Genomic DNA, 52,921 nt, shown 5'->3' on the forward strand with positions numbered 1-52,921 from the left:
TGCCATCCAGCAGTTCGATCAGCTCCTGTAGCTTGCCCATGGTGATGCGCACATCGGCACCGTCGGGAAGAACACCATCGGCCACCACGTTGTAGTGGTCACGGCACTGGTTGCGCAGTTCCTGCAGACGCTTTTTGGTGATGGTCTTCTTCTGTTCTGCCGTTGCCATGGCGATTGCGGGGACTGGAACTCATCCCTAGCAGACCAGCGTGCTGTTTCTGGTGTCACCCGGGGAGGACCTGGCGAAAGCCATGGGCCTCGACCACATTGAGCGGGGTCATGAACAACCCACTCAGTTCGGCTGGCCGGAGCATGTCCCGCGGACTTCCATCTCCAACAATCGTTCCTTGCCTCAGGAACAGCACCCGTTGCATCTCCGGCACGATCGTGTCCACCCGGTGGGTGACTTGCACCACGGTGGTTCCCGCCTGGATCAAGCCCCGGAGGATGGTCAGCAATTGATGGCAGGCCCGTAGATCGAGGGCGCGGCTCGGTTCATCCAGCACCAGCACCTCGGGCTGGTGGACCAAGGCGCGGGCGATCAGAAGGCGGCGCCGCTGGCCGTCCGACAGTGCTCCGTACGAGCGCTCACGGATGCCGTGGAGGTGCAGTTGATGGAGCAGATCCCGCGCCTGCTCCCATTGCTCCTGGCTGGGGTGCTGATCAAGGCCCAGCCGGGTGGCACCAAAGAAACTGCTGACCACCACTTCTTCAACAGCTGTGCGGGGATGAAGGCGTTGTTCCAGTTCGCTGGACACCACTCCCAGACGGGAACGCAACGCCCAGAGGTTCACCGTTTCGCTGCCGAACAGCCGTAGATGGGCGTCGGGCCGTACGACGGGATACAGGCTGCGGTCGATCAGTTTCACCAGGCTGCTTTTGCCCGCTCCATTGGGGCCCAACACCGTTGTTGATTGCCGCAGCGTCAGTTGCAGGTTGAGGTTGTGCAGCACCGGGCGATCGCCCAGCCATGCCTCCACATTGCGGAGATCGAGCCAGGTTTCAGTGGTCATGGGCCTCCTTCAGCAGCCGTTCAATCACGATCGACAGGCCTGGCGCGACGGGCCGGAGCTCTTGCTGCCGCTCACTCCAGATCGATTCACGCAACAGATCGCTCAGGGACACCAGCTTCATCTCCTGGCCCTCCTTCAACTGCAGCTGGTTCAACGGCACGCCCAGGGGGCCGCGGAACAGATGGGCCACCCGGTTGCCGCTGTCGTCGCTGAACCAAGGCTCGAGAGGTTCGGTGGGTGACCAATCGATCTCCTCCTGCAGTTCACGGTGCACGGCTTCGCTGGCGGTTTCACCCGGCTCGAGATGCCCGCCAAACAGCCCCCAATGGCCCGGATAAATGATTGAGTCGATGTCGTCTCGCAGCTGGAGTAGCCATCGGCCCTCCCGCTGGAGCATGGCCAGGGCGACGGCAGGCTTCATGGGGCCTCCTGCCTGAGGCGTGACCACTGGGCCAGCCCTCCCCCACGGCCGCGCGCCATCAGTGTTCCCTGCTGCTCGTTGAGTTCAATCAGGGCGAAGAAGGGCAGACGTTGGGGGATCGGTGCCGGCATCTCTCGCCGGTGCAGGACCTGTCCCCAGCAGGACAGCTCCAATGAGGCGAAGCTGAAGATCAGCAGCGGTCTGGAGCCCTTCAGCTGGGCATGGCCGCTGAACCGCAACTGGAAACCTCCCAGGGAGACCTGGTTGACGATGCTCAGGCCCTGTTCATTGCGGTTCAGGATCAGGCTGGCCTGCAACCAGCGGAGCAGTGTTCCCGTGCCAGGAGCCGGGGCATCCCCATTTCGACTCCAGGTTTGTTGCAACATCCAGCAGCCCGGTAGCTGCTCGATCAGGATGCCGGTGCCCCCACGGCGCGCCTGGCGCTCCCGTGAGAGAAGGTCTGCAGCAGACAGACCGGGCACAGCTGAGATCATGGGGTTCTGCAACCTCCCCATCTTTTAGGAGTCGGCCCATGGAGCGCGACAAGCGCCGGACACCTCCCCTAACGGACCTGCTGTTGCAGGGACTGCGCATCGGTGCCAGCACCATTGCACTTGTTGAATTGCTGCGCAGCGACTGGATCGGAGGCGGGCTCGCCAGCCTGGCCTGGCTGCTGTTCGTTCAGGTGGAGCGGCGGCGGGCGCCGCTCAAACCCCCGTCCTGAGAATTGAATCGATGCAGTTCGGGTGTTGACGGATGTAGGCGTTGAACTCCATGGCTAGAAGCCTTGCTTCAAAAGCATCGGTGGCGTAGAAGCACGACTCCAGCTTTTCTCCGTTGGATGTTTTGTGCCGGACTGTGTAGGCGGCCCGTCCCTTAGCAATGCTGGCCATGGACTGATGAAGCAGTGGGTTCAAGCTGGCACTCCTGCCGGCTCGAATTCCATAACCATTCATTCATGTTTGCGTTTCAACGCTTCGTGAAGCTGTGTGAAGCGTCCGACCGTTCGCCTTGCCCTCTGCCCTGATGGTTCTGCCCATGGCCTCTTGCTCCCTGGTGTTCAAACTCGCTTTGGCGTCAGTGCTGTCCCTGAGTGTCTTGCCGGCCCGGGCCGACTGGCGTCCAGTGCAGGAGCCGGAGGCTTGGCAGTCACGTCGGGGCAACCTGTTGCCCGGGGACGGCTGGATTTTCATGGAGGCTCTGGAGACCCCTGCGCTCAAAGCAGCGGAATACATCCGGGCTCCCCAAGTGGTGAACGGCTCTGTTGAAGTGGAGGCTGGTTTGTTGATCCAGCGCGCAGGTAAGGAACGTTGGACTTACCGCGTTCTGCCGATGCGTGCCAACTGTGCCAGCGGTCAGCTGGAGCAACGCCAGGCCGATGGAGCATGGACCGTCTACCCCGGTCGCGATGGAACCGTGGTTAAGGTCCGCTGGATCTGCGCATTGCGATGAGTCGGCCTGCTTTTCGTTACGAAGAACCCGAACGCTTCGGGGAGTCGCTGACCACTGCACGTCCCTGGAACCGTTCCGCGCTGAGCGATGTGGAGCGTCTCAACGGCCGAGTGGCCATGCTTGGCTTCACTGCCGCCGTGGTGCTTGAACGCCTGACCGGATTGGGAATCGCAGCTCAGCTCCGTGCGGCGTTGCGCTGGTACCTCCAATTGGGTTGATTGATGGCAGTTGTTCCTGTTCTTGAGGACTCCCAACGGTTCAAGTTGGACACCTCGGATGATGCCATCTTCTACAGCGAGCCTCGCTTCGTTCACCATCTGGACGCAGGTTTTCGGTCTCGACTGACGACCCTTTACAGGGACCGGATACCCCCTTGTGCCCAGGTTCTGGATCTGATGAGCAGTTGGGTCAGCCACCTGCCGGAGGACGTGAGTTACGACAAGGTCATTGGCCATGGTCTCAACGACGAGGAGCTGCGTTCCAATCCGCGCCTTGATCAGCACTGGGTCCAGAACCTCAACAGGGATCAAACCCTCCCCGTTGAGGACGGTTCGATCGATGCCACCCTCATCGTTGCCGGGTGGCAGTACCTGCAGCAGCCAGAGCCGATCGCCGCTGAACTGTTGAGAATCACGCGGCCTCGGGGGCAGGTGATCGTCGCTTTTTCCAATCGGATGTTCTTCACCAAGGCCCCGCAGGTCTGGACCGATGGTGACGACGGCGATCACCTCCGCTACATCGCAGAGGTGTTAGTGGCGCAGGGTTGGCCCAACCCGGAGATCATCGCCGAAGACACCCGCGCCGAAGGCGTGATGGGTTTGTTCGGAGGCAAAGGAGATCCATTTTTTGCTGTGGTGGCTCAGAAACCTCTGCACTGATGCCCACCTCCTGTATCGGGTGACGGGATGCCGCTCTGGGTCTGAACGTCACGCAGCAGGGTGTTGGCCGCATGTTCCCCGCCATGTGCGTTGATCAGGTGATCAGCACCACGTCACTTGCCCGGCCCATCCCGCCTGTCCCAACCTGTCGTCATTCTCGGCGGTTTTTTGATCACCGAGGAGGCGTATCGGCCCCTCGCCGATTGGATTGACCAGGCCACAGGTGCTCCTGTACGCATCGTGCCCTCGTCCAAATTGGATTGGCTGGCCACGAGCTGGGCCTTTGGCTGGTGCCGTTTGCTGGACCGTGTCGATGCCTGTGTGCGCGAACTGCAGCAGCTGTCGCCAACTGGTCGCGTCACCTTGATTGGCCATAGTTCCGGTGGCGTGATGTTGAGGCCTTACCTGGTCGACCAGACCTTTCTGAACCGGCGTTTCAACGGTGCGACCCGGTGCAATCGGCTGATCACCCTGGGCAGTCCCCATCAAGCGGTGCGGGCTACACCGCTAAGGGCTCGCGTGGATCGCGAGTTTCCGGGGTGTCCTGAAGCCGACCGGGTGGACTACGTCGCGGTTGCTGGTCGGCTCGATCCTCTTGGAGTCAATGCATCCGACTTTTCGAAGCGCAGCGCTGCCCGCAGTTATCGCCAGATCATGGGCGACCCGGATCTGGAGGGGGATGGCCTGGTGCCGATGCCATCAGCCTTGCTGCGGGATGCTCGTTGGATCGAGCTTTCCGATACGGCCCACGGAGGCTTGTTCGGCCAAAGCTGGTACGGCTCCACCGATCGAATTGAGTTTTGGTGGTCGCAGTTGGGTGACTGAACCAGGCGATCGGGCATTGTGGCTTGCTTCGGCGATCAGACTGTGCAGCATTCGAAAGGTTTTGGGGGGCAGGCCAGCACGTCCAAGAGGAAGCCAAGCAAGAAGCGCAAGCCAGGGACCTCGAACCATCGACGTGAGCAATGTCCCCTGGGCCGCGATCCGGGTCTTGAAGCGATTCAGGCCAGGCAGTGCCTTGGATTGCCTTTGACCGGGCGTTTGAGCGTTTCCCAGGTGAAGCGGGCGCACAAACGGCTTGCCGTTCAACATCACCCGGACAAGGGGGGAGATCCCGCACTGATGACTCGGTTCAATACGGCACGCGATGTGTTGCTTCAGCCCGAGATGGACCTGATTGCTGCGTGATGGCCGTCAAGCCGCTCAGCTGCTACGGCTACGGCCGAGAACCAACCAGGAGATCAGCACGAGACCACTCAGGCTGACAACGGTGTAAATCCAATCAGCGTATGGCGTCCAAAACAGTCCCACAACAGGGGCTGTCATCGGTCCCAGACCAGCAGGAGGACCACGAACAACGCACCGAACACCAGGAATGGCGTCAGCAGTGTCAGCAGGGACTGTGTTTCGATCGTTCAAGCCGCAGCATGCGGATCATCCGGCTGTCTGTTTTGATCTGTCAAATCTCTTTTATCCACTGACATTCAGGCAATAGACCAACTCCTGTCATTTTCAGCCGGGATCGAGACATGGGATGAACAACCGTCAGCGACAACTTCTTTTTGTTTTTCTGGCCTCGATGGGGTTGGGTTTGCTGGCCGGTCTGGCCTACACCTTCACCTCACAAATGATTCGACCGGCCAAGATTGATCTGGATCCTGCGCTTCCGGATCAGAACAGGCGGCCTGAGCCCATGGGGCCTCCACCTCCTGAACAGACCCCAGGCCCTGCGGAGGCCGACTGTGCCGTTCCTCCCGGAGGAGGTCCGCCTGTCACGCAGGATTTCCAGCCCTGTTGATGGCGACTTTTGATTGAGACGAGAGCTTTTGCGCCACAATCTTAAGGAGATATAAAAAAGCCCTCTTTCGATGTTCAAGATTGTTTCAATTGTCTGGTCTGATACCGAAGTGAAGAGCAACTTCCGGTGAAGGTTTAGAGCCTTTTCACAACGTTCATGAACAGCGACCAGCGTCTCAGCTATCTGCACTTGATGAACAAGGCCGCTGAATCTGAAGACCGACAGAGTTACTTTTACTACCTGAAGCTTGCTGAGGAAACACTGCAACGCCAGGATCCCGAAGTGCTCTGGAAGCCAGTGGGCTGATTCAACGAATCACGTTGGCCTTGAAAAAACCCATTCCAAGGCCAAATGATGATTTTTTATCGCGATGAAGCGTGACCGCGATATCGAAATCGAGCAGATCCGATTGTTCGATGTCTTCACGCTTCAGGTTGTGGACGTTGTCGGCCTCGAAGCGATCAATGATGACATCGCGATTGGTCTGCAGGTACGCCACGATCTGTTGCAGCACGTGGTCGCGCCAGGCCTCACTGGCTTCGTTGCCGACGGGCTCGGTCATGGCGGCTGGGAGTTCTGCCTACAGATTGAACCCGAACCTGCCGTTGACGTGAAGGCCGTGGGGGTGGGAATAGACCGGTGGGCCTACCCAAGGTGATGGTGCGACAACCGGGGCATGGCTTCGGTATCTGTTTTCGATGACTCTCCGGTTCCCCATGCCATGGGGGTAGGCGTAGACCCGTGGACCGATCCAGGGTGATGGTGCGAGCACCACCCTTCTGGGAACCGGCGTATACACCGATTCATAGCGTCGGTAACTGTTTTCAATGGCTCTCCTGTAGCCCTGTCTGTATCCCTTGTCATAGGCCTTCTTCTTCTTGCGGGAATGGTGATGCTGGTGGTGATCGTCATGGGCCTGACTTTCGGGAGCCAGGCCGATTCCGGCCACAGCGACAAACAGTGCAGCAGTGCCGAGACGTTGAGCGAGGGACATGGATGATCAATGGACTGGGATCAACGTATTCCGGTTGGACCGGTGAACCATGTCTGCTTCCCGTTCAAATATGACCGGATGCTGCCTGGCACCCGTCTGCCTTATTTCGTTTCTGTGTTTTGTTCGAGCACAAAGCGAAGCGCCCACAGGCCGGCATAGGAGCCAGTGAGAACGAGGAGGATCAGAATCAACACGACACATTCCCATCCAGGCCAATCGTTCTAACCGACGTTTGGCTTCAGCTGGGCCATCAGATGGTCCAGTAGCCGTACCAGTCAGGGTGTTCTGGAGCCTCGTCATGTTGGGCGTCGGCAATCAGTTTCAGATGCCATTGGCCATTGCCATGAATCGGCAGCAGATCATCCAGCGCACGGTCCATCTCGACCCTGTGAAGATCATCCTTATGCACCTGTTCCTGTCCCTGAAGCCAACGCTGGCGTGCACGGGCTTTGGCCGATGCTGACGAACGGGCCACGATCACTCCGAACGCGTGCTGTTCCGCCATCGTTGTCGGGTCATAGGCCCCAAGGTTGACAAACCAGAGACGTGGCCCATCAGCAGCATTGGCTGGTTGCTCCGGTTGTTCAACAACCTCAATGCGGTACCCATCGCTGCGGTCGATGCAGCGGTAGCTGTCGATATGCAGGCCACGGCGAAGGCCGATCCATTCCTGGCGCAGTGCCGGCAGTGTGGCCTCGATGCTCTCTCCCACAACCCAACGCACATCGTGTTGCTCGACATGGCAGCCCGAGCAACGCCCCCCCAGCACCACCAGGAACAGCTTTAGGGCGCTGCTCATCGCTGTGCCGTTGACGTGTTGTCGGCATGGGCGACGACGGCGCGGCAGTGAGCGATGAACTCTTCGACATTCATGGATCCCTTGGATTCCATGGTCTGGAGACTCAGGATCTCAACGTTGGCGATGCCGTCGTTGTCGACGTGGCAGACCGTCGGATCTCGGCAGTCATCCAGATGTCGACCGTTCAAGGGCAGCCCGTCATACGGATCGGTTCCGTCACACCGGTGGAAAGCCCCGTGGATGGCCTCCATCGCCTCTTTGACTTGAAAGGTGGCTCCTCGCTTCTTGGCCCGCTTGGTGATCGTCACTGCTGAACGGTTCAGCAGTCGCTTGTACGTGTCAACATCCATCTCCAGCCAGCTGGGTGGCGCGACAGTCATCGCAGTGCTTCCCATGCAACCCTCCGCTGCTTCATCTGCTCAGACGTTGTTCAGCCAGGCCACAAACAACCGCCGGATCTCCGCTTCGTTGGTGACGCGCTCGCTCAGAGAGGCCGTCACGGCACCAGGGTGCTCTCGCTGAACGATCTGCTCCGCTTCATAGGCATCTGCCGCTTCAACGGGCCTGAACCCAGCACCAACGCCTTCTGGTGTGCAATAAAAGACGGGATAACGGCTCATCAGTTGGTTGCAATGTCCAACCGATAGCAACGGTTGTGCGTTCGAGGGAAGGATGCATGGCCACGGCCTGAGCCAGGTCGTGGCCGATGTTCACGGGTGATCTCAGCGCGTCAGCAGCCAAACGGCCAAACCGCCACAAGCAAAGCCTTTGATGAACTGCAACCAGGTGAGGCCGTAGGTGTCCAGCGAGAGTGTTCTCATCATCCAATTCAGAACTTCTTTGTGTTTCCGAATCAGGGGTGAGCTGTTGGCCGTGTTGAGTTGTGGAACTTGCTTGAGTCTGATCTCTGCGAGCTTGGCCACCTTCGTTCATGTTCGCGACTGAGATTTTACGGGGTCTGAGTGCTTGAGATCACACTTGCTTTCAACCTCGAGATCATCTGTTTGGCGATTGGATCGCGCTACCAGATCAACACTCTTTTCAGATGGCTTCGTTTCTCAGGCGTTGAACCGCTCTAGAACGAACTCAATGCTCACCCTGTTGAGATTGTGGATTGATGCACATCGTCTTTCTTTCGGCAGAACGATTCGGGTCACCACGTAGGCGCAAGGCAACAGCCGGAGCTCGGTCCATGACCGCCAGTCCCAGCAAAGTACTAACGCGGGCAAGACCAGCTTCTGACAGTCATTCCTGGTGATTGATCTCAGGAGTGAGTTCTGGTCTGGTTGTTATGGCTCATCCATGGAGCCTTCTGCTGTGCTGTCGGCCTTGAGCATGCTCCTCTGGCAGAGGCGAGACCCGGACACTAGGTCTGTGATTCAAATCACATTCAACCAAGATCTGTCTCACACTTCGCACACGGCAATCGGGCAATCATTTGTTTGTTCGTTCCCACCCAAACAATGTCTTACCTGTTTGAGTCCTTGCACAAAGGGCTTCTTGGAGGAATAACCGCTACAGCATTAGTTCATGGCGTAGCGATTGCCCACCCTTATCCAGGACCGCACCCGCATCTCCAGCAAACAAAGTCAGCTGCTTTCCTGCGCGACTGTGGCTTTCAGACACCAGCCTCCGTTCAGTCGGTGAGCAGGGAATGTCCCAATATTGAACAAGGTTTATTGGGAACTGGTTCTTCGGTGCACATACTCAATACTGTTCAACGTCATCTGTCTGGGCAGAGAGGGATTTGGTACGAGGTACGCATCGTCCAAAACCGGGCACGAGGTGGGGCCTCAGTCAATGCACACAGCGGCATGATTGGTTGGCTTCGGGCTAATAAATTCTGAGGGCAGATCAAATCGAGCCGGATTGGGGTCATGATCCGTTGTCATATCATCCACACACCCGCCAGGTTCCATCACCTCGTGTGTGTGTGATCAGGGAGGGCAGCTTCACGTCCCTATGCACTGAAGACCACGACGTGTCGGACGAACAGAGACCAAACAGACAGCGGATGCTCCGAAGGGTCAGCTCCTGACGAGGTTTCTGAGGATCAGGTCGAGTTGACCCCGTCATCGTTCAAGCCTATCGACATCACTGATGCTGCTCTCTGCTGTTGCTTCCGATGTGTTCACCTCCTGTGACGACGGCGATACCTGTCGAACGACAAGGGGAGAATCGTTGCGGCTGGCCTGGATCATGACACCAGTTTCAGGTGGCAAAGCGCCAAACAAGTTCCTGCTGCAGCGGGCAGGGATCATCTGAACCGGATGTGGCCCATAGCCATTACGAGATAATCCTGGAGTACGACTAGCAATTGCCTCGGACAAGATGATCCGTACCACACTTACCGCAGCCGCTATTGCCATCAGTGGCCTGTCTGCAGTCAGCGCCAAACCTGCAGAGATCTCCCCCACAAACCTCATTAATGGTGAAACACCACCAGGGAAAGTCGCTGGACTTGTCAATATTACGAAGCTAATTGACGTCGTCAGGCCAGATGGACTGCAATTGCTTGTTGGCAGAGGTACAAGGCTTCCTGGAACCAGAGTTGCTATTCACATCCATGAATTTGGGGGGTTTACCTGCATTATCTCGGGCGAGATAACAGACTTTGTTGAGGGGAAAGAAGATGTTAAGTATGGTCCGGGTGAGTGTTATTACATGCCACCAAATACTCCGATGTCTGCCGCAAATCTTGGAGACGAGCCAGTCGTACTCATTGATTCCTTTGTGGTGACACCTGGTCAGCCCGTCATTACAAAGATTGAATCTGGCTTGAACTAGAAACACTCATCAATTTCACCACTTCACTGGAAACAATATCCAGTGAAGCAGGTCAGTAGGGGCTTTCCGTCATCAAGCACATGACAGCCCCCAGGCGCTTCCTTCGGGTGGTTGCAGTAGGGCTGGCTCCCGAAAGCTGAAAGCACTCCTGGCCGTTTTTCCTAACGCATGGCTGCACACACATGCACTGCCCTGCGAAAGCATTGCGTCACTGCGAACCATTGATACTGACATCTTCAAGCGCCTGCTGCGTTGGGTCGTGCATGAATTTTGAGAAGCAGCGCTAACTGAATTTCTCCTTGACAGGCTTTATTTTTTAGCGATGGCATTATGTATGCATCTCATAGAGTTCATTGTTGAGTTGCTTAACGCTCACAGTTGTCGCCGCTATTGCATGGATAAATGGCGTATCCCTTCCCAACCAGTTCGGGTGTAGCACTGTTATTAATCATCCACTTGTCCAGCCTTAGCACGTATTTATCGCCACTCTCAAGGAAGAGTCCAGCGAAATATATTTCAATAAAGGGCGGCCAGCCACCTGTGCCGCCTGGTTCGTTATCGGCATAGCACTTCCACCCGTTTGTTACTCCGTAAGAATCCATGCTGGGTGATGTGAAGTTGGTATTTGGCATCGAAGAGTCTGCCTCACATACCCAGGGGAAGAGGGCAAACGTGAAGGCGTGTTTGACACCATCAACATTTTTGTAAGGGTTTTTTCCGTTGTTGATTGAGCGAATACTGTTGCAAACATCAGGATTCCAGGGGCGAGCCATGCTGGCTCCTGCTCCGCAAATTTTCCCGGTTTCAATGTCATCTCCAACGTTGTACCATCCAGCCCAATACTTCATACGGCCGAATGTTGTTCCTGAGTTTGGATGGGTGAAGGTGCAGTGATTTCTGCCGTGGGGGCCTTTTCCGCAACCTGGTTGTGACGGACTTCCATCAAATCGCTCGATGTATTTGATGTCACCTAAGCAGTCAGGTTGAATTCCGGCTCCATCGCAGTTGTGAAACACCCAATAATCAGTCCGACTACCCGCAGGAAAGCTTGCCCATGTTCTTGCACCCATCTGCCATTGAGCACCTGCAATGATGTCTTCGTAGGGTCCACCACCACATGGGTTGGGTGTGTTGTGGTCGAGATTGAATTGAAAGGGACGATAGGTGAATGGGCTACAGCTGATGTCTTTTTTGCCTTCTCCACCTCCACCGCAATAGTTGGTTAATTTCGTCACAGGACCGCTGGGGTAGGGAACCTTGGCCCAACAGAAACCTTGTCCGAGTCCACTCGTCAATATGGGCTTAGATGCTTGAAAATTTAATCGTTCTGTTGCTGCAGGTTGCTGTTGAGACGCTGTTGTTGAGAAGGGAGCGACAGGCGTTAATCCAGCAATCAGGAGAGTCAGTAACATGTTTTGGTTCACTGATATTTAGTAGGCTAGTAACGACCGAGCATTTCGGTCTCGACGAGGTCACAATTCGATATAGGGATAAATCTCAACTCTCCCCTGGTTTATGTTTGACCATTCACGCAATGACACGGGTCACTCAGTTGTGTTTGGATCAGACTATTTTAATGGGGTTGTGAATGAACGAGTTTCACCAGCAACCAAAATGGTAGATGAACCGTTCATGAGGAACGTGGGCGGCTCCGTTGAAATCTCATGCTGCTGAAGTGTGGAATACTTCCTCCAGGCACAACCGAAGAGGGATGTGATGGCATACATGAGACTGCATATTCGTGTCTACAATCTCAACAAACTCTGAGACGTCCCTGCACAGTTCAGTGAAGTCAATCGCTGTCCACTAGTTCGAGGTCATTGATCAGGTCGCTCAGGTGTTCCAGGCATGGGTAGGTGTTGATCTTCTCAGGGGTGAACAGAGCATCGAGTTGCTGATGCACATCCCATAGAGCCTCTATCTGTCGGCGGTGGTCATTGGTTGTGAATGCTGTGTTGATCGACAGGCACGTAATGCAGCCTGTCGATGAAGCATTTCGAGGTGCCCAAAATGTGGGCAAAAATCCTGAATGCCCAACAAAAAGAAAAAATACACTTCAACGATCCCACCTTGCTGATACGTCTAACAATTGGAGCAGCTCAAAATATTCACAACTTAGAGAGGTTTAGCAAGGCAGAAATATGAGTCAAACCTCGTCTGGTACAGGATTAACAACTGGGTCAAGAGTAAATGCACGTTTTTCGTCAAAACGAACACTTCGAGTCAACTTTGATGGTTGCCCTGTTATGTCTAGGAGTGTGGGTCGATCATCAGCATATGAATGCCAGGGAATCGTCAGCTCAGGGCCGAATGATCCATCTTCAGGGCTTGGTTGGCCCACGTCAGCTTGACTCAAGTCGATTGGATTGGTTCGAGGTCCTGTGTAGATGCCGCTTTCACCATCTGGATCGGTTGGGCAGACTCTCTCTTGGCAGGACTCGCTAGAAGAATCATTAGTTTGATTTTCCTGTGGATCTAGATGCTCTGAAGTCCCAGTTGATTGTCGATCCTCAATGTATTCTTCCGTCAATTCCATCATCACTCCAAAAGTTCCACAAGCTGCCCGCAACAGCGGGGGAGTGAATGGCCAAAGAGTGCACGATGTCATCATGCCTTGAATAACATCAACTCCATCAGATGGTGTGAAGCCATCGTCTGATCCGGTTGGGCTTGTGTTGTGTTGATCGGCAATTGAACCTCCAATTTTTCTTCAAAGATCTGATTCGGAAGATCCTTGATTATTGTCGATTCCTGTCACTAAATCAATCCCGGAAAGACTCACGCCGGAAAAATCAGATACCCCTTTTGTTCCCGAGTCTTGGATTTGACCAGAAGGCGATCTATTCAGGACATCAAAGAAATCTTGTTAACTTTCTTCGAATGAATCGCTGGGATCAGCGGGTCCATCCGAGGTCGCGCCGGAGAATCCTGCTATATTTTGCTTGGCATGCGTATGGAGATCAGCAGAAAAATTGCCAACCTTATTGAGAAACTTAGACATTCCTTCAAGATCACGATATTGATCAAAGCTAGCTTCAATCAGATTGTTCATAGAAGCATTATTTTTAGGGTCATATAAGGTGCCAAACGGATTATCTAGAGTAGAGGTTGCGACAGCAGAGGATGAACTCCAACTACAATTTGACTGGAATCCATAGACAAACTGAAGTGTTGAGACATTTCCAATGTCTATTTATGAATGCTCCCCTTCAAGAAAAGAACGATGGTCGATAGCTTCTGTATCAAGCATGATTCAATCTCCGAATTGAATGGTATTTCGAGGGGTATTTCCCTCCGATGCTTACACCATCTCTGATTTCTACCTTGAATTTGTTGACCTGCCTCATGCAGGTCTGTGACGTTGGTCACTGCGGCGTCACGGCTCCTATTCGGAAGCAGTGTTCCTTCACGTCAAAGCAGGCATGACTTTGGTCGTCACTGACACGGATGGCGCTTGGCGTATGGCTGATGTGATCTGGGTCGATGACGGTGCCAGGAACCCCAAAATCCCAACGTTGTTCCAGGTGGCTGATGTCGATAGCGGCGTCATCAACTGGGTCAACGCTGACCTCGTGACCCATATCTGTCCGAGGGTCTGATTTAAACGCTATCCTCGTATCAAATGACGTGCCCAGGGCCTGAAAACGTCGTTAGCGTAATGGTTATGAAACTTCCTAATCCTGTCTACGTAGGCGGCGGCATCATCGTCGCGGTCATGTTCCTGGCTGTTTTCGTTGGCGGTGCCAACGCTGGTGACTGCCCTCGCAGCCAGTCAGCTGAAGCACCAGCTGCAAAGGGCAATTACTGAGGCTGAACGCCTTTGTTGGCTGGGCGGACTCCATCAGATCGATGCCAGCTGACAACAAACGACTGCGCTGAATCAGCCGACCTGCAGCCTCTTCAATTGATTAGAGGCTCACCCCCAGTTGCCAGGCCAAGAGCCTGTCTTGCTCTGCTTCGGAGAGGAAGGGATCCAGGCAGTGCAGCAGATGTTCAGTAACCGCTGGTTCTCCAAGATCTTGAATGCCCCCCAGCCGCCAACGCTTGAAGGTGTCAGGTTCATTGGCCTGTAGCGCTGTAACCAATTCCCCCATCAGGAACAGGGCAGTCGGGTGTCGGTGGTCATGGCTCATGCGTGACTGAAATGAGTGTTCCCCTGTGGGAGAGGTAAATCAGACTTCGAGGCTGTTATTCAGAAAAGCAACAAGAGGCAGATGGCAAGACCGCCCCCTAGCGATAGAAGCATTGAAGGCACCACTCCACAAGCCCGGAGTTGAAAGGTAATTGCAGGTTCGTTCGAACGGCCTACCTAACGCTTGCCGAGAGAGATACGACATGCCTCAATTCAATTCACCAGAGCCAAGTTTCGCGAACGAACTACTTCAGGATCACGGGGACGGCCGTAGGGGCAAATAAGATATCTTCAGCATCGGTTATATGTGGCCTAACATAGCCAAGATCTGCATCATAATTAACAGAACTTCCGATGAAAGGACTCGTGTCTCCGGAAGATTCGTGAGTGCCATAAAGAGATTTTTTGAGCTTATCAACGAGTTCAGGATCTAAATTTAAAGCATAGCTCCGACTTACAGTCATCTTAACCAACTCCTGCTCTTTGCTAGAAAGATGATCGTAAAGCTCTTCATTTCCATCGTAGGGAATATATACAGTTTTCCAGTCCCACGTGTCGCTACCAGTCAATATTTTCAATGACATATGGCTTCGCTGCCTATCCTCGAAGTCGTAATTATAGTAGTCATCAAGCTCTACTTTTGCCCATATAGTAATCTTTTCCGAGGGGTATCTGACAAGCCTTGTCGCCTTAGCAGAGAATCTTCCTCCATTTGACCATGAGACACAAGGTCCGCCTTCCTTTCTGTTTACAACTAAATACGTGGATGTAAAGCTCTTGCCTTCATGAGTGTGATCTGCTTCAAAATAAATACTATTACCAACACGATCTACTTCGCGAATTTCACTTGTCTTCCAGTTTTTATGCTCTCTTCGCAGTGGAGATAAGTAATAGCTTTGAAGGTCGCCAAGTGACACATAATCTTTTTCGCAGATCGTCTCATACCTATCTTTAGAATAAGGGTCAAATTTCAAATAAACTTCTAAAATTTTCTTTGGCGACGGAGAGCATCCGGCAAGCAATGCAGTAATAGATCCAGCAAGTAGGATGATCTTGCTGATGTTGCTTTTGAAATCATTGTTGACTTTCATTTGCTTGACTCCTTTATTGCAAATCCCATGAGTACAAGTTGTGCACTAAAGCCATTATTCAGTGTTGTATAGATCTGATGAATTGCACTTTTCTCATTCGCCATACTTGAGAGACCATTGAAAATCATAATTCCGCCAACAACCCAGCCAATTGCATGAATAGGTGGACTTGGCGAAGGACTTTGAGCCGGAGGCTTAGCCCGAGGCGGGTAAGAAGGTGGGGCATGAATAGAAGACATGGTGCTGCTAGATTGAAGAATTTTCTGTGTTGGCTTGAAAGCCAGAAGCTCTATGGATTGATTTAAAGAAAATCGTGTCGGGAGATGGATAGCGACACAAAGCGCCCCCTGCTTTCCCCTTGCGGGTCTTGTATAGCTTTCAGCTCAAATGCATCAGGCTTCCCGACAAGATATTGGTCAGCAGTACTGAAGTTTGCCGTTGATGGTTCCGCAGATGCGTGGCTTCCTGTTTGTCACTGGAGTGGGCATCGGGGTAGCCAGCGAAAAGTTTTTGTTAGCGGGTACTTTGCAGGTCAGGCCTTCGCAAACAAACCCTGCACCATCCAACGACACCGCCCCGTCTTTCAGTCGAGATTCCATTCGCGTTTTTGCACTGCGACCACGCCTAGTTTCAGCTTGCTCCATCATTTCTTCGATTTGCTCCATCGGAACCCCCTTATTGAGTAAGTCTTGAATAACCTCTTCAGGTGTTGGTGTGAGCTGCTGCGCTGCAACGGGCAGGGTTGCTGCTGCAACTACGAGTGCAGCTAGCGGGATGGTATTGATCGTGTTCATAGCTGGTTGGTTGTAGAAGAAGAATGTTTTGTCGGGAGCTGGATAGCGACACACACGTCCCCTGCTTTTCCCTTGAGGGTCTTGCATAGCTTTCAGCCCAAGGGCATCAGGCTTCCTGACGGGATGATTGGCAGGATTTTCAATCAACTCTTCTTGTCATTACGTACTGGAAAGATGTATCCCCTTTCTGCGACATAAGAGCTGTTTCTACTCGCCAGCCGTCTCTTGCAAAATAATTCAAGACCTGATCGATAGATGCTTCTTGATTGGCAGGACCAGGACTTTTTCCGCTCACAATATCAGTATTTTCAACACCATCAACAATTACTTTGAAGACTCCATGACTAATCCATCCGCCTATCGTTTGCTGAATGGTTACAACCTTGTGCTGCCATCGAGCTTTTTGCTTAGCCCTCTGTTCAAAGATTGGAGGAGAGCTTGAGTTTGGTGATGAATTATTTGCAACTGCAGGGGGATAGCTTTCGTGCTCCCAACCCTTCCTGTGTTCAGTCATTGATCTGAGGTGAAGTGCAAGGCTCTCGCCCCTTCAACACACAATCAACGATTCGACGAAAAACTTCCTCCCCTATTTGGGGGGAATTCAGTGAGGACTTGATGAATACGCTCCCCTAGGTGAGGGAGTCAGACCTCAACCGCTGCACCCCAGGCAGGAGTCTGCAACCGTTTCCAGCCTTGGCTTTGGAGTGATTGCCACAGCTGGTCGGCAGCGCGTCCTTGCGCAGGTAACGGCGTTCTTTGAGCAGTGGCGGGTCATCGGGCATGCTCCGGCCCCGATCAACGAAGACCTTGGGATCCTGGATCCATGCCTTCTCGTCCCGATGAAACCGCCAGATCCAGAATTCGTCGCGGTCGATCAGCCAGCAGGAGCTGGATGCGTTGCCAGTCCACCTGCGCTCGATGTTGATCGATGAACTCCAGCGTCTGACGCGGGTTGAGCAGCTGCCCGATGAAACCCTTCACCGCCTGTTTTGAAGCTCGACATCTCATCTGAACTCCAGGCCTACCGGAAGGAACGAGCCCGGTTGAGGCAGGGCCAACGCAGCTCCCGGATCGTGGGCAGCACGGAGCCTGAACGCATTTGTTGGTTGGTCGGACTCCATCAGATCGTTGCCAGCCGACAACAAACGACTGCGCTTAATCACCCGACCTGCAGCCTCTTCATTTGACTAGAGGCTCACCCCCAGGAGCCAGGCCAGGAGCCTGTCTTGTTCTGCTTCGTAGAGGAAGGGAGCCAGTCAGTCCAGGAGAAGTTCAGTTACCGCTTGTTCTCCAAGGTCTTGGACACCCCCAAGCAGCCAACGCTAGAAGGTGTCAGGGTCATTGGCTCGTAGTGCTGTAACCAATTCCCCCATCAGGAACAGGGCAATGCGGGTATCGGTGGTCATGGCTCATGCGTGACTGCCATGAGTGTTCCCCGCTCTTCTGAAACAAAAAGAAGCCCCCGCAAAGGCAGGGGCTCCAAAAACATTTGTCAGAGCGTGAGCCTCAATCAGGCACTCATCATTTCGAACAAGTCCTTGTGGCATGCACAGACCTCCTCATCGGTGAAAGCGGGCTGCATATCGAATTCCACTCCGAACATCGCGCGCCAGGGGGCGAAATGCTTGAACAGAACCATGCTGCTTTCTGCTTTGCAGATCACTACGCCACTGCCAGTTTGAGGGCAGTGAGTGCGGCTGATCAATTCGAAGCCGTCAATGTGATCGCCTTCGGCTCCGCTAGCCATGTACTCAATCAACTTGGCGTAAGCAGCCTTTTGCCCTTCGATCTCGGGGAATTGCCAAGTGACGTTGTAAAGCTGCATCTGTTCTGAAAAGTTAAGCCTCCTTCTAGCACTAGAACCGTGGATTTCGTGCAGCGCAGGCGACATCAGCCTGCTCCTCAATCGCCTTAGCCACTGCATCACGGATGAACTGGCTTTGATCGTCCAAGCCCCGCAGGTAGGTGTCAACGGACTGAGGGAAGCGAACACATATCGGCTTTTCTGTCACTGGTTCGTCATGTTGCTGCTTGTACTGGGTGTCTTCTCTTGGAGTCATTTGCCTTGCTCGTACAGCTTTGCCGCCGTATCAGGAGTGGTGGATTGAGGCAGCTCCCAACCCACGGGTTTGACGCCTTCCAGGGTGGAGATTCGCTCGTCCCACAGACCCATCATTTGGTATTCACTCTTAAGGATGTAGTTGAGCGGTTTGCCATCAAGGGTGTAACTGGACGACTGCTCTTCTTGCTTCTTGGCTCCCATACCAACTGCTGCGCCGAAGCCAGTCCAGATCGCCACGGTGGCATAACCATTTTCGGTCATAGCCCTGGCCACACCAGGGACAAGGCCGATGGAGATAAACATGGCGAAAGCACCGCGTGCAAAGCGATCACGCATAAGTTGATCGGGGTTCTTAGTAACAGAAGCCTTTACGCTCAAAACCTTAATGGCTCGTTTGCTGGTGGATGCTTCCATCCACTCAACAAAGTCCTTGCTCTGCTGATCTGTGAGGTCGACCCATTCACGCCCACCTTGCTCTGGTGACGTGTAGATGGCGTAGCGCTTGTGAATGTTTGACTCCCAGCTGCGTGCGGCATCGCGGGTGGTGAACGAAGTGGTCTGGATGATGCTGGCCCTGCCGACGTCGTAATGAGCGGAGATCTGTTTTAGCCGTGTCTGAGGATGCTTGCTGATGTCGATTTTGAAGGCACCGCTGTAGTGATCAAGGACGAGATATAGATCGCATTTATCCATCAACCTTTCTCCATGAACTTGGTTGCAGCGCCCAAGTAGGCTCGGTGGATTAGTTCCCAATCGATGGCATTTTCGACAGCATTGCTATCGCCATTGAGTGCATCGCGGATCTCAGCGAGATAAGGGAAATTTTGACCATTTGGTCCTCATTCCACCAAGTGGTCACCAGTTCAGTGATGGCCATGCCAAACAGTTCGGCGACGTTGCTTAGCTGATCAGAGGTGCGGTTCAAAGCATTGAGACCTTCGTCGTTAAGGCCAAGCAGGACTGCCAGAGCGGTCAGGCGAAGGCCCCAAGCTTCTTTGTCATCAAAACCGCCTTTGACTTGGAGGGTCATGAGCACATCAGCTGCGGCGTACCTGGATTCTCCGGTGAATTGCATGGTGGCCTCGTCTCCGATGTCCACAGCACATCCACGTATACATGGACTTGTCGAGCAATTAGTCCAGGTATACGCGGTTAAGTCCGAAGATCGCCAACCGGCGCTGCAGATCCTATGGATCGCTCTGATGGATGCGATTAGCAACACCTTTGGCCTGCCGGCAGAGGCTCCTGAAGGTCTGCTGGAGATCGCCAATCAGGTTTGGGTCTAACCCCTGGTTTACATACGCCAGCACGCTTTGCAGGTCTCCAAAGAACATTCTTTCGGCGTCCTCAAACGTCTCAAACGGATAAGCCCTGCGGATCTATTGCTTGTACCAGGGAACGCGGTTTGCCACTTTGATTCCGCCCATGCTATTGGGGCGCCGCCCACGGGCTTCTGGTCGATATAAAGAGCCTTGGCTTCTGCCAGCGCCTGTTCAGCGGTCATGGCATCCGTGGTGGTGCACCACATTCACTGATGGCTTTGCACCATTGCTGCAGCCAACCCCATTGTTCAGCCTCAGACAGGTGGCTCAGACGTCTTAATAGTTCAAGGGTCGGAGTCATGCTTCGTCCTCGGTAGTAGCCGAGCACTGATGATGCTGGTTGAACGTCTTGTTAACCCACGTAGTCGATTGAACGTATTGCCATGGATCTAAACGATTACAGATCTCCCGATCATGCGTTGGCGTATCTCGCCAAAGCTGACAGAATCCTGCACCGAAGGGAGGGCGAGGTAGTGTTGTTGTCCTTTATCCCTCCGTCTTCGAAGCGCATCCTTGATCTCGGTACCGGCGACGGTCGTCTCATAGCAATGTTATTACTTCATTGCAAGGACGCACATTTCGTCGGCATCGATAATTCCACCCCCATGATCGATGCGGCTAATCAACGTTTTGTGAATGAGTCGCGCGTTAAAATTATTTCTCATGACTTTGCACAGACACTTCCCGACTTAGGCACTTTTGATGCCATTGTTTCTAGCTTTGCGATTCACCACTGCACGAATAGTCGCAAGCGATCTCTCTATGCCGAGGTCCTTGATCGCCTGAGCCCCCAGGGCGTCTTCTGCAACCTTGACCACGTCGCGTCACCCACAATGTCGCTCCATAAGAGATTTCTGGATGCCATGGCGATAAATCCAGAGGATGAGGATAAAGGCAATATCCTCCTGGATGTCGAAACTCAACTTAATTGGCTCCGTGAAATTGGTTTTCGCGACGTTGATAGCTACTGGAAATGGCTGGAGCTTTGCCTCTTTGGAGGGTTCGTCAGCCAGCATGTCTCAGATAAGTAATGCGGAGCTGTGATGCTAATTCTTCTTTAATTAGCATTCTATGTGAGAAGAGCTTCAAGACTGCTGCCGAAATCTCTCAGGTAGTTCCATGTCAACGCTCTGAAAGTTGGTGGCTGTCATGGGGTAACGGGTTGGTCACCGGGAGGATCCGGTTTGTCCGCTACCGCTCTTGTCGGAGTGCCTGTTCCTTCATCCGCTGAACCCGTTCGAGAACTGACTCGTTGCTGAGTCGAGAATTTAGCCGCTCCACCAACAGTGGAAAGGCCAGCGGGCTGGGCCGCGGGATTTCAACGTGCAGCCATTCCTGGCTTGAGGCGCGTTGCAAGGCCGCCTCCAGGCGCGCGATCTCCAGCTGGTCGTCGAGCACCTCCTGCTGCGCCTGCAGCAGCAAGCGGTTATTCGGCTCATGGCGGCTGAACACATCAAAGAGCAGCGATGCACTGATCTGAAGCTGACCGGCGCTTTTGCTGGATCCAGGGAATCCCCGGTTCATCAGGCCAGCGATCTGGGCGATGGCGCGGAAGCGTCGCCGTTGCAGCTCGGACAGATTCAGTGCGTTTTTCAGATCCCGCTCCAGCTTTTGGCGATCGAGCAGCAGATCGATATGGTCCTCCAGTAGCTCCGCCATGGGGTAGCTCTTCGGTGCCAACAGCTCAAAGCCGTAGTCGTTCACCGACACCGTGATCGTGCCCCGCTCTAGACGGGTGAGCCGCGACGCCCAGAGGAAGCCGATGCCTTCATGCACGAACCGCCCTTCGAAGGGGTAGGCAAAGAGGTGTGTGCCTTCCCGGGTGCGACAGGTCTCAATCAACAGCTGCCCAACCGTCGGTAACACCGAGATGTCCTGTTGTCGATCAAACAGGGGCTTCAGAGCCTGCAGTTCAGCGTTGTCGAGATCACCCCGGCTGGCACGGTCCACCTCGAGACGCAGGTGATGGGTCAGCAGATCGGAGAGGGCCATCTGTCCCCCAGCCCAGGCAGGCACCGTGCGCGTTTTCTTGGTGCTGACCTTCACGTAGGCGGTCATGTCGCGCAGCCGCAGGAATTCCAGCTGACGGCCCGAGAAGAAGAACACATCCTTCGGCTTGAGCTGGCTGATGAAGGTCTCCTCCACATGGCCGAGAACGGCACCACGCACAAAACGCACGGTGATCGCCGGTGCAGCCGTGATCGTTCCGACGTTGAGACGGTGCAGCCGGGCGATGGCCTTGTCGCGAACCCGGTAGCACTGGCTTGCCTGCTCCCACTCGAGCTTGCGGTAGCGGGGATAGGCCCCGAGGCACTCCCCGCCCTGCTCCAGAAACAGCATGCACCAGTCCCAGTCGTCTTGGCTCAGATCGGCGTAGGCCGCACAGCTCCGAACGGCCTGCACGGTCTTGTCGGGATTGAAGCCAGGGCCACAGGCCAACCCCGTGAGGTGCTGCAGCAGCACATCCAGAGGAGCCTTCGGCGGCTTGCGTTGTTCCACCAGACCCTCCCCCAGCCCCCGACGCACAGCACTGAGCTCAAGCAGTTCGAGCGCATTGGTTGGCATGAACAGCACCTGGGATGTTCCACCGGGCAAATGCGCTGATCGCCCCGCCCGTTGCAGCAGGCGCGCCAGATTTTTAGGGCTGCCGATCTGCACCACCTGTTCCACTGGTTGGAAGTCCACCCCGAGGTCCAGGGAGCTGGTGCAGACCACCCAACGAATGCCGCCAGCTTTCACGGAGGCTTCGATCGCTTCCCGCTCGCTGCGATCAATGGCGCTGTGGTGCAGGGCCAATCCCTCCTCCATTTCCGGGCAGGCGAAGCGCAGACACTGGTGCCAACGCTCCGACTGATTGCGGGTATTGGTGAACAACAAGGTACTGATCCCAGGATTCAGGCGGGCCACCAGCTCCTCGTACATCCGCAACCCGAGGTGTCCGGCCCAGGGGAAGCCATCGATCGTCTCTGGAAGGATGCTCTGAATCTCCGTGCTGCGTGCAGGGGCGCCCCCGATCAGCTGCGGTTCGCCTGACGTCCCTAGAGCATGGCGCGCTGCCTGCTCGATGTTGCCGATGGTCGCACTGATGGCCCAGGTCTGGAGCCCGGGGAGCAGCTGCCGCAACCAGCTCAGGCACAGCTCCGTCTGGCTGCCCCGTTTGCTGCCCATCAACTCGTGCCATTCATCGAGGATCACCGTCTGCAGCTGGCCAAACAACGCTTCAGCCTTGGTGTTGCTGAGTAGCAGAGCGAGGGACTCCGGGGTTGTCACCAGAATCTGTGGCGGTGCCTTGAGCTGTTTGGTGCGTTCGCTGCTGCTGCTGTCGCCATTGCGGATGCCCACCCGAATCGGCCAACCCATCGCCTCGATCGGTTCGCGGATCGCCAGCGACAAGTCGCGGCTGAGGGCCCGCAAGGGTGTGATGTAGAGCAAACGTATTCCCTTCAGCGGGTGCTCCTCCGCCAACATCCGCGCGATCGGTCCCATCACGGCGGCGAAGGTTTTGCCAGACCCTGTGGGCACTTGGATCAACCCATTTCGCCCCGTCAGATAAGCGCTCCAGGTCTCTTCCTGAAACGGCAGCGGAGTCCAGTTTCTCTGCGCGAACCAGGCATGAATCGGGTTCAAGCGAGGGTCGCTGGTTGCTGGTTTGGCCTTGGCCTTCGTTTTTGAAGCTGCCATCAGCGGTTCTCGATCAATGCCATCGCTGTCTGGAGTGAATCCGCTTCGTCGGCAGGTTTGTCGCGACGCCAGCGCAGAATCCTTGGGAAACGCACGGCGATGCCGGATTTGTGGCGTTTTGAGGGGTGGATGCCCTCAAATCCGATTTCAAACACCAGCTCGGATTTCAGGGATCGTGCCGGCCCGAAGCGCTGCAGGGTGTTGCGGCGGATCCAGCGGTCGAGCTCAAGGATTTCGGCATCGTTGAGGCCGGAATAAGCCTTGGCGAAGGTCACCAACTGCGGCCTTTCAGTGTTGGTCCAGAGGCCGAAGGTGTAATCGGTGAACAGGTTGGCGCGACGTCCACTGCCGGCTTGGGCATAGAGGAGCACCGCATCGAGGGTCATCGGCTCCAGCTTGTGTTTCCACCAGTTGCCGCGTTTGCGGCCGCTCAAATAAGGCGATTCCGCCCGTTTGAGCATCAGGCCCTCAGCATTGTGCTGACGGGCCTGGTTGCGTTGCGCCTCAAGGTCCTCCCAGGAGTCGATCGACCAGGACGGGCTCTGCTGCAGGCGCCATGCCTCGGGATGCTTGATGTTGTCGAGCAGCTCAGCCAGCTGCTGCTGGCGCTGCCTTAATCCCTGCTGGCGGATGTCGACGCCCTGATGTTCCAGCAGGTCGTAGGCGATGAACCGCATCGGGCAGTCCCGTTTCAACGTTGTTCCAACGGTTTTGCGCCCCAGCCGTCGTTGCAGCTGGTCAAAGCCAAGCGGTGTTGCTGCGTCCTGTCGCCAGCAGATCAGCTCGCCGTCGAGAACGCTGCCGGATGGCAAGGCCTTGGCCACCTCCACAAGCTCAGGAAAGCTCTCGTTCACCAGCTCCTCTCCACGGCTCCAGAGGTAGACCCCGGAACCGCGATGAATCAGTTGCCCGCGGATCCCATCCCATTTCCACTCCAGTTGCCAATCGTTCGCCGATGTCTCCTGCAACCGTTCCGGCTCCAGGGGACTAGCGAGATAAAAGGGGTAAGGCGTGCCCCTGGAACGATGCTCATCCGCGGTTGCGCTGGCGGTGAGTTGAGCGAAGCGCTCAGCAGACGGCTCAAACCCGCCCATCAGCCGTTGCACCACCAGGCTTTCTTCCAGTCCAAACGCTTCGGCAATGGCGCGGCTGATCAGGCCCGTCGACACACCCACACGGAATCCCCCCGTGAGCAACTTGTTGACGATCAAGTGCTGGTCGAGCGGGGTTCGGTGCCAGAGCCAGATCACGGCATTGGCCTGGTCGTCGTCGCTTCGGGTGCTGATGGCAGGGAGCAGCGTGTCCATCCACCAGCTCAGGGGCATGTCTCCCTCACCGCTGGGCAGACCGGGATCGCTTGCTGCAACCCGCTCCTGCACGGCGGGCCAGAGCAGGCTGATGGTTTCGGCTGAGTCGCCCACCTGGCCGTAGCAGTCGTCGATCAGCCAATCCGGCAGACCACCCCGGTCCCGCAGGATGTCGCGGAGTCGGCGACCGGTGATCAGGCGGCGGCGGCGTTTGCCCAACAGCAGCGTCAACGCCCAGGCGGCTTGCTCTTGATCGACCTCCTGAAAGTGATCCACCAGCGCCTGCACCTTGGCTTTGGTGCCCGTGATCTGATCCAGATGATTGAACAGGTCCTGAAAGGCCCGCATGCGCGCTTGAACGGGATGGAACAAATGCCCCGCCATCCTGACAAGACATTTTGTGAGCAGTGCTGGAAATCCGGTGGAAACCTGTGTTGATCTGAGCGACAGCTTCCTGAATCAGCCGGATGGCACTCCTCTGGGACAACCTGGCGCAACAACTTGACACTGTCCGCGCCACTGAGTCAGTAACTGCCGTGGTGACTCCTGTGGCTGTTCCGGAAACAGCTGAGGATCCTTCCGACCGTCAACGTCGACTGCAGAAGGCACTTGAAGCCATCAAAGACAGTGGCAACGCCATGATGATCGAGTCGCTCAATGCTGCGATCGAAGGCCGCCAGGCGAATTTGAACCTTCCTGAACTTCCCGACGGCATCGCCAAGTTCTAGTCCGATTCGCCTTCAAACAGGGTCTCCAGCGGTTCCGCATCCACACCCTCCACGTCACGCAGGTAACGGGCTAGAACGTCGCTCTGGCCATGGGTGACGTACACCTTGCGGGCGCCGCTGTCCCGCACGGTCTGGATCAGTCCAGGCCAGTCGGCATGGTCACTGAGCACGAAGCCCCGCTCGTAGCCCCGCCGTCTCCGGGCGCCGCGAACGGCCATCCAGCCTGAGGCAAAGGCAGTTTGGGGCGCCTTGAAGCGACGCATCCAGCTGGAGCGATGGGCCGAGGGTGGCGCCAGGATCAATCGCCCATGGAGCGGATCCTTGCGCGGCAGTTCACTGACGGGCCGGCTGGGGGTCATGGGAATCCCCGCATCGCGGTAGTGACGCGTCACGGTCTCCACAGCGCCGTGCAGCAGCACCTCCTCCTCGACGCCAATGGCCTTCAGCTCAGCCAGCAAGCGTTGGGCTTTGCCGAAGGCGTAGCAGAACAGCAGTGACGGCCTGCTGCGATCACCGCTCCACCAGGCATGAATGTCCTGGGCCACCTGAGCACCGCTCATCCATCGATAGATCGGCATCCCGAAGGTGGCTTCGGTGATCAACACGTCGCAGCGCACCGGTTCAAAGGGTTCACAGCTGGGGTCGTCATCCCGTTTGTAATCACCGCTCACCACCCACACCTCACCCTCCGACTCCAGGCGGACCTGCGCCGAACCCAGCACGTGTCCTGCACTGTGAAACGACACCTTGCACTGCCCCAGCCAGTGCTCCTCGCCATAGGCCACGGGGTGCAGCGTGATGTCTTGGCCGAGTCTTTGGCGCAGAACCCCTTCACTGGAAGCCACAGCCCAGTACTCCCCGCATCCGGGGCGGGCGTGGTCGGCATGGGCATGGGTGATCAAGGCCCGTGGCACCGGGCGCCACGGGTCAACCCAAGCCTTCGCCGCTCGGCAATACAACCCTTCCGGCGTGCGTTCGATCAAGCCCCGCTGCTGATCGCTGCGGCCAGTCTGAAAGCCCCGTAGCTTGAGTGCGTTTGTTCAGGCCTTAATGAAGCTGCTCGCCGCCGCTCTGTTTGTTTCAGCCCTGGCTGTGCCCGGTTCCGCTCTGGCTCAGAAAAAGATTCCCAAGGCTCAAGGTCACAACCAATGCCCCCTGGGATACGTCAACACCCTGGGCACCACCTGTGTGTCGCCGATCTATTACGAGATGATGCCCACCAACGGTGAGGCCTGCCCCTCTGGCTGGATGAACGTTGGCGCTGGCTATTGCCGCAAGAAGTAATCACTTCTGTTGACGAGGCTTCAGGCCACTCCAGCGTTCGAGGGTGTTGATCGATTGAACACCCTCCAGACGCGTTGCTCCTGGGCGTATCCACGTGGGAATGGATTCAATCTTGGCATCCCTGCATTGCTCAACCTGTTCGGGGAATGCATCGGGAAGACCACACTCCACATAATTCAGTTGGCGTCCGGCCTGTTTGCCGAAGAGCTTCATCTGCTGCTTGCAGGCTGGGCACCAATGGGCACCAAAAAATTTAGCGCCAACCTTGTCGAGCTGGTCTGCCAATTTGATTGTTTGTTCCGTCGATTCCGTGGCGGGTTCAGCAATCGGTTGATTCCAGGGCTGTGCATCTGCTCTGAGGCACGACAAGCCCGTGAGCGCTGCCATCAAAACCAGGCCCCTCATGGCGTTTGGTTGGTTCAGATCTTTCATGCCCCACGCTGTCTTGGTGATCGAAAATCTATTCGAACCAGCATGTTGTCCTGGAGGCCGTTGCTGACTTAACGGCTCATTTCCAGCATGCGCTGCATGGGCTTCATGGCTTTTACACGCATCGATTCATCCATTTCGATCGCAGGCGTGAGGGTCTCCAGGCATGCCTTCAGTTTTTCCAGGGTGTTGAGCCGCATGTAAGGGCAGGCATTGCAGCTGCATCCATCGATCCCCGGCACGTCGAGCAGGGTTTTTTCAGGAACCCGTTGCTGCATCTGATGCAGGATCCCCGGTTCCGTCAGAACGATGAAGCTGTTTGAGGAGCTTTGTTCGGCGTAACTCAACAACTTGCTGGTGGATCCAATGAAATCCGCCAGGTCCAGCAGATTCTGCTGGCACTCGGGGTGGGCGATCACTTCAGCCCCGGGATGTTCGTGCTTCAAGGCAAGCACGGCTTCTTCGCTGAAGGTCTCATGCACGATGCAGCGTCCCGGCCAGAGGGTCAGCTCGCGACCGCTCTGTTGCTGCACCCAGCGCCCCAGGTTCTGATCGGGGGCGAACAGAACGGGCCGATCGGCAGGCAGTTGGTTCACCAGATCAACGGCATTGCTGCTGGTGCAGATCAGATCGCTTTGCGCCTTCACTGCGGCTGTGCAGTTGATGTAGCTCACCACAATGTGATCGGGGTGCTCCGATCGAAATTCGGCGAATTCATCGGAGGGACAGTCGTCCGCCAGGGAGCAACCGGCCTCCAGATCCGGCAGCACCACCGTCTTTTCCGGGCTGAGAATTTTGGCGGTCTCGGCCATGAAGTGAACACCGCAGAACACGATCACGTCTGCATCGGTGTTGGCGGCCTGGCGCGACAGCTCCAGGGAGTCACCGACGAAATCGGCGATGTCCTGGATTTCCGGCTCCTGGTAGTAGTGCGCCAGGATCACGGCATTGCGGTCCTGGCGAAGCCGGTTGATCGCCGCAACAAGGGCGGTGTCAGCGCTCATCAGGACCGGTTCGGGGCAGGATGGCCACAGCCTAGGCATTCGCTCTGAAGCATCTGCGACTTGCCATTGCCGGTGATCTGCACGGCGCCTGGGGCGATGCAGATGAGCAGCTGCTGCAGCAGCTCAAGCCCGACGCTGTTCTTTTCGTTGGTGATCTTGCTGATGGAGACCTGCGTCTGACGCGAAGGATCACGCGGCTTCCCTTCCCCGTGGCCGTGATCCTGGGCAACCACGACCGCGGGCGAGATCGCAGTGGCGGCATCCTCGAGCAACAACTCACTGTGCTCGGCGATCTCCATTGCGCCTGGAGGTCGGTTCACTGGCCCGAGCTCCCCTTGACGGTTGTGGGGGCGCGTCCATGCAGTCCCGGTGGTGGTTTTCACCTGTCGAAAGCGGTGGAAGCGGTGTACGGCCCGGTCACGCTTGAGGCTTCAGCCGAGCGGATCGTGAAGGCCGCCGCCGATGTTCCCGCTGATCAGCCCTTGATCGTGATGGCCCACTGCGGACCCTCCGGATTGGGATCAGAGGCCGCCAGTCCCTGTGGACGGGATTGGAAGACCCCGGCGGTGGACTGGGGGGATCAGGATCTGGCCTTGGCTTTGGATCTCATGGCCCGGACCCGACCCGCCGATCTGGTGATCTTTGGCCACATGCACCATGCCCTCAAACGCGGCTCCGGCTTTCGCCAGACTCTGCTGCGCCACCGCCAAGGTACGGCGCTGATCAACGCCGCCTGCGTGCCGCGCTCAGGGGTTGATGGGGAAGGACGACCTCTGCTGCATCTCTCCTGGGCGGAATTCAAGGGTTCCCATCTGATTCAGCTCGCTCATCGCTGGTACACCCCCGAGGCCGAGTTGATCCATCAGGAGCAGTTGCCGATGGATGCTTCGCTTTCGTGCTGATCTACTTCTGCAGCAGCAGCCATGGCTTTGGCCATGCGGCCCGTGACGCCGCAGTGCTGCAGGAGCTTCGCCACCTGCGTCCCGAGTGGACATTGGTGATGAGCTCGGCTCTGCCAGCCGCAATGCTGACGATGCTGCTGGGGGATGAATCGATTCAGCAACGCCCCTGCCAGTGGGATGTGGGCATGGTGCAGGCCGATGCTCTCGGTGTGAACCGCGCCGCCACCCTCAGCGCCCTCGATCAGCTTGAACAAAGGCTGCCGGCGACGATTCAGGCGGAAGCCAGCTGGCTGGAATCGCAGGGGCAGCCGGTGCTGATTCTCGGGGACATTCCTCCGGCCGCTGCCGCCTTGGCCCAACGTCTGGATGCCCCCCTGGTCTGGATGAGCAATTTCGGATGGGACGACATCTACGGCCCCTTGGGGGATGCCTTTCATCGCTGGGCCGATGCTGCAGCTGAGGCCTATCGGAGCGGTGATCTGCTGTTGCGCTGCCCTTTTGATCTAGCGATGAACTGGGGGATGGCTGAACACAGGCTTGGCCTGGTGTGCGGCCGCCCCCGGGCCATCCCACCTGCTTTTGAGGCTGGTCTGGATGATCTGCAAGCGCCCCTGGTGTTGGTGGGCTTCGGGGGTCTTGGTCTGTCGCTCAGCAGTGAGCTGTTTCAGCTCTGGCCAGGGCACCATTTCCTGTTGCCGGCCTCTGCTGAAGCCTCGTCATCGTCTGAACTGGCTGGGTTGCCTAATCTCACGGTGCTGCCGGATGGCATGCGCCCTGTTGATGTGCTCGGTCGCTGTTCCCGTTTTCTGGGTAAGCCGGGTTTCAGCAGCTTCTGCGAGGCGATGGCCATCGGCGTTGGGCTTCACGTTGTCGAGCGCAGCGGATTTGCTGAAGCATCGGCACTGATGACAGGGCTGCAACGGCATGGTCAGTACCGATGCCTGACGCGATCTGATCTCGACACAGGGGCATGGCAGCTGGATCAGCCTTTGTTGCTGCCAAGTGATGCACCACTGTCTCCATCAGGGGCCCAAGACGCCGCTCGGAGACTGGTGGAATGGGTTGGAGACCATTTTTAATTTGCAGGATTAAAAATTTTTTTTTGCTCCAATACGCGCTCACGCTAATGGCTTGTCCAATTGTTTGACTGGCATATATACCTATTGCCTCGAGGCTTCGGTTCGACAAAGTCATTGCGGATGAGTTTTCTTGTCCGCTTGAGCATTTCATTCGCTTCTGATCTGCTCCTCGTCCTCAGTTGAGGGCATGCTCTTTGAACGCTTTTTATGGCTATCTCTGCTTTCAACGGTCGTCAGACGCTTCAAGCGGCCGTGATTGTCGGAGTTCTGCCTGCTCTCTGTGCCCCGTTAACTGCTCGGGCAAGTTTGTTGCCGCCTTCCTCCAGGGCGCAGTTGGTCCACACCTCAGACGTTCAGCCCAGCCTGGCGATTCCCTATGTGATCACTCCCGAACGCCGGGCCATGCTCAACACGATTCGCTTCGCAGAAGGCACCTGGAAAGGGGGGCTTGATGTCGGCTACCGGGTCATGTTCGGTGGTGGGTTGATGCCTTCGCTCGACCGTCACCCCAATCGCGTGATCTACAGCTCTCGCTACGCCAGTGCTGCTGCAGGGGCTTACCAGTTCATGCCCTTCACCTGGACCATGGTGAAACGCAGCATCGGAGTGCGTGGTTTCGGGCCTGAGGCCCAAGACCAAGGTGCTCTGTTCCTGATCCAGAGACGTAAAGCTCTCGCCCTCACCGATACCGGTGTTCTCAGTCCCCTCCTTGCTGCCAAGTTGGCTCCGGAGTGGGCTTCCTTCCCAACCCTCGCTGGGCGTAGTTACTACGGCCAGCCCGTCAAGAAATACGCAAGGTTGCGCTCCTTCTATGACGTGAATCTCACCGAGCTGCGTCGCCTTCGCGATCTGAAGCGTCAAGCCCTGGTCACTCCAGCTCCACCCGAGGTCTGCACTGGGTCGCGAATCGCATGCGCAACCCAGCTCTGAGGAGAGCTACGCCATCCTTCATCCGTCAGCGTCGCTTTGAAGCTTTCGCCCGACCGTGGCCTGAGCGATGAGATACGCGGCAACACCTCCCGCTAGGAAACCCACCCCATTGCGCACAAGGGGCATCACTTCTGAAGTGCGTGTCACCACCGGTGCAACGCCGAAGACGCCGAACAGCATCACCCAAAGCGGAGATAGCAGAAGCAACCAGGCCCAGGCGATGGTTTCACCCTCTTTCCTGGGATAAGCCGCGAAGCCTGCAATCAAGCCACCGAGAATGGAGGTGGTCAGGGTCCAAAGCCACTGTTCATGGGGCAGTCCCGGCACCACCTGGCATCCGCCCCGCTCCAGACAGATCTCCACGGCATTGAGCGCATCCGCAATGGCCCCATCCTCACCGTGATCCTTCACGTAGTACTGGTTGCCGTAACGCGTCTGCAGCTCGACCCAGTAGGTACGGGGCATCATCGCGAAATAGGCATCGCCGACATTGAAGTTCAGAAGATTTCCCCCCCGGGGGTCGGCCACCAACAACAAGCTGCGTTCATCCAGGCCCCAGAACTCCCGTACGGCCAACCCCGGCGTGCGTTCGTACTGCGTTAGCACCCGCAGTTTCCAGCCCGTGCGTTCTTCCACATCGTCGAGGGATGTTTCCAGTTGGGCCCGTTGGGTCTCACTGAAGATCCGAGCGAGGTCAATCACTGGAGTCGGGTGATCCGGCAGCAGATCGGGGTTGTCGTAGGCCCCAACTGGAGCCACCAGAACCCCCAGGCTCACCAGAGCCACCACGACGACGCCCCACAGTTTTCGGATGTGATGTGGTCCCATGGAACTGCTGTAGCGAACGGCATTCTCTCCAATGGAACCGATGGCTGCGTCCTGTCCCGAGTGGTTGGCAACGCATCTGCAACAGGCGGGGGGGGGCGTTCCCTTTTCCCGGTTCATGGATCTGGCTCTGAATGAGCCCGAGCATGGCTATTACGGCGCCGGCCGTGCGCGCATCGGACCTGAGGGCGATTTCGTCACCTCTCCATCCCTGGGCAGCGACTTCGCTGCCCTGCTGGTGCCCCAACTCATGGCCTGGCTGGCTTCCCTCTCCACGACAGATCCGGTTCAACGCCTGTCAATCGTGGAAATCGGGCCTGGTGAAGGCCATCTGGCCCGGGATCTGATGACTCAGCTGGGGGAGGCTGATCCAGCGCTCCTGACTCGCCTCGAGATGGTGCTGGTGGAAGCCAATCCCGGCATGCGGCAGCGGCAGCAGCTTCTACTGGAGCAGGTGGATGGACTGCCGGTGCGTTGGTGCACGCTTGAGCAGCTTCGGATCACGCCGGTGCGTGGGGTGGTGATCGCCCATGAATTACTGGATGCCCTCCCGGTGGAACGGTTGGTGTGGCGGGATGGGTCGCTTCAACAGGCGTTGGTGGAGCTTGACCCAAACGCTGCTCTGCGCATGAGCCATCGGCCTCTTTCGGTTGGTTTACGGGACGAGATCAACCGTGTGTGCGGCCATGCCGGCATTCAGCTGCCGCCCCCTCATGCCGAGGAGGGGTGGACGACGGAATGGAACAGTTCCCTTCCCGACTGGTTCGCGGCGATGGCTGCCGCTGTGGAGGCAGGCGTGCTGCTCGTGATTGATTACGCCATGGAGGCGCATCGTTATTACACGGCCCAGCGCTCTGAGGGCACCCTGATGGCTGTCTCCAGCCAACAGGCGGGTCTGTCGCCCCTGGATCAGCCCGGCGCGCAGGACCTGACGGCACACCTCTGCATTGATGTCGTTGATGAGGCGGCTAAGCGCCATGGCTGGGTGGTGGGTGATCAGGCCAAGCAGGGCGAGGCACTGCTGGCCCTGGGCCTTGCGCAGCGCCTCCATGGCCTGCAGCAGCTACCGGGCCAACAGTTGGCGGAAGCCCTGCAACGGCGTGAAGCCCTGCTTCGCCTGGTGGATCCCGCGGGGCTCGGTGGGTTCCGCTGGCTCACCTACCGGCGCGGATTGCCGGAAGACGGCTTCAGCCTTTCAGGCGCTCAAGGCTGCTCAGAATCGCGTCGCGACTGACGTCATCGCGAATCTCAACGGTTCCGATGCCGGTGGGCATCACGAAGCGCAGGCGACCGTCGTGCACCTTTTTGTCCCCCTGCAAGCTGTCCAGGACGGCATCGGCGGAGAGATCGGGCCAGGCGGTGGGGAGTCCGGCGCTGTCGATCAGCCGGCGTTGGCGCTCGGCGTCATCGCGACTCCAGCTGCCCCGCAGAACGGCGAGTTCGCCCACGGCCACCATGCCAATGGCGACCGCCTCGCCATGCAGCCAGGTGCCATAGCCGCAGAGGGTCTCCACCACATGGCCGAAGGTATGGCCGTAGTTGAGGATCGCGCGCAAACCCCCCTCCTTTTCATCGGCGGCCACCACCCGCGCCTTGGCTGCGGCGGATCGCTGCAGGATTGAGCTCAGGCGTTCAGTCCCCAGTCCAGCTGGCGTGGTCGGGTCGGCGCAGGCCTCCAGTTCCTCGAACAGCTCCGTGTCGCCGAGAATTCCATACTTGATCACCTCGGCCATGCCGGCCCGGAACTCGCGTTCGGGCAGGGTGTTCAGGGTGGAGGGATCGATCAGTACCAGCCGCGGCTGGTGAAAGGCGCCGATCAGGTTTTTGCCGCGGGGATGGTTGACCCCGGTTTTGCCACCGATCGACGCATCCACCATGGCCAGCAGGGTTGTGGGAACCTGCACCACCTGGATGCCCCGCAGCCAGGTGGCTGCCGCAAAGCCGGTCATGTCCCCCACAACGCCGCCGCCGAGGGCCACCATCAAGGAGCTGCGTTCGAGCTTGGCGTTGTAAGCAGCATTGTGGATCTCCGCCACCGTGGCTGGTGTCTTCTGGTTTTCGCCGGCGTCAATCACCAATAGCTCCACGCTGAAACCTGCCTTTCTGAGGCTGTTCAGGCAGGCCTCGCCGTAGGGGCTGGCGACATCCGGATTGCTCACCACCAGGACACGCCGACCGGCCTGCACTCCAGCGTCCAGCATCTGCTGACCAAGCCTGGCCAGGCCGCCGTCTCCAATCACCACCTCGTAGGGATTGCGCTCCAGCGCAACGCGGATGTGATGCAACGGGGTGATTGTGGTCATGAAACCGTTGGAACCCACCTACTCTCGCAACAGTGTCGCTGGTCCTGTGCGCGAGAGATCAGTGCGCAACTCCCTGTCCGCCTGGGCGTTTCTGCTGCCGGCGGTGGTTCTGATCAGCCTGTCGGTACTGCTGCCGGCCCTGATGGCTCTGGTGATGAGTTTCACCGCCACGGGGCTGGATGTCAGTGAACCCTTGCGTTTTGTCGGTTTGGCCAACCTGCAGCGCTTGCTTTCGGATCCGATGGCACGGCAGGTGCTGGTCACTACCTTTCTCTATCTGATCGGCGTGGTGCCGCCCATCGTTCTTGGTGCCCTGGCCCTGGCGGTGTTGGTCAACCAGGGGTTGCCTGGGCGCTCCTTGCTGCGGGGAGCTTTCTACACACCCGTGCTGGTGTCGATCGTTGTGGCTGCCATTGCCTTTCGCTGGCTGTACGCCGAGAACGGATTGATCAATGGATGGTTGAGCGCGCTGCTCGGCGATGCTTTCAGCCCCATCGGTTTTCTCACGACGCCGCAGCTGGCGCTGCCGGCCGTGATGTTGGTGACGCTTTGGAAGGGACTCGGTTACTACATGGTGATCTTTCTGGCGGGCCTGCAGGGCATACCGAAGGAGCTCTATGAGGCGGCGGAGCTGGATGGCAGCGAGGGCTGGAGAAAGCATCTCGACATCACATTGCCCTTGATGAGTCCCTACGTGACCCTGGTCGCCGTGGTGTCGTCGATCGCGGCCACGAAGGTGTTCGAAGAAGTGTTCCTGATGACCCAGGGAGGCCCCGCCGATTCCACGCGAACCATCGTTTATTACGTGTACGACCAGGCCTTTGCCGAATTGGAGATCAGCTATGCCTGCACCCTGGGCCTGGCGCTGTTCCTGTTGGTGTTGCTGTTCACCATGATCCGGTTGGCCTTTGGCGGCGATCGTCCCTTGATCTGACGCTGTCATCGGCCCTGCAAAGTGGCAAGCTGCGGGAGACGGCTCGGACAGGATGATCGGTGTTGTGGGAGGTGGTCAGCTGGCACGGATGCTCGTGCAGGCCGCCACGCAACGACAGGTTCCGATCACGGTGCAAACCTCCAACGCAGAGGATCCTGCCGCCCGGTTAGCGACCCGCCTCATCACAGCGGACCCGCGGGATGTGGCTGGTACCCGGGAACTGGTGTTGGGCTGTGATGGCATCACTTTTGAGAACGAGTGGGTCAACATCGATGCCCTCTTGCCTCTTGAACAGCAGGGAGTTCGCTTCTGCCCCTCATTGGCTGCGCTCTCGCCGCTGGTCGACAAACTCTCCCAGCGTCAGCTGCTCGACGACCTGGCAATTCCCAGTCCCCCCTGGTGCCCGCTCAGTCTGATTTCTCCAGCCCAACCCGCCTTGCCGCAGGGGTGGACCTTTCCCGTGATGGCCAAGGCCTCCCGCGGGGGATACGACGGCAAGGGCACGCTGGTGCTGCGCGATATCGATGAACTCGCGCAATTGCTGCGGGCGGTTTCAGCCGAAGACTGGCTTCTGGAGTCGTGGGTGGATTACGAACTGGAACTGGCTCTTGTGGTCAGCCGTGATCAACGCGGACGGATCCGTCATTTCCCCCTGGTGCAGACCCACCAGCACCACCAAGTCTGCGACTGGGTTCTGGCACCGGCACCGGTGGATCCCTCAGTGGCGGCCTTGGCCTACAACGTTGCTGCATCGCTGATGACGAAGCTCAGCTACGTGGGTGTGCTGGCTCTGGAGTTCTTTTATGGGCCTGCAGGACTGCAGGTGAATGAAATTGCCCCACGCACCCACAATTCCGGCCATTTCTCGATCGAGGCCTGCACCAGCAGCCAATTTGATCAGCAGCTCTGCATCGCGGCCGGTCTTCCTGTTCCCACACCAGAGCTCAAAAGCCGCGGTGCCTTGATGGTCAACCTTCTGGGCCTTGATTCAGACCACCACACTCCTCTTGATCAGCGGCTGCAGGCGCTGGAGGCCATGCCTGGGGTTCACCTGCACTGGTACGGCAAGTCGCCGGAGACGCCAGGTCGCAAGTTGGGACACGTCACTGTTCTTCTTGAGGGAGAAACGGTTTTGAAACGCCAGGACGAAGCTCAGAAGCTACTTGATGCCATTCGTCGGATCTGGCCACTCGATGGCAAGAGACCCGACTAGTGTTGTAAGTGAACTGCTGTGTTGGTGACGGCCTTTTTCTAGTGCTCTGATCTGACTCTCTTTCGACTTGGGGAGACTGTCGTGACGGTGACGTAGACCGGCCATGCAGCCGGAAACGAAACCCCACTTTGCCTCCCCTTCTGGTTCTTCCAGGTCGACCACTGGGGCTCGCACGGCATGGCGGTTCACCCTCTTGATATTCAAAGCCAGGACAAGAGTCTTAGCCTGTGGCCAACCCAAAGATGGTTTGCCGAAGTTTGATGGGTTAACCCAAGTCACAAGCTGTTGTCCCGCCGCATAACCGTGCTGTCTCAATCCTGCAGATCGTGATTGACCCAATTTGAGAGAACGAAAGTGTTGGCCTACAAGCGGCCGTCCAAGGATTCAACGGCGAAACTCGAGCTGCTCGCCGTGCTTCCTTTCCGTAACTTCACTGGTTCCGAATGAACCAGGCACTAGAGTCGTGCTTCATTCGCACACCCCTCAAAGCACTTGCTCGGAGCGCTTCTACCTGTGATTTTTGCCCGATCCCTGAAGCAATACTCCTCTGGCTTGGTAAGCTGAATTCACGTTGATGAGGGGTGAAAGTCTTGCAAGGTAAATAAAATATATCTCGCGTTCGTTCAATTAAAACTCAAAAACTTCAAGCGTCCTTAAATCACCTTCTGACTTGACAATCAATTCGATGGAAATGATATTGTCGTATTCACGCATCCAGCCGTTGGTGAGGCTGGTGAACGATTTGAATGCAGCCTGAGCTTCCTCCAATGTTTCCAGCTGAGCGATAATCCCGTCACGACCAAGAGAATCGTTATAACAGATACAGTACAACACTTTGACGTAACCGTAGGTCTACATAGCCGGTATAGCTGCTTTCAAAGCAATCAACAAGCTTGATTGCGGTAGGTAGAACACCTGTTGAAACGCCATGCTGCCAATGGATTTAGGCTTGATAGTCCAAATATGATGTGAATATGGTTTTCACGCACGTCGCCAGCTTCACTTAAGTGCCGATATCAAGCTGTACGGCTAGAAGCAATCAATGTCTGCGCTTGGAGCAAATTTTTGAAATATTTCGCACCAACTTACGTGAGGACTTGTCATTTGAAAGTTTTCGTTTGGATCGCACGGCCCTGCCCCATATTGACCGTACTTCGCCTGACAACTGTCGTGGGCTGGTCTTTTGGCAGAGGCATTGGGCTGATCGATCAACACTGCAGTCGCAGCAATCAGGCTTGACGTGGCAACAAGAAGTGTTCTGTTGAAGACTTTCGTGATCATGGCTAACAAGATTAATGGGACTTGATGAACAATTTGCTCATCTCCTCCATCATCGTTTGCTTGCCTTACGCGTGTTTGGATCCAGATCACAAGTGCAAGTGATTTCACTCACGCACTTAAATGCCCTTGTTTGATTTATCGGCAGTTGGAACTTTCCTCAAGAGTTGCTATCAGTTTTGCTATCGAATTTAATTGGTCGTTGGCTTTTAAATGTTGGCTTTCTGGAGTTTTGAGCGCGAGCTTTCTAAGCCTCTTTATCGTTTTCGGGCTTTTGTGCTCGGACGGCTTATGAATTAAGTCAATCTTTTCTGCGTATTGGGTGTTGAAATTTGTGCTTTAGGACAGTCTGCTGCGTAACCCTTGAATGAGAAGGCCGTTCCCGTTCAGAGCTTCCTCTTCCAATGGAGTGGGGAGAGTTCGTCAAGCCTCAATCCCCAGTGGTGGCTGACTCTTCCTGTCAGCACCACAGCTTCATCATTGCCAGTCGCTGATGGGTGGTCGCCAGGTTCGACAGTTTTTCTTCAGATGGCCGAGTCAACCTCTCAGTTTCGATCATGGCGACCGGGGAACCTGCTGGCGGGGTTTTGGCTGAGACACGGCTGATTGACCGTGACAAGCAACCATGGGGTCTTCTCAATCGGTGCAGATCAGCTGGAACTCGCCGTCGTCTCCTCGCTCAACGATCCAAGAAAGCGATGTTGACAGTTGCCGACGATGCAAGTCAACGACCCACAGCATCCGCTGTCGCGGCCGTGGTGCAGAACGGAACCAGCGGGACTGGCCTGAGTGGTGATGAAGGATTGCGTATGGGTGGAGTCATGGCGCGTGCGATTGGTCCGTCTTGTCCGCTGAATTGCGGAGTTCTCGATAGACCCGACGATGGAGCGACGATGCTCGTGTTTCTGCTGTTCGACCTTTGACGGTGCAAGACCTCCATTTCATCGCTCTTGATTCGCAGCACGAACAGCGCCAGGTCAAAAACGAACAGCTGTTGCCTCAAGTGGCGATTGCTTCCATTCAACATCCAGTCCTGCGACGCTCACGATTGGCCTCACACCTGATCCGTTCTTCGATCCGTTGGCCGAGCAGCAGCAGTTGTGTCCTACACACGCCGGCGACCTCCTTCAGTGGTTTGCCCTTAAGCGCGCTGCAGCGACAATGGAGATCTTGCCCAACCACTTCCTTCATGGTGGTGAGGCAGCACAGCACTACGTGTTCTGCTTCATATCGTTCTTGAAGGTATGTCAGGCATTGCCTCAATCCCGCGATTGGGGTGAGATTTCTCATTGATCGAACGGATTGCCTTGACGTCAATTGAGTGGAGCTGGGTCTAAGGCAATCTTGATATCGTGCGGATGTCGGCTTAACTCATCTCCTTCTGCTACTGAATACTCAACTTTGTGAATGGTTGAAGTCTTGGAGTGCGTACTGGGCAAGGCATTTGTTTTTGTCGGTATCGGTTAAGGAGATCGCGGTTACGCTTTGGTTCCAGTTTCGACGGTTGATCAATTCGTTGAATTCGCTCAGAGCCTCTTCCAAGTCGTCAAAGCAGCCTGCGATTTCTTTTGTTTGCTTCCCTTGCATCACAGCAATTTCAAGGGGCATGTCGTTGATCCGTAAGCTATCAGACCTTACCCCTCCACTGTTGTGTAGTCGTTGATGCTTACTGCTGTGTGAACAAGTCTGGTCAGTGCTTGATCCGTCTTTAGTGTTCGGATGGTTTCGGTCCTCAGATGCGCGACCCACATCTTGACGAGCTCATTCAAATGGAAACCTGGGATTGGTGGAAAGCTCAGGTTTTTTACTTAAGAGAAAAAAAGGATTATGCGGATGCAGAAGCCTTGTTTTTGGAATTCAAGCTTCCAGTGTCTGATTGAATAAGCTGCTCCAGTGGGTGCATCATTGAGCCGCATGTTGTGAATTGATGTTGCCAGGATCTTTCAATTTCAATGCGTACAGCGGCTCTCCATTTTGAAGTTGATGGTGACTCAGTGACCGTTCAGCCACCTTTTCTGTTCATCCAGCTTCATCTCATGTCGCTCGATTCAAAGCCTGGATACCACCTCAGGGGCGGCGCTCAAGAACAGCCTGTTCGAGGGCAGGCTGACTCATCGACGTCACCACAAACACTTCCTGAGCCAAGCTCCCCTTACGAGCGACAAGCTTGTATCCCCCGTGGATCGGGGTCGAGACACGAAGTTTGAGCACAGGGCTGCGACCTCGCACACGACTGATTACAGCTGGTGTGATGGTTTGAATGTCTGTCTCGAGGGCCAAAGCCTTTAGCCACGGGATCAAGCCGTCCACATACGTGCTGTGGGTAATAACAACCCGGCCCAAAGCTGAACGAAATCTCAAGAACTGGTGAAAGCTAGCCACTTTGGCTATGCCAGAGAGAGAGCACCGGAGTCGTGATGCTGAAATCAGTTGACGCCCTCCGCCGCTCAATTCGCGGGCCTTTGGAGGATGCATGTGGACCCCAGGCCCGCATGCTCACCGCCGAAGTGCATGGGTCTGAGGTGCGTGGCTTGGCACTGTGTCCAGGCCGTGTGGTGCGTTTCGTGATGGATGATCGGCTTGAGGGCCTACAGGTTGTTGATCTCCTGCGCCTCACCAAAGCCAGCCGGAAGCCGGCGGCCTGAATCAACAGCGTTCCAGGGGAGCCATCGTCAACCCCTCGGCTTGAAGTTGCTGGTGGTATAGCTCGGCTTGCTCCAGTGGGCCACACCACACCTCAGCGGAGCCCTGTCCATCAATCCGGTTCGCGAGGGTCCAGGCCTTGTCTTCGCTCATACCTGGGATGATCCTCCGCAGGCAATCCACCACATGCTGAAAGGTGTTCACATCGTCGTCCAAAACGATCACCCGTGCCTGGGGATAGCGCTGGGTTGTCTCCTGTCGCTCGAGCACGATCGAGGACCCGGGGCTGGAGCTTGTCATGACAGTTGCCTCCGGCAAGGGGAAAAGATGCTGGACCCTAGGTAGAATCCCAACAATCGAGCGGTCAAGACAATGTTGTTCACTTTGGGATGGGCGTCCTTGGCTGCCATGTTCAGTTTCTCCATCGCCATGGTTGTCTGGGGACGCAATGGTGACGGCACCCTGAACTTCTGATTGATTCTGTGCCGCAAGACGCACCACTTTTGAACCAGGCCCTGGCGGTCACAGCGGCGGTGCTTCTTGTTTTCGTCAGCGTTGCCGTGATTTATCTCTCAACGATCGAATGGCGAGACCGTCGGCGTCGCCAGGGTTCAACCAAATCGTCTTCCTGATCGCGTCGGTTCGACGTCAGATCAGTCATCACCCTTGTTCGGCGTTTCTTCTGGGGCTTTGCCTGATCGTTCCAGGAGTTCTCCTGGGTGCGTCCAAGTTCAATCACGGTCTCAGCCGTCCAGAAACGACTGAGCTGGTTGCCTTCATGCGTCAGGCTCGGCTGATTCAGAGCTTTCAGGCCGATCCCTCTGCATCAGTTCCCCAGATCTGGGAGGAACGTTTTTCCGCGTTGCCTGCCCGTCATCGCTGGATGAGCCACGGACGAGAGTTGTGGTGGCTGATCTGGCTGGACGATGGTGAACCTGTGCTGGCACTTCCGTCGTCATCGGAGTCGTCCTCATTGGAACTGCACTTCGCTGATGAACTGCATCGGAGCAGCTTTGATCAGGCTCCTCTGCTGGAGGCCAAGACTCCGTCTCTTTTGGAGGAAACCTGTCTGCGGCGTCTCACCAACGGAACAGCTGTTCAGTGGCAGCCCTCCGGCTTGGCCAAAATCAGTGGCCATCTCTTCCCTGCTTTGGCAAGCTTTTCCCACGGTTGTCTGAGTGTGTCGCTCCAGGATGATCGCCTGATCGCCGAGGGGTTAGTGGCCTCGAGACCCTTGGCGTCCCTGAAGGATCGAGCAAAACCGGGCAGAACAAATCTTGTTCGCCTCAACGCACCGTCGACGTATCTGGAGTTCAACAGTGTTTCCTTGCAACCGGTTCTGGGTTCGTTCCTCAACAACCCTTTGATCGCGGAGCAACTCACCAGCCGATACAACCTGCCTCAGAACCTGCGTGCTGTTCTGCTCGATGCCCCTGTCGCCCTCCGGGTGGAATCCCTCGAGGCAGGACGCTTTCGTGCCGCTGTTCAAGCCAGGTTGATGCTGCCCGCTGATCAGATCGGCACACTCAGGTCCAGCCTTGCATCGGTTTCCGAAGCATTGAGGCGGAATGGCTTTCGTCGGCAACAACTTCGCTTGCAACGCGCGGATGCATCACCGACCCAACGTTCCGCTGTGGTGTGGCTCAATCCTCAGGGTGATCCAAGTGGTGGCTGGTCGCTTGGGCCTGAGATGAGTGGGCAGGTGGAGCTGCTGCTCGCCCTGGGGCAGGCTCCCACACTCGGGGGGGCGCCCACCCTTCAACGCCTTGGGGACCAACGCCTGCGCCTTCGAGCTCGACCTGACGAATTGGTTCAGCTGGGTTGGTTAGGACCGGGCTGGCCCAGTGTCATTCGAGCTGCACCTCAGCTTGAGCTGGAGATGACAGCTCTACCCAACCAGCAACAGCCCGGATGGCTTCGGCTTCAGTTGGAACTGCGCTGAGCCTGTTCTGCCAAACGGCGCTCCTTCTTGCGCTTCTCGGCCGCGATGGTTTCCTCAACCAGTTCAACGGCCTGATCCATCCGCTCGCTGTTGGAGCCAAACAGCGTCAGATCCTTCTCGACACGATCGGCAGGCATGCCAAGGCTTGCGGCCCATTCCTGGCTCTGTTTGACCAATGACTCACTGTCCGTGCCGCTGGCATCCGCTGCGGCCGCCTTGAGAAGGCTCATCAGTCCAACGGCCATCAAACGTGAGTAGTGGCTGCCGTCTTTGAGGCGATGAGACGACAGCAAACTCTTGAGCTTCTCGGGATCCTTCCCTTTGGCCTGGTCAACCAGCGACGTGTTGATCTTGCGTAGCTTCGCCGCATCGAAGCCATTGCTGCTGCAGAGGGCACTGAACAAGGCGTCGGTCTGCGCTTCTGGCCGATAGCCCTTGGTGAATGTATCGAACACGGTGCACAGCCCGACGCTGAAAAGCTCGTTGGCTTCAAATCGACTTTGATGGCTCAGCAAATGCAGTTCCACCAGCAGCTCATCAGCAAGGCGGCGGTACAGCGGGGCAATCACGTGGGGAAAGGCCTGATGAAACGCTCGTTTGCTGTCGGCGATGGTCTGACTTGCGGCCAACGTGCAGTCCTGGAATGAATGGCCGGAACCCTAGCGCCGCGGACATCGCCGTTAGGATTGCGCGACCCTGCTGATACTCAGATGATCCCCATTGTGATTGAGGAGTCCGGCCGGGGAGAAAGGGCCTTTGACATTTATTCCCGGCTGCTGCGCGAGCGCATCATCTTTCTTGGTGAAGCTGTCACCAGTGACTCCGCCAACCGGATCGTGGCTCAGATGTTGTTCCTCGAAGCCGAGGATCCCGAGAAAGATATCTACCTCTACATCAACTCGCCTGGCGGTTCGGTCTACGACGGCCTGGGCATCTTCGACACGATGCAGCACATCAAACCGGATGTGCACACGGTGTGCGTTGGCCTGGCCGCCAGCATGGGGGCTTTCCTGCTTTGCGCCGGGACCAAGGGCAAGCGCAGCAGCCTGCAGCATTCCCGGATCATGATTCACCAGCCATTGGGTGGTGCCCAGGGTCAAGCCAGTGACATCCGCATCCAGGCGGACGAAATCCTCTTCCTCAAGGACCGCCTCAACAGGGAACTTTCTGATCGCACCGGGCAGCCTCTTGATCGGATCCAACAGGACACCGATCGCGACTTCTTCATGTCACCCTCTGAAGCGGTGAACTATGGGTTGATTGATTCGGTGATCGACAAGCGTCCCGTTCAGGCTGTCGCTTGAAGAAGGGAAGTTCGAAAGTCAATCGTCCCAGCAAGATCTGTCCGGTCTGCGCTCGTCCCTTTGAGTGGCGCAAAGCCTGGAGAAATTGCTGGGACGATGTTGTGTACTGCTCTGAGCGTTGCCGTCGACGCAAGAACAAATTCAATCCATAAAAAAGACCCCGCCTGATCAAGACGGGGGTTTTTTATTGATGTGTTGGAGAATCAGTCCAGGGTGACCACGGTGCGGTCTTTCTCAGGAACAGCGGTGAATTCCGCAACAATGGCCTTGAACTCATCGCCATTCATGGTTTCTTTCTCGATCAGCAGTTCCACCAGGCGGTCCATGGCTTCGCGGTTGGCAGCCACGATTTCCACGGTTTCGTCATAACAACGCTTCACCATGTTGCGGACTTGAACATCGATCTGTTGGGAGATCGATTCGGACACGTCACTGCGGGACATCAAATCGCGGCCCAGGAACACTTCCTGGCTGCCGCCTTCAAGGGCAACAGGGCCGAGATCACTCATGCCGAGCCGGGTCACCATGTTTCGAGCCATCGAAGCCACCTGTTGGATGTCGCCACCGGCTCCTGTGGTCACTTCCTGATGCCCAAACACCACATCTTCTGCGGCGCGGCCACCAAGGGCACCCATGATGCGGGCCTTGAGCTGAGCGCGAGTGACAAGAGTTTGTTCTTCGTCCGGCGAGAACCAGGTCAGGCCCTGGGCCTGACCACGGGGAACGAGAGTGACTTTCTGTACCGGATCGTGGTCCTTGACCAGGGTCCCGATCAGGGCATGGCCCACCTCGTGGTATGCAATCAGACGTTTGCTGCGACCATCGGTGAGGGGACGACCCTCCATTCCGGCGATGATGCGATCGACAGCGTCATCGATCTCGCTCAAACCGATGGCGTCTTTGCGGCGGCGGGCGGTGAGGATCGCTGCCTCGTTCATCAGGTTGGCCAGGTCAGCACCAGTAAAGCCAGGGGTGCGGCGGGCGATGCTTTCGAGGGACAGCTCTTCTTCGAGTTTTTTGTTGCGGCAGTGCACATCCAGGATGGCGAGGCGGCCCTTGATGTCCGGAGCATCCACGGTGACCTGACGGTCAAAACGGCCGGGACGCATCAGAGCTGAGTCCAGAACGTCAGGACGGTTGGTGGCGGCAATGATGATGATGCCGCTGTTGCCTTCGAAGCCATCCATCTCCGTCAGGAGCTGGTTCAGCGTCTGTTCGCGTTCGTCGTTGCCTCCACCAATGCCGGCTCCGCGCTGGCGCCCAACGGCGTCAATTTCGTCAATGAAGATCAAACAGGGGCTGTTCTCTTTGGCTTTCTTGAAGAGATCGCGGACGCGGCTGGCGCCAACGCCAACGAACATCTCAACGAACTCAGAACCAGAGAGAGAGAAGAAGGGAACACCTGCTTCACCGGCAATGGCCTTGGCGAGAAGGGTTTTACCGGTGCCGGGAGGGCCGACCAGCAGAAGGCCTCGGGGAATCTGAGCACCCACGGATGTGAACCGTTCTGGCTGCTTCAGGAATGTCACCACTTCCTGAAGTTCCTGCTTGGCTTCGGTGACGCCGGCCACGTCATCGAACATGACGCCGGTCTCCGCTTCCATCATGAAACGGGCTTTGCTTTTGCCGAACTGCATGGCCTGGCCGGGGCCGCCAGGCATGTTGCTGTTGCGGCGGGCCAGGAAGATCAGAGCACCGATCAGCAGCAGCGGGAACGCCAGATTGCCCAGCACACCAAGGGCTGGAGGTGCCGTGCGGGGGGGATGAATGTCGAAGCTGATGCCTTCGGTCTTCAGCGTGTTAATCAGCTCAGGGGCCAGACCGGGCAGGTCAACGCGCAAACGCTGAACGCGGTTGTCCAGGTCAGGATCGACCGCTTCGATCACTGCGTTGCGACCACCGTCGTAGATATCAACGGCTGTGACACGACCGGCTTCGACGTAATCAAGGAAGCGGCCATAGCTCATGCGCGCCACCGCAGCATTGCGCGGGGCGACGGTGGTGCCATTGCTGTCCTGGCTGAGGTTGTTGATGCCTCCGTTGCTCACCACCTGCCAGCCAATCAGCAACACGACGCCGATTGGCAGAAGCCAGAGGGCAAGAAGTCGCCAGCGCTGGTTCATGAGCCAAAGAAATTCGTTAACGAGTGTAAAGGAGTTGGCCTGATTTCTGAGACCCTGATCAAAGGCTTCTCAGAGCAACAATCGGGTCGAGCTTTGCGGCTCGGCGGGCGGGCACGACGCCGAAGAACAGTCCGATGGATCCTGAGAGTCCAACCGTGATGACAACTGTTGTGGCCCCGATCGCCGCCGGTAATGGTGTGAGGGCAGCCACAAGACTGACTGCTCCTAACCCCACCAGCGTGCCCACCGCTCCGCCCAGGCTTGCGAGCACCAGAGACTCCACCAGAAACTGCTGAAGCACATCACTGCTTCGGGCTCCCAGGGCCTTGCGCAAACCGATCTCTTCGGTTCGCTCGCTGACAGACACCAGCATGATGTTCATGATTCCGATGCCTCCCACCAGCAGGGAGATCCCTCCGATGGCCGCAAGCATCAGGGTGAGTCCTCCGGTGATGGTGCCGACGATGGTGAGGGCATCCTTCTGAGAACGCACTGCGAAATCGTCGTCACGAAGAATGCTGTGGCGTTGACGCAACAGGTTGGTGATCTGAAATCTTGCTGCTCCGGTGCTCTTTTCGTCTCTGGCTTCAACGCTGATGGAGTTGAGGCTTACGCCATAAATCGGATCCCGACCGGTGATCCGGTTCACCATTGTTGTGATTGGGATGTAGATGTTTTCATCCTGGTTGCTGCCAAAAACAGCTCCTTTGGGTGCCATCACTCCGACAACCCTGAAGGACTGATTGCTGATGCGCACCTGCTGCCCGATCGCCGCGCCGGTTGGAAACAGTTTGGTGCGCAGATCAGAACCAAGGACGGCTACGGCTCTCGCCGATGATTCCTCTTGATCGGTGATGAAGCGACCCTTCGCGATTTCAAACTTCCGTACTGCGAGGAAATCCGGAGTGACCCCGAAAACCGCACCAGTGGCACTGCGGGCTCCCGCCTGCACCACCTGATTGGTGTTGATCAGAGGCGCGACCCTCGTGACGCTTGGAACTTGAGCGGCAATGGCTTCGGCATCTTCCAGAACAAGTGTTTTGGGTCGGGTGACACCTTGACGTCTGGTGTTTGTGTTGCCCGGAACCACAAACAGCACATTGGCTCCAAGGTTGTTCAACTGCCCTTCGGCCAGTCCTTGCGCTCCTTTTCCCACCCCCACAAGGGTGATCACCGAGGCGTTGCCAATCACGATGCCCACCATGGTGAGCAAGCTGCGAAGTCGGTTGCTCTGCAGGGTTGACAGGGCCATCCGCACCGTTTCCGTTGCGGGCATGCGGCGGTTCATGCTGTGCTGTTGTTCAGATCAGTGTCGCCTCAGCTTCGTTGTTGACGATGCTCACCTTGACCAGATCCGTGGATCCAGAGACGCCCGCATGGGTTCCTGCTGACTGGACCACGAGGTCTCCCTCCTCGAGTAAGGCCAGTTCCTGGGCTCTGACCATGGCGGCGTGGAAGGTCTGCGTGGTCCGCTCCCCCTGTGGAATCACCAACGGAGTCACGCCCCAGACCAGTTGAAGACGACAGGCGACTGTGCGATCCGGTGTGACGGCCAGGATGGGAGCTGCTGGACGGAACTTACTGACATTGCGAGCTGTGGCTCCACTTTTGGTCAGGGGAACAATCGCGGAAGCGTTGAGCTGGCTGGCGATGGTGCTCACCGCACCACTCAAGGCATTGGGAATGGTGCTGGGAAGGTGACTGTCGATGGAGCGTTGGGGATAGTCCTTCTCGATCCGTCGGGCAATGGTGGCCATGGTCTGCACCGCTTCAACAGGGAAATCTCCCACTGCGGTCTCGTTGGAGAGCATCACAGCATCGGTTCCATCGAGGATGGCGTTGGCCACGTCGCTGACTTCGGCGCGGGTCGGGCGTGGGCTCGAGGCCATCGAATCCAGCATCTGGGTGGCCGTGATGATGGGGATGCCCAGGCTGTTGGCCTTGCGGATTAGTTCCTTCTGCAGCAGCGGAACTTCCTCGGCCGGCATTTCCACCCCGAGATCACCGCGGGCCACCATCACGCCATCGCAGAGGGGAAGGATCGAATCGATCTGATCGATCGCTTCAAACTTCTCGATCTTGGCCACCACAGGGGTCTCATGCCCCTGGTCACGGATCAGCCCACGGATCTCTTCCATGTCGGAAGGATTTCGAACGAAGCTGAGAGCCACCCAGTCCACCCCTTGACTGAGACCAAAAGTCAGATCGGTCTTGTCCTTGTCTGTCAGGGCGCGAACGGAGAGCTGGACGTCCGGGAAGTTGACCCCCTTGTTGTTCGAGAGAACACCGCCCACGGTGACGGTGCAATGCAGGGTCTGCTGGGCTTTGTCGACGGTATCGACCTTCATCTCAACGCGGCCGTCGTCAAGCAGGATCCGACTTCCAGCGGTTACTTCGTCGGCGAGTTTGTCGTAGGTCACCGTGGCGATCGTCTTGTCGCAGCTCACGGGTCGTGACGTGAGTGTGAACGGATCACCATTGGCCAGGGTGATCGGTCCCTCCGCGAAGCGTCCGAGTCGGATCTTCGGGCCCTGAAGGTCCTGAAGGATGCCGATGGTCTGACCCAGTTCCTCAGACACCTGACGGATCGTGGCGATGCGTGCGGCGTGTTCGCTGTGGTCGCCGTGGGAGAAGTTCAGCCTGAACGTGGTGGCACCAGCCTTCACGAGCTCCTTGATCCGCTCCGGACTCTCCGTGGCAGGGCCGATGGTGGCCACGATCTTGGTCCGTCGGTTCAGGTCGAACTGGCCCATATCGCGGCTGAAAATCCCTGCGGAAACTACCATCCGGGCGTTTCCGAACCGGCCTCATGGAGATGAATTCCTATCAGCACGCGGCCCGAAAGACCGCTGCCTACCCGGATGTGGGCTGCAATCCCGTTTATCCAACCCTTGGTTTGACGGGGGAAGCCGGCGAAGTGGCCGACAAGGTCAAGAAGGTGATTCGAGACCGTGAGGGCGTTTTTGATGCAGGCACGCGCGAAGCGATCAAGTTGGAACTGGGCGATGTGCTCTGGTATGTGGCTCAGCTGTCTAGCGAACTCGGTTATGACCTGGAGGAGGTGGCTGAAGCCAACCTTCAAAAGCTGTCGAGCCGGGCTGCCCGTGGGCGCATCGGCGGCAGCGGAGACCAACGTTGATCGTGCTGATGCTTCGTCGTTTGTTAACGCTTCTGTGCTGCCTGCCTCTGCTGCTGGCCCTGGCATTGCCCTGTGATGCCGCTGAACTGCAACTCAGTGGAATACGTCTGGATCCCTGCGGTGAGCAGGATCCAGGCAATCAACCTGACTTGAGTCGCCCAATGGGTGCCAGCTGTTATGTACTGACAGGGGACGTGGAGAACCGAGGTAAAAACAGTGTCATCGACACGGACGTCTACGCTCGGATCCTCGATGCCAGTGGTGAGCCGGTGCTCCAGAACAGAACCCGTGTGGGTTCCATCGGAGATGTCAACCCTGGTCAATCCCCCTTTGCCCTGCACATTTCTGTTCCCGCCGGAACGCCTGGACCATTCGTTGTCAAAAATGCACGGGCCCGTGGTTTCAATGCTCCGGTGCGAAGTCGCGCCGAGGCCGATGACGACGATCTATTGCCTCTGGAGAGAAGCATCAATCTGGAGTGATCACCAAGTGGCACCAGACATATAAAAGGCATTGATCGACTGCCCCACGAGGCCCTGCAGCAGATTCAGGGCCAAGAAGGCCAGGATGGCCGAAAGGTCGATGCCTCCCAGTGGTGGGATCAACCCCCGGAAGGCATTGAGATAGGGGTCGGTGATCGCACTCACGCTGCTCAGCACAGGATTGCCCCAGTCGAGGTTGGGGAACCAGCTCAGGAGAACCCGAACGATCAACACCAGGGAATAAATCTGCAGGGTTTGGGACAGCACCTGCAGCAGGGTGACGGGAAGAGATTCCATGACGGGAGCTGATCTCCTCCGACTTTATGCAGCTTCCGTCAGATCGGTCGCACCCAAATCTGGAAGCACGGAGAAGGTGCGATGGAATTTTTCGGTGAGGGTGAGCCAGTACGAGCGGCCTTCGCTTTGTCGGCGCCGTTCGATGAAGTCCTGCGCCATCAGCTCTTTGATGTGGTCGTAGGCCCCAGAGCCGCGTAGATCCACGAGATCCGACTGGAGGATCCGTTTCTTCAGCGCAATGGTCGCGAGGGTTCGCAAGGTTGCTGTGGAAAGGTTCACCGGCAGCAGGTCTTTGACCAGATCGCCCATGCCTGGACGCAGCTGAAGGCCGTAGCGACCGCTCTGCTCAACGATCTCCAGGGCGCTGTCCCGCTGGGCGTAGGAGGCCGTCAGGGCCACGAGAGCCTCTTCCACAGCCCGACGATCGGAGTCGGCCAGCTCGGCCAGTTCGCCGATGCTGACTGGTCGGCCCTTGAGGTAAAGAATCGCTTCGAGCCGGGTTGGCAGGGATGGAGACGTCATCACAACCCCTCGAGAGTTCTCAAATTACCGCCCTGAAACTCAGAGGAACAGGCCATAGGCAGGGTTGGTCGTTTCATCCCAGTAGCGATACCCCAGGGCATTGAGGAATTGGGTCCAACCTTCCATCTCCTGTTCAGGCACCAGCACGCCCACAACGATTCGGCCGGTGTCGGCACCGTGGTTTCTGTAGTGAAAGATGCTGATGCTCCAGCCGGGGTGCAGGGCGTTAACGAAGTTCATCAAGGCACCCGGGCGTTCGGGAAACTCAAAGCGATAGAGCAGCTCCTTGCAGTCCCCGGCGCAGGCTGTCTGCGCTGAAGACGGCAACCGGCCTCCCACCATGTGACGCAGGTGGACCTTGGCAAATTCGTTGTCGCTGAGATCGAGGCAGGGGAGGCCTCCACGTTCCAGTTGGCTCAGGAGTGAAGCTCGGTCGTTGTCATCGTTCACCTGCACGCCGATGAAGATCTGCGCTGTGGCGCTGTCGGTCATGCGGTAACTGAATTCCGTGAGGCTGCGCTCCCGCAGCAGTTCGCAAAGCCGCCTCAGGCTCCCGGGTGTTTCGGGAATTTCCACGGCCAACATCGCCTCTCGCTCTTCACCGAGCTCAGCCCGTTCGGCGATGAAGCGCAGTCGGTCGAAATTCATGTTGGCCCCGCAGGCCACCGCCACAAGATCGCGTCCCGCCAGGTGGCGATCGTTCACGTCCTGCTTGAGCCCCGCCACCGCAAGAGCACCGGCCGGTTCAAGGATGGAACGGGTGTCTTCAAAGACGTCCTTGATCGCGGCACAGATGGCATCGGTGTCGACCCGCACCATGCGATCGACGAAGTTTTGGGCCAGCTCAAAGGTGTGTTCGCCCACCTTTCGCACGGCAACGCCGTCTGCAAAGAGACCCACCTGCTCCAGTTCCACCCGCCGCCCCTGCTCCAGGGAACGGCTCAGGGTATCGGCATCGATCGGCTCCACGCCGATCACCTCCGTTTCCGGCCAGAGCCGTTTGACATAAGCGGCGATTCCTGCAATCAGACCACCCCCGCCCACGGCGACATAGATCGCATTCGGTGGCTGCTCGGCCTGGCGCATGATCTCCATGCCGATCGTCCCCTGACCTGCGATCACCTCCGGATCGTCAAAGGGATGAATCAGGGTGAGGCCCTCGGCCTCGCATCGCCGCCGGGCTTCCGCGGAACACTCGTCGTAGGTCTCTCCGTGGAGGACCACTTCACCACCCAGGGCGCGCACGGCGCGCACTTTCACTTCTGGTGTGGTGCTCGGCATCACGATCACGGCCCGACAGCCAAGCCGCTGGGCACTCAGGGCAACGCCCTGGGCATGGTTGCCGGCACTGGAGGCAATAACACCGCGCTTCAGCTCGTCTTCGCTGAGCTGCGACATGCGGTTGTAGGCGCCCCGCAGCTTGAAGGAGAACACAGGCTGGAGATCCTCACGCTTCAGCCAAATCGCATTGTTGAGCCGGCGGCTCAGATTGGGGGCGTGATCCAGGGGGGTTTCACGCGCCACGTCATAAACACGGGCGCGCAGGATCCGCTGCAGGTAGTCGGTCATTTCACCATTCTCCCAAGGCTCCGATCCAGACGGCATCCAGGTTGGTTCCCGTAGATTGCTGACATTGGACTTGGCAGTGCATGCATCTCGGAGATCTCAAGCATCCGAATGAACTGCACGGCCTTAGCCCGTCTCAGCTTGAGGATGTGGCTCGGCAGATCCGTGAGCGGCATCTGCAGGTGGTGTCAACCAGCGGTGGTCACCTTGGGCCTGGACTGGGGGTTGTGGAGCTGACCCTGGCGCTGTACCAGACCCTGGATCTTGATCATGACCGCGTGATCTGGGATGTGGGCCATCAGGCCTACCCGCACAAATTGCTCACCGGCCGGTTCAACGATTTCGATTCCCTGCGCCAGCAGCACGGGGTTGCTGGTTACCTCAAGCGCTCAGAGAGCGATTTTGACCACTTTGGAGCCGGCCACGCCAGCACGTCCATTTCAGCGGCGCTGGGCATGGCCATGGCACGGGACAACCGGGGGGAGTCCTTCAAGTGCGTTGCCGTCATCGGTGATGGAGCCCTGACAGGCGGCATGGCCCTTGAGGCCATCAACCACGCAGGACATCTCCCCGATACACCGCTCCTTGTGGTGCTGAACGACAACGACATGTCGATCTCCCCTCCGGTGGGGGCGCTGTCGAACGTGCTGAACCGTGCGCGGCTCAGCCCACCGATGCAGTTTCTCTCTGGCAGTGTTGAAGAGAGCGTTCGTCACCTTCCTTTCATGGGTGGCGAACTTCCTGCGGAACTCAATCGTCTGAAGGGAAGCATGCGTCGCCTCGCGGTGCCCAAGGTGGGCGCCGTCTTCGAAGAGCTCGGCTTCACGTACATGGGGCCGATCGATGGGCATGACATCGGTGAGATGATGCGTACGTTCCAGGCGGCCCACCGCGAGGGTGGTCCTGTGCTGGTGCATGTTGTCACCAAAAAAGGCAAGGGTTACCCCTACGCCGAGGCCGATCAGGTCGGTTACCACGCCCAATCGTCCTTTGATCTCAGCACTGGCAAGGCGATTCCGTCGTCGAAACCCAAGCCCCCCAGCTACAGCAAGGTGTTCGGGCAGACCCTGGTCACGCTCTGTGAGCAGAACAGCCGTGTGGTCGGCATTACTGCTGCGATGGCCACCGGAACCGGACTCGACCTGTTGCAGAAGGCCATTCCTGAGCAGTACGTGGACGTCGGCATCGCTGAGCAACATGCCGTCACCCTGGCTGCGGGCATGGCCTGCGAGGGGTTGCGACCTGTCGTCGCTATCTACAGCACATTCCTGCAGCGGGCTTACGACCAGCTGATCCATGACGTGGGCATCCAGAAGCTGCCGGTCACCTTCGTACTGGATCGTGCCGGCATCGTTGGTGCCGACGGCCCGACCCACCAGGGTCAGTACGACATCAGCTACATGCGGGCCATTCCCAACTTCACGGTGATGGCACCCAAGGATGAGGCTGAGCTGCAGAGGATG

At 57.1% G+C, this 52,921-nt stretch carries 70 protein-coding genes and 1 other RNA gene (2 of these 71 only partly in view); 32 read left to right on the plus strand and 39 right to left on the minus strand.

Features of this window, described 5'->3' with window-relative positions; genetic code table 11:
- The 4 genes in view from KR52_RS08235 to KR52_RS08250 are tightly spaced (at most 55 nt apart) and all read right to left on the minus strand, a layout consistent with a single transcriptional unit that may run on beyond the window.
- Positions 1-169, minus strand: the 5' portion of a protein-coding gene (locus tag KR52_RS08235; protein WP_038554594.1) for a hypothetical protein. Its footprint begins 32 nt before the window's first position; the window shows 169 of its 201 coding nt (coding positions 1-169); it begins with the start codon at positions 167-169; the stop codon falls past the left edge of the window.
- A 55-nt stretch (positions 170-224) separates the two neighbouring features.
- On the minus strand, positions 225-1,013 hold the full coding sequence (locus KR52_RS08240) for an ABC transporter ATP-binding protein (protein WP_038554598.1): 789 nt from the start codon (positions 1,011-1,013) through the stop codon (positions 225-227).
- Entirely contained in the window at positions 1,003-1,434 is a 432-nt protein-coding gene (locus KR52_RS08245; RefSeq protein WP_038554599.1) for an NUDIX hydrolase, read from the minus strand. Before KR52_RS08245 ends, KR52_RS08240 begins: the two co-directional genes overlap by 11 nt.
- Positions 1,431-1,928 carry a hypothetical protein gene (locus KR52_RS08250; RefSeq protein ID WP_038554601.1) on the minus strand — a complete coding sequence of 166 codons (498 nt, stop codon included), beginning with the start codon at positions 1,926-1,928 and terminating at the stop codon, positions 1,431-1,433. The genes KR52_RS08245 and KR52_RS08250 overlap by 4 nt, the downstream gene beginning before the upstream one ends.
- Positions 1,929-1,966: 38 nt before the next feature.
- Here KR52_RS08250 and KR52_RS08255 point away from each other — a divergent pair, with 38 nt between their 5' ends.
- Positions 1,967-2,158 carry a hypothetical protein gene (locus KR52_RS08255; RefSeq protein WP_038554604.1) on the plus strand — a complete coding sequence of 64 codons (192 nt, stop codon included), beginning with the start codon at positions 1,967-1,969 and terminating at the stop codon, positions 2,156-2,158.
- Here the strand turns inward: KR52_RS08255 and KR52_RS08260 are convergent.
- Entirely contained in the window at positions 2,142-2,327 is a 186-nt protein-coding gene (locus KR52_RS08260; protein WP_038554606.1) for a hypothetical protein, read from the minus strand. The genes KR52_RS08255 and KR52_RS08260 overlap by 17 nt on opposite strands.
- A gap of 118 nt (positions 2,328-2,445) precedes the next feature.
- Here KR52_RS08260 and KR52_RS08265 point away from each other — a divergent pair, with 118 nt between their 5' ends.
- The 7 genes from KR52_RS08265 to KR52_RS14320 all read left to right on the plus strand — a co-directional run bounded on the left by KR52_RS08265 (position 2,446) and on the right by KR52_RS14320 (position 5,868).
- A complete protein-coding gene (locus tag KR52_RS08265; RefSeq protein ID WP_253912354.1) occupies positions 2,446-2,886 on the plus strand; it encodes a hypothetical protein in 441 nt (146 codons plus the stop codon).
- Positions 2,883-3,104 carry a chlorophyll a/b-binding protein gene (locus KR52_RS08270; RefSeq protein WP_038554609.1) on the plus strand — a complete coding sequence of 74 codons (222 nt, stop codon included), beginning with the start codon at positions 2,883-2,885 and terminating at the stop codon, positions 3,102-3,104. The genes KR52_RS08265 and KR52_RS08270 overlap by 4 nt, the downstream gene beginning before the upstream one ends.
- A gap of 3 nt (positions 3,105-3,107) precedes the next feature.
- On the plus strand, positions 3,108-3,764 hold the full coding sequence (locus tag KR52_RS08275; RefSeq protein ID WP_038554611.1) for a methyltransferase domain-containing protein: 657 nt from the start codon (positions 3,108-3,110) through the stop codon (positions 3,762-3,764).
- Between the two features lie 117 nt (positions 3,765-3,881).
- A complete protein-coding gene (locus KR52_RS08280) occupies positions 3,882-4,589 on the plus strand; it encodes an esterase (protein WP_253912355.1) in 708 nt (235 codons plus the stop codon).
- An 18-nt stretch (positions 4,590-4,607) separates the two neighbouring features.
- Positions 4,608-4,952 (plus strand): molecular chaperone DnaJ, encoded by a 345-nt coding sequence (locus tag KR52_RS14950; protein ID WP_084221968.1) that lies wholly within the window; start codon positions 4,608-4,610, stop codon positions 4,950-4,952.
- A gap of 346 nt (positions 4,953-5,298) precedes the next feature.
- Positions 5,299-5,562, plus strand: coding sequence for a hypothetical protein (locus tag KR52_RS08295; RefSeq protein ID WP_038554616.1), 264 nt, complete (start codon positions 5,299-5,301; stop codon positions 5,560-5,562).
- A gap of 156 nt (positions 5,563-5,718) precedes the next feature.
- On the plus strand, positions 5,719-5,868 hold the full coding sequence (locus KR52_RS14320; RefSeq protein ID WP_156957664.1) for a hypothetical protein: 150 nt from the start codon (positions 5,719-5,721) through the stop codon (positions 5,866-5,868).
- Position 5,869: 1 nt separating this feature from the next.
- On the opposite strand, the gene KR52_RS08300 is transcribed toward KR52_RS14320, so the two are convergent.
- From KR52_RS08300 to KR52_RS08315, 5 genes are all read right to left on the minus strand, one after another.
- Positions 5,870-6,124, minus strand: a complete 255-nt coding sequence (locus tag KR52_RS08300) for a hypothetical protein (protein ID WP_038554619.1) — start codon at positions 6,122-6,124, stop codon at positions 5,870-5,872.
- Positions 6,125-6,142: 18 nt separating this feature from the next.
- Entirely contained in the window at positions 6,143-6,556 is a 414-nt protein-coding gene (locus KR52_RS14325) for a hypothetical protein (protein ID WP_156957665.1), read from the minus strand.
- A 250-nt stretch (positions 6,557-6,806) separates the two neighbouring features.
- Positions 6,807-7,355: a DUF1543 domain-containing protein gene (locus KR52_RS08305; RefSeq protein WP_038554621.1), complete on the minus strand. Its 549-nt coding sequence runs from the start codon at positions 7,353-7,355 to the stop codon at positions 6,807-6,809.
- Entirely contained in the window at positions 7,352-7,735 is a 384-nt protein-coding gene (locus KR52_RS08310) for a hypothetical protein (RefSeq protein WP_253912356.1), read from the minus strand. Before KR52_RS08310 ends, KR52_RS08305 begins: the two co-directional genes overlap by 4 nt.
- Before the next feature lie 39 nt (positions 7,736-7,774).
- The gene (locus KR52_RS08315) at positions 7,775-7,975 is read right to left on the minus strand and encodes a hypothetical protein (RefSeq protein WP_253912357.1); all 201 of its coding nucleotides are present in this window, start codon (positions 7,973-7,975) and stop codon (positions 7,775-7,777) included.
- Between the two features lie 1,480 nt (positions 7,976-9,455).
- On the opposite strand from KR52_RS08315, the gene KR52_RS14330 reads away from it, so the two are divergent.
- Complete coding sequence (locus KR52_RS14330) at positions 9,456-9,620, plus strand: hypothetical protein (RefSeq protein WP_156957666.1); 165 nt, start codon at positions 9,456-9,458, stop codon at positions 9,618-9,620.
- A 66-nt stretch (positions 9,621-9,686) separates the two neighbouring features.
- Positions 9,687-10,142 carry a cupin domain-containing protein gene (locus KR52_RS13695; protein ID WP_071840214.1) on the plus strand — a complete coding sequence of 152 codons (456 nt, stop codon included), beginning with the start codon at positions 9,687-9,689 and terminating at the stop codon, positions 10,140-10,142.
- Positions 10,143-10,507: 365 nt separating this feature from the next.
- Here the strand turns inward: KR52_RS13695 and KR52_RS14335 are convergent, their stop codons facing one another.
- Positions 10,508-11,554 carry a hypothetical protein gene (locus tag KR52_RS14335; protein ID WP_156957667.1) on the minus strand — a complete coding sequence of 349 codons (1,047 nt, stop codon included), beginning with the start codon at positions 11,552-11,554 and terminating at the stop codon, positions 10,508-10,510.
- A 734-nt stretch (positions 11,555-12,288) separates the two neighbouring features.
- Positions 12,289-12,678: a hypothetical protein gene (locus tag KR52_RS14340; RefSeq protein WP_156957668.1), complete on the minus strand. Its 390-nt coding sequence runs from the start codon at positions 12,676-12,678 to the stop codon at positions 12,289-12,291.
- Positions 12,679-13,564: 886 nt separating this feature from the next.
- Between KR52_RS14340 and KR52_RS08330 the strand changes: the two genes are divergently transcribed.
- Positions 13,565-13,741, plus strand: a complete 177-nt coding sequence (locus KR52_RS08330; protein WP_084221970.1) for a DUF3104 domain-containing protein — start codon at positions 13,565-13,567, stop codon at positions 13,739-13,741.
- A 309-nt stretch (positions 13,742-14,050) separates the two neighbouring features.
- Here KR52_RS08330 and KR52_RS08335 read toward each other — a convergent pair whose 3' ends face one another.
- From KR52_RS08335 to KR52_RS08375, 9 genes are all read right to left on the minus strand, one after another.
- Complete coding sequence (locus KR52_RS08335) at positions 14,051-14,275, minus strand: hypothetical protein (RefSeq protein WP_038554635.1); 225 nt, start codon at positions 14,273-14,275, stop codon at positions 14,051-14,053.
- Positions 14,276-14,519: 244 nt separating this feature from the next.
- Positions 14,520-15,365: a hypothetical protein gene (locus KR52_RS08340; RefSeq protein ID WP_038554638.1), complete on the minus strand. Its 846-nt coding sequence runs from the start codon at positions 15,363-15,365 to the stop codon at positions 14,520-14,522.
- Positions 15,366-15,781: 416 nt separating this feature from the next.
- Positions 15,782-16,306: a hypothetical protein gene (locus KR52_RS08345; RefSeq protein ID WP_156957669.1), complete on the minus strand. Its 525-nt coding sequence runs from the start codon at positions 16,304-16,306 to the stop codon at positions 15,782-15,784.
- Positions 16,299-16,673 (minus strand): hypothetical protein, encoded by a 375-nt coding sequence (locus KR52_RS14345; protein WP_156957670.1) that lies wholly within the window; start codon positions 16,671-16,673, stop codon positions 16,299-16,301. The genes KR52_RS08345 and KR52_RS14345 overlap by 8 nt, the downstream gene beginning before the upstream one ends.
- A gap of 115 nt (positions 16,674-16,788) precedes the next feature.
- On the minus strand, positions 16,789-17,037 hold the full coding sequence (locus KR52_RS13700) for a DUF1651 domain-containing protein (protein ID WP_371257709.1): 249 nt from the start codon (positions 17,035-17,037) through the stop codon (positions 16,789-16,791).
- The gene (locus KR52_RS15120; RefSeq protein ID WP_038554644.1) at positions 16,955-17,140 is read right to left on the minus strand and encodes a hypothetical protein; all 186 of its coding nucleotides are present in this window, start codon (positions 17,138-17,140) and stop codon (positions 16,955-16,957) included. Before KR52_RS15120 ends, KR52_RS13700 begins: the two co-directional genes overlap by 83 nt.
- Positions 17,141-17,669: 529 nt before the next feature.
- Positions 17,670-18,050 (minus strand): DUF3303 domain-containing protein, encoded by a 381-nt coding sequence (locus KR52_RS08360; protein ID WP_162175613.1) that lies wholly within the window; start codon positions 18,048-18,050, stop codon positions 17,670-17,672.
- Positions 18,051-18,215: 165 nt separating this feature from the next.
- Positions 18,216-18,914 carry a GIY-YIG nuclease family protein gene (locus KR52_RS08370; RefSeq protein WP_038554654.1) on the minus strand — a complete coding sequence of 233 codons (699 nt, stop codon included), beginning with the start codon at positions 18,912-18,914 and terminating at the stop codon, positions 18,216-18,218.
- Positions 18,915-18,963: 49 nt separating this feature from the next.
- Complete coding sequence (locus tag KR52_RS08375) at positions 18,964-19,251, minus strand: hypothetical protein (RefSeq protein ID WP_156957672.1); 288 nt, start codon at positions 19,249-19,251, stop codon at positions 18,964-18,966.
- On the opposite strand from KR52_RS08375, the gene KR52_RS14350 reads away from it, so the two are divergent.
- A complete protein-coding gene (locus KR52_RS14350) occupies positions 19,250-19,507 on the plus strand; it encodes a hypothetical protein (protein WP_156957673.1) in 258 nt (85 codons plus the stop codon). The two genes, KR52_RS08375 and KR52_RS14350, sit on opposite strands and share 2 nt — an antisense overlap.
- A 419-nt stretch (positions 19,508-19,926) precedes the next feature.
- Entirely contained in the window at positions 19,927-20,574 is a 648-nt protein-coding gene (locus KR52_RS08380; RefSeq protein WP_038554659.1) for a trans-aconitate 2-methyltransferase, read from the plus strand.
- 160 nt (positions 20,575-20,734) lie between these two features.
- On the opposite strand, the gene KR52_RS08385 is transcribed toward KR52_RS08380, so the two are convergent.
- Together KR52_RS08385 and KR52_RS08390 are read right to left on the minus strand one after the other, a co-directional pair.
- On the minus strand, positions 20,735-23,224 hold the full coding sequence (locus KR52_RS08385; RefSeq protein ID WP_051834314.1) for a ligase-associated DNA damage response DEXH box helicase: 2,490 nt from the start codon (positions 23,222-23,224) through the stop codon (positions 20,735-20,737).
- Entirely contained in the window at positions 23,224-24,879 is a 1,656-nt protein-coding gene (locus KR52_RS08390) for an ATP-dependent DNA ligase (RefSeq protein WP_038554661.1), read from the minus strand. Before KR52_RS08390 ends, KR52_RS08385 begins: the two co-directional genes overlap by 1 nt.
- A gap of 119 nt (positions 24,880-24,998) precedes the next feature.
- Here KR52_RS08390 and KR52_RS08395 point away from each other — a divergent pair, with 119 nt between their 5' ends.
- Positions 24,999-25,259: a hypothetical protein gene (locus KR52_RS08395; RefSeq protein WP_038554663.1), complete on the plus strand. Its 261-nt coding sequence runs from the start codon at positions 24,999-25,001 to the stop codon at positions 25,257-25,259.
- On the opposite strand, the gene KR52_RS08400 is transcribed toward KR52_RS08395, so the two are convergent.
- A complete protein-coding gene (locus tag KR52_RS08400) occupies positions 25,256-26,242 on the minus strand; it encodes a ligase-associated DNA damage response exonuclease (RefSeq protein WP_038554666.1) in 987 nt (328 codons plus the stop codon). The two genes, KR52_RS08395 and KR52_RS08400, sit on opposite strands and share 4 nt — an antisense overlap.
- A 67-nt stretch (positions 26,243-26,309) precedes the next feature.
- On the opposite strand from KR52_RS08400, the gene KR52_RS08405 reads away from it, so the two are divergent.
- A complete protein-coding gene (locus KR52_RS08405; RefSeq protein ID WP_038554670.1) occupies positions 26,310-26,543 on the plus strand; it encodes a hypothetical protein in 234 nt (77 codons plus the stop codon).
- On the opposite strand, the gene KR52_RS08410 is transcribed toward KR52_RS08405, so the two are convergent.
- Both KR52_RS08410 and nadA read right to left on the minus strand, forming a co-directional pair.
- A complete protein-coding gene (locus KR52_RS08410) occupies positions 26,544-26,930 on the minus strand; it encodes a hypothetical protein (RefSeq protein ID WP_253912358.1) in 387 nt (128 codons plus the stop codon). It abuts the gene before it with no gap.
- Between the two features lie 113 nt (positions 26,931-27,043).
- The gene (gene nadA / locus KR52_RS08415) at positions 27,044-27,976 is read right to left on the minus strand and encodes a quinolinate synthase NadA (RefSeq protein ID WP_038554673.1); all 933 of its coding nucleotides are present in this window, start codon (positions 27,974-27,976) and stop codon (positions 27,044-27,046) included.
- Between the two features lie 53 nt (positions 27,977-28,029).
- On the opposite strand from nadA, the gene KR52_RS08420 reads away from it, so the two are divergent.
- From KR52_RS08420 to KR52_RS08430, 3 genes are all read left to right on the plus strand, one after another.
- Positions 28,030-28,878 carry a TIGR04168 family protein gene (locus KR52_RS08420; protein ID WP_071840216.1) on the plus strand — a complete coding sequence of 283 codons (849 nt, stop codon included), beginning with the start codon at positions 28,030-28,032 and terminating at the stop codon, positions 28,876-28,878.
- The gene (locus KR52_RS08425) at positions 28,872-29,957 is read left to right on the plus strand and encodes a hypothetical protein (protein ID WP_038554678.1); all 1,086 of its coding nucleotides are present in this window, start codon (positions 28,872-28,874) and stop codon (positions 29,955-29,957) included. Before KR52_RS08420 ends, KR52_RS08425 begins: the two co-directional genes overlap by 7 nt.
- Positions 29,958-30,164: 207 nt before the next feature.
- A complete protein-coding gene (locus KR52_RS08430) occupies positions 30,165-30,887 on the plus strand; it encodes a glycoside hydrolase family 104 protein (protein WP_038554680.1) in 723 nt (240 codons plus the stop codon).
- 18 nt (positions 30,888-30,905) lie between these two features.
- Here the strand turns inward: KR52_RS08430 and KR52_RS08435 are convergent, their stop codons facing one another.
- A complete protein-coding gene (locus KR52_RS08435; RefSeq protein ID WP_038554684.1) occupies positions 30,906-31,715 on the minus strand; it encodes a TPM domain-containing protein in 810 nt (269 codons plus the stop codon).
- A gap of 40 nt (positions 31,716-31,755) precedes the next feature.
- Here KR52_RS08435 and KR52_RS08440 point away from each other — a divergent pair, with 40 nt between their 5' ends.
- Positions 31,756-32,946: a class I SAM-dependent methyltransferase gene (locus KR52_RS08440; RefSeq protein WP_253912359.1), complete on the plus strand. Its 1,191-nt coding sequence runs from the start codon at positions 31,756-31,758 to the stop codon at positions 32,944-32,946.
- On the opposite strand, the gene aroB is transcribed toward KR52_RS08440, so the two are convergent.
- The gene (gene aroB, locus KR52_RS08445; RefSeq protein ID WP_038554687.1) at positions 32,900-34,015 is read right to left on the minus strand and encodes a 3-dehydroquinate synthase; all 1,116 of its coding nucleotides are present in this window, start codon (positions 34,013-34,015) and stop codon (positions 32,900-32,902) included. The genes KR52_RS08440 and aroB overlap by 47 nt on opposite strands.
- Before the next feature lie 61 nt (positions 34,016-34,076).
- On the opposite strand from aroB, the gene KR52_RS08450 reads away from it, so the two are divergent.
- The 3 genes from KR52_RS08450 (at position 34,077) to ssrS (ending at position 36,353) form a co-directional block, all read left to right on the plus strand.
- Complete coding sequence (locus KR52_RS08450; RefSeq protein ID WP_173402243.1) at positions 34,077-34,949, plus strand: carbohydrate ABC transporter permease; 873 nt, start codon at positions 34,077-34,079, stop codon at positions 34,947-34,949.
- Positions 34,950-35,001: 52 nt separating this feature from the next.
- Complete coding sequence (locus tag KR52_RS08455) at positions 35,002-36,162, plus strand: 5-(carboxyamino)imidazole ribonucleotide synthase (RefSeq protein ID WP_038554689.1); 1,161 nt, start codon at positions 35,002-35,004, stop codon at positions 36,160-36,162.
- Between the two features lie 7 nt (positions 36,163-36,169).
- Positions 36,170-36,353, plus strand: a non-coding RNA gene (ssrS, locus tag KR52_RS13705) — 6S RNA.
- Positions 36,354-36,789: 436 nt separating this feature from the next.
- Here ssrS and KR52_RS14645 read toward each other — a convergent pair.
- Positions 36,790-36,930, minus strand: a complete 141-nt coding sequence (locus tag KR52_RS14645) for a hypothetical protein (protein WP_162175614.1) — start codon at positions 36,928-36,930, stop codon at positions 36,790-36,792.
- Positions 36,931-38,138: 1,208 nt separating this feature from the next.
- Between KR52_RS14645 and KR52_RS14355 the strand changes: the two genes are divergently transcribed.
- Complete coding sequence (locus tag KR52_RS14355) at positions 38,139-38,363, plus strand: hypothetical protein (RefSeq protein WP_162175615.1); 225 nt, start codon at positions 38,139-38,141, stop codon at positions 38,361-38,363.
- Between the two features lie 472 nt (positions 38,364-38,835).
- Here KR52_RS14355 and KR52_RS08475 read toward each other — a convergent pair whose 3' ends face one another.
- On the minus strand, positions 38,836-39,048 hold the full coding sequence (locus KR52_RS08475; protein WP_038554699.1) for a hypothetical protein: 213 nt from the start codon (positions 39,046-39,048) through the stop codon (positions 38,836-38,838).
- A gap of 128 nt (positions 39,049-39,176) precedes the next feature.
- On the opposite strand from KR52_RS08475, the gene KR52_RS14800 reads away from it, so the two are divergent.
- Positions 39,177-39,320, plus strand: a complete 144-nt coding sequence (locus tag KR52_RS14800) for a hypothetical protein (RefSeq protein ID WP_173402214.1) — start codon at positions 39,177-39,179, stop codon at positions 39,318-39,320.
- Positions 39,321-39,507: 187 nt separating this feature from the next.
- Here KR52_RS14800 and KR52_RS08480 read toward each other — a convergent pair whose 3' ends face one another.
- Positions 39,508-39,783: a DUF2103 domain-containing protein gene (locus KR52_RS08480; protein WP_038557116.1), complete on the minus strand. Its 276-nt coding sequence runs from the start codon at positions 39,781-39,783 to the stop codon at positions 39,508-39,510.
- Positions 39,784-39,857: 74 nt separating this feature from the next.
- Here KR52_RS08480 and KR52_RS08485 point away from each other — a divergent pair, with 74 nt between their 5' ends.
- Complete coding sequence (locus tag KR52_RS08485) at positions 39,858-40,085, plus strand: hypothetical protein (protein WP_038554702.1); 228 nt, start codon at positions 39,858-39,860, stop codon at positions 40,083-40,085.
- A gap of 1 nt (position 40,086) precedes the next feature.
- Here the strand turns inward: KR52_RS08485 and clpS are convergent, their stop codons facing one another.
- Entirely contained in the window at positions 40,087-40,383 is a 297-nt protein-coding gene (gene clpS, locus KR52_RS08490; RefSeq protein ID WP_038554704.1) for an ATP-dependent Clp protease adapter ClpS, read from the minus strand.
- Between the two features lie 72 nt (positions 40,384-40,455).
- Here clpS and petN point away from each other — a divergent pair, with 72 nt between their 5' ends.
- On the plus strand, positions 40,456-40,557 hold the full coding sequence (petN, locus tag KR52_RS13710; protein ID WP_011364412.1) for a cytochrome b6-f complex subunit PetN: 102 nt from the start codon (positions 40,456-40,458) through the stop codon (positions 40,555-40,557).
- A 109-nt stretch (positions 40,558-40,666) separates the two neighbouring features.
- Positions 40,667-42,025 carry a hypothetical protein gene (locus KR52_RS08495; protein WP_038554705.1) on the plus strand — a complete coding sequence of 453 codons (1,359 nt, stop codon included), beginning with the start codon at positions 40,667-40,669 and terminating at the stop codon, positions 42,023-42,025.
- Here the strand turns inward: KR52_RS08495 and psb29 are convergent.
- Positions 42,007-42,654: a photosystem II biogenesis protein Psp29 gene (gene psb29, locus KR52_RS08500; RefSeq protein ID WP_038554708.1), complete on the minus strand. Its 648-nt coding sequence runs from the start codon at positions 42,652-42,654 to the stop codon at positions 42,007-42,009. The two genes, KR52_RS08495 and psb29, sit on opposite strands and share 19 nt — an antisense overlap.
- An 18-nt stretch (positions 42,655-42,672) precedes the next feature.
- Between psb29 and clpP the strand changes: the two genes are divergently transcribed.
- A complete protein-coding gene (clpP, locus tag KR52_RS08505; protein ID WP_256382115.1) occupies positions 42,673-43,329 on the plus strand; it encodes an ATP-dependent Clp endopeptidase proteolytic subunit ClpP in 657 nt (218 codons plus the stop codon).
- Complete coding sequence (locus KR52_RS13715) at positions 43,326-43,481, plus strand: DUF2256 domain-containing protein (RefSeq protein WP_071840220.1); 156 nt, start codon at positions 43,326-43,328, stop codon at positions 43,479-43,481. The genes clpP and KR52_RS13715 overlap by 4 nt, the downstream gene beginning before the upstream one ends.
- 51 nt (positions 43,482-43,532) lie before the next feature.
- On the opposite strand, the gene ftsH is transcribed toward KR52_RS13715, so the two are convergent.
- The 3 genes from ftsH to pyk are packed head-to-tail and all read right to left on the minus strand — an operon-like array spanning position 43,533 to position 48,205.
- Positions 43,533-45,452, minus strand: coding sequence for an ATP-dependent zinc metalloprotease FtsH (ftsH, locus tag KR52_RS08510; RefSeq protein ID WP_038554713.1), 1,920 nt, complete (start codon positions 45,450-45,452; stop codon positions 43,533-43,535).
- A gap of 58 nt (positions 45,453-45,510) precedes the next feature.
- A complete protein-coding gene (locus tag KR52_RS08515) occupies positions 45,511-46,740 on the minus strand; it encodes an ABC transporter permease (RefSeq protein ID WP_038554715.1) in 1,230 nt (409 codons plus the stop codon).
- Between the two features lie 13 nt (positions 46,741-46,753).
- Positions 46,754-48,205, minus strand: coding sequence for a pyruvate kinase (gene pyk / locus KR52_RS08520; protein ID WP_038554716.1), 1,452 nt, complete (start codon positions 48,203-48,205; stop codon positions 46,754-46,756).
- A gap of 56 nt (positions 48,206-48,261) precedes the next feature.
- Here pyk and KR52_RS08525 point away from each other — a divergent pair, with 56 nt between their 5' ends.
- Positions 48,262-48,591, plus strand: a complete 330-nt coding sequence (locus KR52_RS08525; protein WP_038554719.1) for a nucleoside triphosphate pyrophosphohydrolase family protein — start codon at positions 48,262-48,264, stop codon at positions 48,589-48,591.
- A gap of 8 nt (positions 48,592-48,599) precedes the next feature.
- On the plus strand, positions 48,600-49,073 hold the full coding sequence (locus KR52_RS08530) for a hypothetical protein (protein WP_038557118.1): 474 nt from the start codon (positions 48,600-48,602) through the stop codon (positions 49,071-49,073).
- On the opposite strand, the gene KR52_RS08535 is transcribed toward KR52_RS08530, so the two are convergent.
- Genes KR52_RS08535 through ilvA form a run of 3 tightly spaced genes read right to left on the minus strand, consistent with a single transcriptional unit; the run spans position 49,074 to position 51,461 of the window.
- Positions 49,074-49,370: a YggT family protein gene (locus KR52_RS08535; protein WP_038554721.1), complete on the minus strand. Its 297-nt coding sequence runs from the start codon at positions 49,368-49,370 to the stop codon at positions 49,074-49,076. It abuts the gene before it with no gap.
- Positions 49,371-49,394: 24 nt separating this feature from the next.
- Positions 49,395-49,892 (minus strand): SMC-Scp complex subunit ScpB, encoded by a 498-nt coding sequence (scpB, locus tag KR52_RS08540; protein WP_038554723.1) that lies wholly within the window; start codon positions 49,890-49,892, stop codon positions 49,395-49,397.
- Between the two features lie 39 nt (positions 49,893-49,931).
- Entirely contained in the window at positions 49,932-51,461 is a 1,530-nt protein-coding gene (gene ilvA / locus KR52_RS08545; protein WP_038557120.1) for a threonine ammonia-lyase, biosynthetic, read from the minus strand.
- 80 nt (positions 51,462-51,541) lie between these two features.
- On the opposite strand from ilvA, the gene dxs reads away from it, so the two are divergent.
- A protein-coding gene (gene dxs / locus KR52_RS08550; protein WP_038554724.1) for a 1-deoxy-D-xylulose-5-phosphate synthase crosses the window boundary here: on the plus strand, positions 51,542-52,921 show its 5' portion. Its footprint extends 552 nt past the window's final position; 1,380 of the gene's 1,932 nt are visible here — the first part of the coding sequence; the start codon lies at positions 51,542-51,544; its stop codon lies beyond the right edge, outside the window.

This window comes from Synechococcus sp. KORDI-52 (genome assembly GCF_000737595.1).
GTDB lineage: Bacteria > Cyanobacteriota > Cyanobacteriia > PCC-6307 > Cyanobiaceae > Parasynechococcus.

Coding starts and splice junctions, on each gene's coding strand:
- KR52_RS08240 (WP_038554598.1), bottom strand. CDS start 1,013: ATGACCACTGAAACCTGGCTCGATCTCCGCAATGTGGAGGCATGGCTG.
- KR52_RS08245 (WP_038554599.1), bottom strand. CDS start 1,434: ATGAAGCCTGCCGTCGCCCTGGCCATGCTCCAGCGGGAGGGCCGATGG.
- KR52_RS08250 (WP_038554601.1), bottom strand. CDS start 1,928: ATGATCTCAGCTGTGCCCGGTCTGTCTGCTGCAGACCTTCTCTCACGG.
- KR52_RS08255 (WP_038554604.1), top strand. CDS start 1,967: ATGGAGCGCGACAAGCGCCGGACACCTCCCCTAACGGACCTGCTGTTG.
- KR52_RS08260 (WP_038554606.1), bottom strand. CDS start 2,327: ATGGCCAGCATTGCTAAGGGACGGGCCGCCTACACAGTCCGGCACAAA.
- KR52_RS08270 (WP_038554609.1), top strand. CDS start 2,883: ATGAGTCGGCCTGCTTTTCGTTACGAAGAACCCGAACGCTTCGGGGAG.
- KR52_RS08275 (WP_038554611.1), top strand. CDS start 3,108: ATGGCAGTTGTTCCTGTTCTTGAGGACTCCCAACGGTTCAAGTTGGAC.
- KR52_RS08295 (WP_038554616.1), top strand. CDS start 5,299: ATGAACAACCGTCAGCGACAACTTCTTTTTGTTTTTCTGGCCTCGATG.
- KR52_RS14320 (WP_156957664.1), top strand. CDS start 5,719: ATGAACAGCGACCAGCGTCTCAGCTATCTGCACTTGATGAACAAGGCC.
- KR52_RS08300 (WP_038554619.1), bottom strand. CDS start 6,124: ATGACCGAGCCCGTCGGCAACGAAGCCAGTGAGGCCTGGCGCGACCAC.
- KR52_RS14325 (WP_156957665.1), bottom strand. CDS start 6,556: ATGTCCCTCGCTCAACGTCTCGGCACTGCTGCACTGTTTGTCGCTGTG.
- KR52_RS08305 (WP_038554621.1), bottom strand. CDS start 7,355: ATGAGCAGCGCCCTAAAGCTGTTCCTGGTGGTGCTGGGGGGGCGTTGC.
- KR52_RS08310 (WP_253912356.1), bottom strand. CDS start 7,735: ATGACTGTCGCGCCACCCAGCTGGCTGGAGATGGATGTTGACACGTAC.
- KR52_RS08315 (WP_253912357.1), bottom strand. CDS start 7,975: ATGAGCCGTTATCCCGTCTTTTATTGCACACCAGAAGGCGTTGGTGCT.
- KR52_RS14330 (WP_156957666.1), top strand. CDS start 9,456: ATGCTGCTCTCTGCTGTTGCTTCCGATGTGTTCACCTCCTGTGACGAC.
- KR52_RS13695 (WP_071840214.1), top strand. CDS start 9,687: ATGATCCGTACCACACTTACCGCAGCCGCTATTGCCATCAGTGGCCTG.
- KR52_RS14335 (WP_156957667.1), bottom strand. CDS start 11,554: ATGTTACTGACTCTCCTGATTGCTGGATTAACGCCTGTCGCTCCCTTC.
- KR52_RS14340 (WP_156957668.1), bottom strand. CDS start 12,678: ATGGAATTGACGGAAGAATACATTGAGGATCGACAATCAACTGGGACT.
- KR52_RS08330 (WP_084221970.1), top strand. CDS start 13,565: ATGACTTTGGTCGTCACTGACACGGATGGCGCTTGGCGTATGGCTGAT.
- KR52_RS08335 (WP_038554635.1), bottom strand. CDS start 14,275: ATGAGCCATGACCACCGACACCCGACTGCCCTGTTCCTGATGGGGGAA.
- KR52_RS08340 (WP_038554638.1), bottom strand. CDS start 15,365: ATGAAAGTCAACAATGATTTCAAAAGCAACATCAGCAAGATCATCCTA.
- KR52_RS14345 (WP_156957670.1), bottom strand. CDS start 16,673: ATGACTGAACACAGGAAGGGTTGGGAGCACGAAAGCTATCCCCCTGCA.
- KR52_RS08360 (WP_162175613.1), bottom strand. CDS start 18,050: ATGTCGCCTGCGCTGCACGAAATCCACGGTTCTAGTGCTAGAAGGAGG.
- KR52_RS08370 (WP_038554654.1), bottom strand. CDS start 18,914: ATGGATAAATGCGATCTATATCTCGTCCTTGATCACTACAGCGGTGCC.
- KR52_RS14350 (WP_156957673.1), top strand. CDS start 19,250: ATGAGCACATCAGCTGCGGCGTACCTGGATTCTCCGGTGAATTGCATG.
- KR52_RS08375 (WP_156957672.1), bottom strand. CDS start 19,251: ATGACCCTCCAAGTCAAAGGCGGTTTTGATGACAAAGAAGCTTGGGGC.
- KR52_RS08380 (WP_038554659.1), top strand. CDS start 19,927: ATGGATCTAAACGATTACAGATCTCCCGATCATGCGTTGGCGTATCTC.
- KR52_RS08385 (WP_051834314.1), bottom strand. CDS start 23,224: ATGGCAGCTTCAAAAACGAAGGCCAAGGCCAAACCAGCAACCAGCGAC.
- KR52_RS08390 (WP_038554661.1), bottom strand. CDS start 24,879: ATGCGGGCCTTTCAGGACCTGTTCAATCATCTGGATCAGATCACGGGC.
- KR52_RS08395 (WP_038554663.1), top strand. CDS start 24,999: ATGGCACTCCTCTGGGACAACCTGGCGCAACAACTTGACACTGTCCGC.
- KR52_RS08405 (WP_038554670.1), top strand. CDS start 26,310: ATGAAGCTGCTCGCCGCCGCTCTGTTTGTTTCAGCCCTGGCTGTGCCC.
- KR52_RS08410 (WP_253912358.1), bottom strand. CDS start 26,930: ATGGCAGCGCTCACGGGCTTGTCGTGCCTCAGAGCAGATGCACAGCCC.
- nadA (WP_038554673.1), bottom strand. CDS start 27,976: ATGAGCGCTGACACCGCCCTTGTTGCGGCGATCAACCGGCTTCGCCAG.
- KR52_RS08430 (WP_038554680.1), top strand. CDS start 30,165: ATGGCTATCTCTGCTTTCAACGGTCGTCAGACGCTTCAAGCGGCCGTG.
- KR52_RS08435 (WP_038554684.1), bottom strand. CDS start 31,715: ATGGGACCACATCACATCCGAAAACTGTGGGGCGTCGTCGTGGTGGCT.
- KR52_RS08440 (WP_253912359.1), top strand. CDS start 31,756: ATGGCTGCGTCCTGTCCCGAGTGGTTGGCAACGCATCTGCAACAGGCG.
- aroB (WP_038554687.1), bottom strand. CDS start 34,015: ATGACCACAATCACCCCGTTGCATCACATCCGCGTTGCGCTGGAGCGC.
- KR52_RS08455 (WP_038554689.1), top strand. CDS start 35,002: ATGATCGGTGTTGTGGGAGGTGGTCAGCTGGCACGGATGCTCGTGCAG.
- KR52_RS14355 (WP_162175615.1), top strand. CDS start 38,139: ATGTTGACAGTTGCCGACGATGCAAGTCAACGACCCACAGCATCCGCT.
- KR52_RS08475 (WP_038554699.1), bottom strand. CDS start 39,048: ATGCCCCTTGAAATTGCTGTGATGCAAGGGAAGCAAACAAAAGAAATC.
- KR52_RS14800 (WP_173402214.1), top strand. CDS start 39,177: ATGCGCGACCCACATCTTGACGAGCTCATTCAAATGGAAACCTGGGAT.
- KR52_RS08485 (WP_038554702.1), top strand. CDS start 39,858: ATGCTGAAATCAGTTGACGCCCTCCGCCGCTCAATTCGCGGGCCTTTG.
- clpS (WP_038554704.1), bottom strand. CDS start 40,383: ATGACAAGCTCCAGCCCCGGGTCCTCGATCGTGCTCGAGCGACAGGAG.
- petN (WP_011364412.1), top strand. CDS start 40,456: ATGTTGTTCACTTTGGGATGGGCGTCCTTGGCTGCCATGTTCAGTTTC.
- KR52_RS08495 (WP_038554705.1), top strand. CDS start 40,667: ATGGCGAGACCGTCGGCGTCGCCAGGGTTCAACCAAATCGTCTTCCTG.
- clpP (WP_256382115.1), top strand. CDS start 42,673: ATGGCCGGAACCCTAGCGCCGCGGACATCGCCGTTAGGATTGCGCGAC.
- ftsH (WP_038554713.1), bottom strand. CDS start 45,452: ATGAACCAGCGCTGGCGACTTCTTGCCCTCTGGCTTCTGCCAATCGGC.
- KR52_RS08515 (WP_038554715.1), bottom strand. CDS start 46,740: ATGAACCGCCGCATGCCCGCAACGGAAACGGTGCGGATGGCCCTGTCA.
- pyk (WP_038554716.1), bottom strand. CDS start 48,205: ATGGGCCAGTTCGACCTGAACCGACGGACCAAGATCGTGGCCACCATC.
- KR52_RS08525 (WP_038554719.1), top strand. CDS start 48,262: ATGGAGATGAATTCCTATCAGCACGCGGCCCGAAAGACCGCTGCCTAC.
- KR52_RS08530 (WP_038557118.1), top strand. CDS start 48,600: ATGCTTCGTCGTTTGTTAACGCTTCTGTGCTGCCTGCCTCTGCTGCTG.
- KR52_RS08535 (WP_038554721.1), bottom strand. CDS start 49,370: ATGGAATCTCTTCCCGTCACCCTGCTGCAGGTGCTGTCCCAAACCCTG.
- scpB (WP_038554723.1), bottom strand. CDS start 49,892: ATGACGTCTCCATCCCTGCCAACCCGGCTCGAAGCGATTCTTTACCTC.
- ilvA (WP_038557120.1), bottom strand. CDS start 51,461: ATGACCGACTACCTGCAGCGGATCCTGCGCGCCCGTGTTTATGACGTG.